The sequence below is a fragment of the Streptomyces sp. NPDC051555 genome (assembly GCF_044454405.1).
Lineage (GTDB): Bacteria > Actinomycetota > Actinomycetes > Streptomycetales > Streptomycetaceae > Streptomyces.
Window position 1 is genome coordinate 111990 of record NZ_JBITDP010000008.1, and the last position, 56407, is coordinate 168396.

Sequence of the window (56407 nt, forward strand, 5' to 3'; positions counted from 1 at the left end):
GTGTGCTGTTCGGCGTACTCGTCCGCGAGCCGGCCCGTGGGCCGCTCGGCGCCCCGGGCGCGCTGGGCCGGCGGCCGCCCGTCCGTGATCCCCTGGGCCTCCCGCGCCGCGATCTCCTTGAGCCGCATCGACAGCTGGAGGGTGCTGGGCCGGTCCTCCGGGTCCTTGGCCAGGCACGCCTGTACGAGCGGTGCGAGGGCGTCCGGTACGCCGAGCAGGTGTGCCTCCTCGTGCACCACGCGGTACAGCATCACCTCGGAACTGCCGTGCCCGAAGGGCGAGTCGGCGGTCGCCGCGTAGGCGAGGGTGGCGCCCAGGGCGAAGACGTCGGTGGCGGGCGTGACGGCGGCGCCGCGCACCTGCTCCGGGGCGAGGAAGCCGGGGGAGCCGACGGCCGTGCCGACGTGCGTGAGCGTGCTGGCGCCGGTCGCCCAGGCGATCCCGAAGTCGATGATCCGGGGGCCCTTGGGCGACAGCAGGATGTTCGACGGTTTGAGGTCGCGGTGGACCACTCCCGCCTCGTGGACGGCGACCAGCCCCTCGGAGAGCGCGGCGCCGATCGCGGCGATCTGGGCGGCGGTGAGCGGGCCCTCTTCGGCCACCTTGTCGTGCAGCGAGGGCCCGGGGACGTACTGCGTGGCGAACCAAGGCCGTTCGGCCTCCAGGTCCGCGGCCACCAACCGGGCCGTGCAGCCGCCGCGGATCCGCCGGGCGGCGGACACCTCGCGGGCGAAGCGGGAGCGGAACTCCTGGTCCTCGGCGAGGTCGGGTCGGATCACCTTGAGCGCGACGCGCTGACCGCGCCGATCCGAGCCGAGGTAGACCACGCCCATGCCGCCCGCACCGAGCCGCCGGTGCAGCCTGAACGAGCCGACGACGCGCGGGTCCTCCCGCCGGAGCCGCATCATCGCCATGTCCACCCCGCTGACCGGTCGTCCTGTTGACGTGGCACAGCTTACGGACCATCCGGCATGTCCGCTCAGAGGCCGCGCCCTCGCCGGGAGATTCGATCGTCAGTGCTGGGAAGGCCACTTGAGGGAGAATCAGGGGTACGAGCGGTGGGGGACCGGGGTAACGGCCGTTCCCCCAAACGGCCCCCGGTCCAAGGGGATTGGCGCGCCCCCGGCCCCGACGCACCCGGAACCACCGGGTCGCGCGGGCCCGGCGTACGCGCGGCGCGCGACGGCGTGCGGGCGGCGGTGGGCGTGAGGGAAGTCACCACGGGTGACGGCTCCCGCACGGACCCCGACCACGCTCCTGGGGGATGCCCCCTACAACGGGGGAGCGGTCTCCACCCAGGGGAGTACGAGGAGATCGCCGCAGTCATCCTCCTGGAGGCCCGGCATGGATACGAGGGCATGAGGCCAGGGGCGCCCGGCCCGCCTAGTGTTGAAGACAAGCGGCGGGTGGCGCACTCGTCCCCCGAGGTCACTGGCCCGCCGCTGTCAACTACAGGGAGAGGGCCATGGCGGACGTCGCACGGCAGGGACGCAGGGCATTCGCGTTCAACGGCCACGAGTCCGGCACGCGGCACCCACTGGTCGCCGCGGCGATGGTGCTCCCCCTGGCCGCCGTCCTGGTCTTCCTCTTCGGGGGATGGGACCAGGTGGTGGCGCAAGCGTCGTCCGTGGGCGCGATGCTGGGGCGCTGAGCGGCGCTCCAGGCCCGGGAGAGCGGCCCGGGCCGGACATCGGCCTTCAGCCCCGTGGGGACGGGGGTGCGGCGGACGGCAGGAGAAGGGTGCTGCCGGTGCGACGTCTGACGTCGTACCGGCAGCACCCTCTTCCGGTTTCCGGCCCGGGCGGCCAGCGCATCGCACAGCGCATCGCGACGCGCTACCCATCTCGCGTCGCCCTACCCATCGCAACGCGAAAGCCCCGACCGAATGAACGGCCGGGGCTTTCGTATGGTGCGCGATACTGGGATTGAACCAGTGACCTCTTCCGTGTCAGGGAAGCGCTCTCCCGCTGAGCTAATCGCGCGGGCACCACGGCAGTGAAGCCGCAGGTCGTAACTGTACAGCGTGCGCGATACTGGGATTGAACCAGTGACCTCTTCCGTGTCAGGGAAGCGCTCTCCCGCTGAGCTAATCGCGCGGGTGATCCTTGCGGATCGAGTGGACGATACTGGGATTGAACCAGTGACCTCTTCCGTGTCAGGGAAGCGCTCTCCCGCTGAGCTAATCGTCCTTGGAGGTGGAGACGGGATTTGAACCCGTGTAGACGGCTTTGCAGGCCGTTGCCTCGCCTCTCGGCCACTCCACCATGGAGCGTGAGCAAGGGTTCTCGGGAAGATCCCCCACTTCGAGCGGACGACGAGACTCGAACTCGCGACATCCACCTTGGCAAGGTGGTGCTCTACCAACTGAGCTACGTCCGCAGGTCACCGTGTTCGCTTCCGGGTTTTTCCCCGGCGCTCCCTGGCGACGTGTTGAACTCTAGCGGATTCCCGAGCCAGCTCAAAAACGCGTTTCCGCAGCGTGCTGCCGCCCGATCACCACAGGTCACCCCACCGGCGCCGACCCGTCACCGGTCATAGACTCGCAGCCGTGCACGACCTGGCTCCCATGGCCCGCTTCGGCGGCCTCCTCGCATCAGACCTCCGCGACGTCACGAGCGATCCCGCGGCCCTGGACTCCACCGGCTTCTGGGCGGTGTCCGCGGACTTCGAGGGGCGCCTGACCTGCGCGCGCTTCGGTGACGTGCGCCCCGACCCCGTTCCCGCGCCCGTCCCAGGTGCCTGGAACGGCCCCGCCGCCGGCGACTGGACGTCCTCTCTGGACCGGGCCGCTTACGTCGCGGGAGTACGGCGCATCCGCGAGCACATCGCGGCCGGCGAGGTCTACCAGGCCAACCTCTGCCGCGTGATGTCCGCGCCCCTGTCCGGCTCCGCTTCCGGTTCCGGTCCGGCCGATGTGGACGCGCTCACCGCACTGCTGGCCCGCGGCAATCCCGCCCCCTTTGCCGGAACGATTCGCCTCCCCGCGCACGGCGTCGAGATCGCCACCGCCTCCCCCGAGCTGTACCTGCGCCGCACCGGCCGCCGGATCGAGTCCGGACCCATCAAGGGCACCGGCCGGACCGCGGCGGACCTGCTGGAGAAGGACCACGCCGAGAACGTGATGATCGTGGACCTGGTCCGCAACGACCTCGGCCGGGTCTGCGCCACCGGGTCCGTCACCGTGCCCGAACTGTGCGCCGTGGAGGAGCACCCGGGCCTGGTCCACCTCGTCTCCACCGTCAGCGGTGAGCTCGCCGACGGCGCCGGCTGGCCGGAACTGCTCGCCGCGACCTTCCCGCCCGGCTCCGTCACCGGCGCCCCCAAGTCCTCCGCGCTGCGGATCATCGAGGCCCTGGAGACCGCCCCGCGCGGCCCCTACTGCGGGGGGATCGGCTGGGTCGACGCCGACCGGGGCACCGCCGAGCTGGCCGTCGGCATCCGCACCTTCTGGATCGACCGTGCGGCCGTGGGCGGTCCCCGGCTGTGCTTCGGCACCGGCGCCGGGATCACCTGGGGCTCCGACCCGCACCGCGAGTGGGCGGAGACCGAACTGAAGGCGGCCCGGTTGCTGGCGGTAGCGTCGGGCACCTACCACCAGCACAGTGGAGGGACCGCTCAGTGACGACGCCGAACCCGACGCCGAACCCGATGCCGGACAGGACGCCGGACAGGACGCCGCATCCGACGCCGATGACGCAGCCGCCCGCGTCCGGGACCCCGGTCTGGCTCGACGGGGCGCTGCACGAAGCCGGCAGCGCGGCCGTCTCCGTCTTCGACCACGGGCTGACCGTGGGCGACGGCGTCTTCGAGGCGCTCAAGGTCGAGGGCGGCCGTCCCTTCGCCCTCACCCGGCACCTCGACCGGCTGACCCGCTCCGCCCGCGGCCTCGGGCTGTGCGACCCCGACCTCGACGAGGTGCGGCGCGCCTGCGCCGCCGTACTGGAGGCGGGCTCCGGAGCCACCCCGTCCGGACGGTTGCGGATCACCTACACCGCGGGCCGCTCGCCGCTCGGCTCGGACCGCGGCGAATCGGCGCCCACCCTGGTCGTCGCCCTGGCCCCGGCCACCCGCCGCCCCGACACCACCGCGGTGATCACGGTCCCCTGGGTGCGCAACGAGCGCGGCGCCGTCGCCGGCCTGAAGACCACCTCCTACGCGGAGAACGTTGTCGCCCTGGCCGCCGCCCACCGCGCCGGCGCCTCCGAGGCCCTCTTCGCCAACACCGTCGGCCGGCTCTGCGAGGGCACCGGGTCCAACGTCTTCGTCGTCCTCGACGGAGAGCTGCACACCCCGCCGCTCGCCTCCGGCTGCCTCGCGGGCATCACCCGCGACCTCGTCGTCGAGTGGGCGGGCGCCCACGAGACCGATCTGCCGTACGAGGTCCTGGAGCGGGCCGAGGAGGTCTTCCTGACCTCTTCGCTGCGCGACGTCCAGGCCGTCCACCGGATCGACGGGCGGGTCCTGACGGCCGCGCCCGGACCCGTCACGGCGAAGGCCGCACGGATCTTCGACGAGCGGTCCGGGGCCGACCTCGACCCGTGAGCCCGCCGCCGCACCCGGCGCCGCCCCGGCGCCCGGCGGCGGTCCGGGCGAAAAGGAGGCTGTCGTGGGCCCGTACGGCGGGTAGAAAGACCCTGATGACCACCACCCTGCGGCCGTCCGCGCCGCTCCAGCAGACCCCGACCGGGGCGCGCTCGCGCCCGTACGAGATCCGGGTGAACAGCAGAAGGGTCGGCGCCCTGGTGCTGACCGCGGCCGAACCGCTCGGGTCCGTCGTGATCGGGAGGATAGACGGCCTGGCCGTGGACGAGGGCGACCGCCGTCGCGGTCGGGCCACGGTGGCGGGGCTCGCCGCCGAGGAGATCCTGCGCTCCTGGGGGTGCCGCCGCGTCACGGTGTCCGTCCCGACGGAGTCCGGCGGCGGGCTGCGCCTGGCCGAGGCGCTGGGGTACCTGCGCACCGGCCGCACCATGGTCAAGGACCTCGGGTCCGACCCGCCCCCGCTGCCCGCGGGGACCACCGGGCGGCCGATCACGGCCGAGGAGTACGGGCCCTGGCTGGCCGACGCCACCGTGCGGTACGCCGGCGACTGGGAGGCCCGGGGCCTGTCGCCGGAAGCCGCGCACGCCAAGTCGGTCGCCGACCACGCGAGCCAGCTGCCGCACGGCCCCGACTCCCCGGACGTGGACATCCTCGTCCTGGAAGCGGCGGGCGAGCGCGCCGGGCACATCTGGGTCGGCCGGCTCGGCGGGGCGGCGTACGTCTTCGACGTCGAGGTCGTCGCGGAGCAGCGCGGCCGGGGCCACGGCCGCTCCCTCATGCTGCTCGCCGAGGGCGCGGCCCGCGCGGCCGGGCTGACCGCCCTGGGCCTGCACGTCTTCGCGGGCAACACCCCGGCGGAGCGCCTGTACGAGTCGCTCGGCTACCGCTACACCGCGGTCAACTTCGCCAAGGAGCTGCTCTGAACCCTTCCGGGCAACCCGCCTAAGCGGGGTGCGCGAGGAGACGGTCGGCGATCTCCTCGATCCGCTCGCGCAGCCCGTCCTGGCTCTTGCCGCCGTCCAGGCGCTCCCCGCCGATGACATACGTCGGCGTGCCGGTCACGCCGATCGCCTTGCCCTCGGCCTGGTCGGCGTCGACGATCAGGATGTGGCGGCCGTCGATCAGCGCGACCTCGAACTCCTCGACGTCCAGCCCCAGTTCACGGGCGACATCGAGCAGTAGCGGCTCGCCCCGGGTGGTCAGCTCCGCGGTGCGGGCCAGTACGGCCTCCGCGTACGGCCAGCCCTGCCCCTGGACCACGGCCTCCTCGGCGGCCTGCGCGGCGGCGAAGGAGTGCTTGTGCTTCTCCAGCGGGAAGTGGCGCAGCACGATGTCCAGCCGGTCGCCGTACCGGGCCCGCAGGGCGCGCACGTCGTCGAGGGCGCCGTGGCAGTCGGGACACTGGAGTTCGCACCAGACCTCGAGGGTCACGGGGGAGGGGGAGCCTGCGGGCTGGGAATCGGTCATGCGGACAGTCTCCCAGCCCCCGCTCCCGGCCCCGACCGCGACCTGGGGAGGAGGGGCGACCCGGAGATGTCCCGGAGATCGCCCGCCTTCGGCTCCGGCGCATGGCCCCCGCGGCCGTCCCCGGTGCACGATGGAGGGGACGGATCGCCCAGAGCTGGAGGAACCCATGCTTGCCGAGACCATATGCTCCGCGGCATCCGCGGCGGGCCTGGGCATCGCCGCGCTCACCGCCTACCGCAAGCGCTTCCTGGCGGCGGCGCGGATCACCGCGTACGCGCTGGTCCCGGTGGCCCTGGTGCTGACCGGCCTGGTGAAGTGGGTGTCCGGGATCGCCTTCAACCCGACGGTCTGGGTGGGCTTCGGCCTGCTGGGCCTCGCCTGGCTGCTCTTCACGGGCACCCGGGCGATCGAGCGCCGGCGGCTCGGCCCCGAGGGGGAGAAGCCGGCGAAGGTGGCGAAGGCGGGCCGGCCGGACCGTTCGACCCGGTCCGAGCGGCAGGCCGCGGTCGCGCCGAACGCCTCCGCGCCCTCGCTCGGCGCCGGCGCGCCCCCGCAGGCCGCACCGCAGCGCGCGGCCGCGCCCGCGGAGGACTTCTCCGACATCGAAGCGATCTTGAAGAAGCACGGGATCTGAGGACCAGAAGCACAAGATCTGACGAACTACCGCATCGTCATTGGCGTGTTGACGGACGAACAGGGGTGCGCTGCGTCATCATCGGCCCGACATGCCCGACACCTCGACGGGCGAGCCGCCGGTTCCCGTTCCGCTTCCGGCCCTCGTCCCCGCTGCCGCGCCCGCGTCCCCTCCGGTCCCCGCACCTCGGTCCGCCGCGCCCGTAACGCCCGCTCCGCCCGTGCCGCCCGAAGAGGCGCGCGGCTGCCTCTTCGCGCTCTCCCAACCGCCGCTGATGATCTTCCTAACGGTGATCGGCACCCTGCTGCTGCTCGCCGCCGTGCACGACCTCTTCCTGCTCTGATCCCTGTCCTGCCGCCGGCTCCACGTGCTCCGTGCCCGCCTCCTTGCGGCGGGCCCGGTACGCCGCCACGTGCAGCCGGTTCCCGCAGGTGCGGCTGTCGCAGTAGCGCCGGGACCGGTTGCGCGAGAGGTCGACGAAGGCGCGCCGGCAGTCCGGGGCCTCGCAGCGGCGCAGCCGTTCCTGTTCGCCGGAGACCACGATGAAGGCGAGCGCCATCCCGCCGTCCGCGGCCAGGTGGTCGCCGACCGAGGCGCCCGGGGCGAAGTAGTGCACGTGCCAGTCGTAGCCGTCGTGATCGGTCAGCTGGGGCGTGGTGCCCGCCGTCGCGACCAGCTCGTTGATCAGCACGGAGGCCGCACGGGAGTTCGGCGCCGCGAAGACCTGCGCGAACTTCGCGCGGACGGCGCGCACGCCGGAGAGGTCGCGGGCGCCCAGCTCGCCGACGTCGCTGATGGCGAACTCGTGTACGAAGGCGCGCAGTGCGCCGATGTCCGCCAGCCCGTCGGGCTGGCCCGCCTCGGCCGCGGTGTTCACCACGGCGACGACGACGTCGAGTGCGCGCCGGGTGTCGTGGGGGATCTGCACGGGTGCTCCCTGGGGGCCTGGCTTGCGGCGGCGCGGAACGAGGCCGCCGCTGGTCGCCGACTTTAGCCGAGTGGTCCCCACGCGCACCGGCGCCGTCCCCGCGGGTGGATCCCGCGGGAACAGCGCCGGCACGTGCGTATGTGGTTGTCCGCCCCGCACCGTCGCCCCGAGTCGGACGGTGTCGAGCGGCGGTAGGCCTGGCTCAGCTTTCGGCCAGGATGTGGGAGAGCTCCTTGTCGAGGTCGAAGTGCCGGTGTTCGGTCCCGGGTGGGACCGCGGCGTCCGTCCGCTTGAGGAACGACTCGAGTGCTCGTGCTGGTGCTTCGAGCAGTGCTTCTCCCTCCGGTGAGCTCAGGGCGATGCATACGACGCCCTGACCGTGGCTGCGGGACGGCCAGACGCGGACGTCGCCGGTACCGGTGGGCCGGTGCAGGCCCTCCGCGAGGAGGTCGCGGGCGAATACCCATTCGACCGTCTCCTCGGCGCCGGTGTGGAAGGTGGCGTGCACGGCGTAGGGGTCGGCCGTGTCATACCGCAGGCCCGCGGGTACAGGCAGTGAGGACTCGCTCGACACAACGAGGCGCAGGTGCAGCTCGCAGCTGACCGTGGTGTTCATAAGCGCCAGGGCCTTTCGCTCAGTGTGCGCTCGGGGATTCGCACGTCGGCGAAATCGACATGCCACCTGCGGTGCCGTTGTAAACCCCTCTGACCGTTTTGCGGACCTCTGGGTCCCTCGGACGGCGGATCCAAACGACGATTCACCTGTGCATCCGGCTCCGGTAGATTCGACCCCATGAATACGGGGAGTAACCGCGAGAGCAGCGAGTCCGCGACCGGCGCATCGCCGGAATCGGCAGGATCCGCTCCATCGGGCGCAGCCGCGGACGCGGACGCGACGGCGAAGCAGGAGCCGCACGTGTCGAAGGCGCCCGCCTTCATCCAGGCCCGCCGGAGCCTGCACCTGAGCTGGCAGGTCGGCGTCTTCGTCGTCGGACTGGCGGTCATCGTCGCGGGCATCGCGATGCTGGTGCTGCCCGGGCCGGGCTGGGTCGCGATCTTCGCGGGCCTGTTCATCTGGGCGACCGAGTTCGCCTGGGCCCAGGTCGTGCTGCGCTGGACCAAGCGCAAGGTGTCCGAGGCGGCCCAGAAGGCCCTCGACCCGAAGGTCCGCCGCCGCAACATCATCCTGACCAGCGTCGGCCTCGTCATCGCGGGCGCGCTGATCGGCTTCTACCTGTGGAAGTACGGGCTCACCCTGCCCTGGCACGTCAAGAAGTAGCGGCCGTCCGACGATGGTCGGGAGCGCCGCTGACATGCGGTAATGTTTGCGGTGCGTCCGGGCGATTAGCTCAGTGGGAGAGCACTTCGTTCACACCGAAGGGGTCACTGGTTCGAACCCAGTATCGCCCACCCGGACCGAGGGCCCCGGAGACTTCACCGTCTCCGGGGCCTTCGTCGTTCCCGCCCGGGGGGCGGGCCCCCGCCGAGGGCTCAGCCGAGTTTGCCGAGGGCCGACCGCAGCCGCCGCGCGTCCCGCAGCCGCTTCTCGTACGTCGCCCCCACCGCCAGCAGCAGCGCCCCCGCCAGCGCCGGCGGCAGCCAGCGCGGCAGCGCGCCGACCACCTGGAGGACGTACGGCGCCAGCTCGTGCAGCGCCACCAGGCCCAGCGTGACCCCGCCCAGCACCAGCGGGGCCTGGAGCCGCCACCGCGCCCCGGCCAGCGTCACCGCGAGGGCGCCCAGCCCCAGCAGCAGCGGGCGCGTCCAGTGCGGGTCGGCCCAGACCGCGATCAGGCTGGGCACCAGGGTCGCCGCGAGGCCCGGGCCGTACGTCGCCCAGGACGGGGCGGCCGGGTCCCGGCGCCGCCGCAGCCACGCCACCACCAGCGCGGGCACCGTCACCGGCAGCGTGTACGCCTCCACCGCGTCCACCCCGGACGCCGCCAGCCGGACCCAGGTCGCCGCCAGGAACAGCGCCCCGGCCGCCCAGCCCACAGCCCGCCGGTCCGCCCGCACGGCCGCGGCCGCGCACACCACGCCCGCCAGGCCCAGGACCAGCGCGAGCGAGGGTGTGTGCCCCGCAGCCAGGGCCAGCAGCAGGGCCAGGCCCCCGGCGGCCGCCCCGGCCACCTCCACCGGGATCCGCACCGTGCCGGCCCGGGGCCCCGGGGCCGCGGCCGCGGCCGGGACCAGCAGGACCAGCAGCGGCCACTGCCGCGCCGGCAGCTCCAGCAGCGCGGCCAGGGCCAGCAGCAGCCCCGTCGCGTACCCGGTCGCCACCACGGCGGCCGCCACCCGGGAGGCCAGCGGGCCGCGCCCGTACGCCGCCCCCGCGCCACACAGCGCGCCCAGCGCCGCCCACACCGCGAAGGTCGTCGTGCGCCCGTCCAGAGCCGCCACGGACAGGCTCGCGGCGCCGACCGCCCCGCACGCCCCCGCGGCGATCCGGACCCCGGCGGCGGGCGCCCGTACCAGGCCCAGGGCGACGACCAGCGCGGCCGCCACCACCACGAGCTGGGCCGCGAACACCGCCGCCACCGGGAACGCGAAGGCCACCGGCGCCGCGAAGAGGGCCGTCCACGCCAGCGGCACGGCGACCACCCGCGCCTCCCGCCGCCCCGAGGCCCGCTCCAGCCAGAGCGCCACGGCGGCGGCGATCAGCGCCACGGCCACCGCCTGCCGCCCGCCGCCGAGCTCCGCCCGCGGGCTCGCCGCGGTCCACACCTCGCCCAGCAGCGGAGCGGGCGCCGCCAGCACGGGCAGCGCCGACAGGAACGCGATCAGCCCGCCGAGCCCGGCCACCACCACCCCGGCCCCCGTGAGCCCGTAGCGCACCGGCCGGGCCAGCGCGCTCACCCGCAGCGCCGCCAGCAGGGGCAGCGACACCAGGACGTAGAGCGCCGGCGCCCACGCCGAGCCCCGGGGGACCAGCAGCACCTGCGCGGCCAGCGTCCACACCAGGCCACCGGCCCCGGCGAGCACCGGAGCGAGCTGCTCCTGCCGGATCCGGCCCGCCACCACCACGAAGGCGCCGCCCACGGCGGCCAGCAGCACACCGGCGGACAGTCGGCCGGGCAGCGAGCCCGCATCGGCGGCCAGGGCCAGCGCGACCCCGACGGCGGCCAGGGCGGCCAGGGCGGCGAGCACCCCGGCCAGGATCCGCACCGCGGGCCAGACCCGGGGCCGCACGGCCGCCGCGGGACCGCCCCACAGGCCGAGCGCCGCGTTCAGCGCCGCCATCGCCAGCAGGGTCCAGCCGCCCGCCGTCCGGCCGACGTGCAGGGCCAGCGCCAGGCCGGGCAGTGTCCACTGGGCCGCGGCCAGCGCGAAGGGGAGCGGCAGCAGCAGCCCGCGCAGGGTCGCCCCGTACCCCGCCCACAGCGCGGCCAGCGCGGCGGAGGCGCCCGCCACGTACCAGGCGGCCGGGACCCCGCCGAGGGCCACCTCGTGCAGCGCGTACACGTCGAGCACGGTCAGCAGCAGCCCCACCGCCGCCACCGACTCCGCGGTCGAGCCCAGTCCGCGCCGCAGCAGGACGGCCGGCACCGCGAGCGCCGTCCCGGTCAGCACGGCCAGCACCGCCGCGCGCCCGCCGATCCCCAGCGAACCCCAGCTGACCAGGGTGAAGGCGAGCGCGGCCACCGCCAGCAGCACGGCGCCCAGGACCAGCAGCACGCTCTGCGCGCCCGGCGCCGAGGTCTCCCGTGCGGGAACCCCCGCCGGTCCCGCCGGTCCCGTCGGACCGGGCGGCCGGTTCGGGCCGGGACCCCAGCCCTGAGCGGGGGGCCCGACGGACAGCGGCGGGGCGAGCTGCGCGTTCAGCAGCCGCAGCAGCCAGTCCCGGCGGCCGAGCAACTGCAGCCGCCTCGCGTCGAGGTGGGCCAGCTCCCGGTCGATGAGTGCCAGCTCCGAGGCGGGCGTCAGCGGATTCTCCATGCTCCGCAGTGTGGCGCCGATCACGCCCCCGGAACATGGGCGCGGGTACTCAGCCGGGTGCTCATTCCCGGACTGAGTACCCGGGCCCGCCCCGGGAGTTCACACTGGGCCCATGGACTGGAGCCACTACCGTTTCCGCAGCGTGTGGGACCTCGACGCCCCGCCCGACCGGGTCTACGCCGCGCTCGAACGCGCCGAGGAGTACCCGCTCTGGTGGCCGCAGGTCCGCGCGGTGGAGCCGGTCGACCCGCGCACCGGCGTCGGGCACTTCCGCTCGTTCCTGCCCTACGAGATCGAGGTCACCGCCACCGAGCTGCTGCGCGACCCGGCCACCGGGGTGCTGGAGGCGGCCCTGCGCGGTGATCTCGAAGGCTGGGCGCGGTGGACCGTACGGCCGCGCGGGCGCGGCACGCGGGCGGTGTACGAGCAGGAGGTCGAGGTCCGCCGGACGCTGATGCGGCGCCTCGCGGTGCCCGGGCGGCCCGCCTTCCGGCTCAACCACGCGCTGATGATGCGGGCCGGGCGGCGCGGCCTGGCGGCCCATCTGGCGGCCCGGCGGGACGCGGTTTGAACGCACGGCCCCGGGGCCTGTATTGTTCGATCCGTTCCCGGGCGATTAGCTCAGCGGGAGAGCACTTCGTTCACACCGAAGGGGTCACTGGTTCGATCCCAGTATCGCCCACCGGGACAGGCCGGTCCGTCGCAAGACGGACCGGCCTTCCGCATATCGGGCCCCGTGTGCGGGCCCGGCTCACGCGGCGGCGGGCAGCTCCGGGCGCAGCGGCCAGTGCGGATCCACCGGCTCCGGCGTGCCGTTGCGCGCGAACCAGGCCTGGAGCCCGCGCGCCTGCGCCGCGTGCCACACCGCCTGGAGGGTGTGCAGCTCGGACGGGGAGAGCCGCTCCAGCCGTCCGGAGAAGCGCCGGCCCACCGCCCGCACGACCTCCAGCGAGGCCATCGCGTCGGCCGCCGCGTCGTGCGCCGCCTCCAGCTCTATCCCGTAGTGCGCGCACAGGTCCGTCAGGGTGCGGCGGCCCTTGCGGTAGCGGTCCAGGTGCTTGTCCAGGACCCGCGGGTCCAGCACGGTCAGCGGTCGGTCGTCCAGGTAGCGGCTCAGCGGCGACGCGCGGTGGCGGCGCAACTCCCGGTCCAGCAGGGTCAGGTCGAACGGCGCGTTCATCACCACCACCGGCCGGCCCGCGGCCTGCTGCTCCGCGAGGGCCTGCGCTATCTCGTCCACGACCGGCGCCGGCCAGCGCCCGTTGCGCTGGAGGTGGTCGTCGGTCAGTCCGTGCACTTCCGTGGCGCCGGGGGGAACCGGAATCCCCGGATTGACCAGCCACCGGGTGGAACGGGCCCGGCCGCCCGCACACTCCTGCACGACGAGCGCGGCGGACACGATCCGGTCCTGCTCGACGTCCACCCCGGTGGTCTCGGTGTCAAATGCGGCCAGCGGGCCCTCGTACCAGCGCGTCATGGCGAACTCCTCGTCCCCGATCGGCAGATGGACGCCGACGCCCGTGGCGTGCGACCCCTGCCCGAAGCGGTGATACCCGTGCGGTTTGCCGTGTACGCCGTTTGCGGGGTGCCAGGTGCGGAGACAACTTCCTTGGGGGACCGCACGGGTGAGCGATCGTCACCGCCATGGCACCGCCGTCGCGCCGTGGGCCCCCGGCCACTTCCGCACGACACCCCGCAGAGCCCGAAAGGCATGGGGAGCCATGGCGCTCGCGCATCCCGAACCGGGCGGGGTGCTGCGCGGGCGGACCGGGCCGGAAACGGAGACCGGACCGCTGCGCGGCGCACTCGCCACCACCGCCTGCATGGAGACCCTCCAGGTGGGATACCTGCACGCCGTCGCGGCCGCGGCCGGCTGCTCCCTGTCCCAGCCCTTCCCGGACAACGGCATCGACTGGCACGTCAGCCACGGCTCGCCCGAGCACGTCATCGACGACGAGGTCACCGTCAAGGTCCAGTTGAAGGCCACCTACCAGACCCCGCCGAACCCGCCCGGACCGACCTTCGCCTTCACCCTCGACAACGAGCACCTGGTCAAGCTCGCCCGCACACCGGCCGCGGTGCCCAAGATCCTCGTCGTGATGCTCGTACCGCGGGAGCGCGAGCAGTGGCTCAGCGCCGGGCACGACCGGCTCGACCTGCGGCACTGCTGCTACTGGACCAACCTGGCCGGTCACCCCGTGACCGGGCGGCGCCGGACCACCGTACGGATACCGACCGCGCGGATCTTCGACGACCGGGCGCTGTGCGAGATCATGACCCGGGTCGGGTCGGGAGGGACGCCTTGATGAACTGGCCGAACCTGGAACCGGCGCCGTCGCCGGAGTTCGCGGACCCCGACGCGGTGCGGCCGCCCGACCCGGCGCAGGTGGACCCCGCCGTATTGGGCGCGCTGCTGCGGCGGCACGGCTGGCTGCGCCGCGGCGGCGCGACCGGACGCTACGGGCGCTGGACCCCGCCCGGGCCCGCCGCGACCAGCCTGCTCGTGCCGGAGGACCGGACCTTCCCCGACTGCGCCGACCTGGTCGAGGAGGCCCTCACCGCCCTCTCGCGCAGCGGGCTGCCCTCGGCGCGCGAGGTGCTGTACGGGCTGAGCGTGCCCAGCGACGAGGTCCGCTGGATCCGCGACATCCCGGAGGGCGAGGGGCTGTACGGGCCCGGGGGCGAGGCCTCCTGGTCGGCGCAGGAACAGCTGCGCACCGCCGCCCGCCAGCTCCTGCTGGCCGGGGCGCTCGCCGACCGGGCCCGGGCCGGATACCACGGCGCCCGGCACCGGTGGCAGGCCGAACGGGCCCTGGACGGGGTGCTGGTGGGGCCCGCTCCGGGCGGGCGCAGGCTGACCGCGTACGTACCGGTCGATGGGGGTCGGGGGCCGGTGACCCGGCTGCACCACGCACTGCACGCGGCCCGCGAGGCCGTGGACTACCAGCGGGCCACCGGCGGCATGGAGGCCTTCGACGCGGCCGTCGGGGCCGGGGCCAGCCGGGAGCTCGCGGACGCGCTGATCGCCCTGGTCCGGGGCTCGGGCGGGGTCCGCATCGCGCTGGCCTGGGCTCCGGCCGCCGGGGTCCCGGCGGGCTGCGCGGCCCGCCCCGAGCCGGTGGAGTTCTCCCCGGGGGACCTGCCCGTGCTGCGCGAGGCCGCGGCCCGCTACACCCGGGAGGAGCCCGCCGTGGCGGTGCGGATCGCGGGGGCCGTGGTCCGGATGCAGCGGTCGGGGCAGGACGGCGGGGGCACGGTCCGGCTGCGCGTCCTGTCGGGCGCCGAGGTCCCGTACGTCCGGGTCGCGCTCGACGAGGAGGCGTACCGGGTGGCGGGCCACGCCCACCTCGCCGGGCTCCCGGTCCGGCTCAGCGGGCGGCTCCAGCGGCGGGGCGGCTTCCGCCGGCTCACGGACGCGGCCGAGGTGACCCCGGTCCGGCTGGACGAGGTGGAGCGCGACCGGCTGATGAAGTCCCTGTACGGGGACTTCCCGGCGGCGGGGGAGCTGCCCTTCGTCGACCCGGAGGAGGAGGAGGAGGAGGAGGAGGAGGAGCGGGAGGCGCGGGGCCCGGATCCGGACGCGTGAGCGCGGGGCTCACGGCCGGGTGAAGGAGGCCATCACCAGACCGGGGACCGGCGAGAAGTCGGCGCCCCGGAGGAAGCCGAGGCGTTCGTACAGGGTCACGGCGGGCGCGTTCACGGCGCCGGTGGTGACCCCGACCGCGCGGCCGGGGACCACCTCCTCCAGCAGGTGGCGCAGCAGCAGCGAGCCGACGCCGCGGCGGAACCAGGCCGGGTCGACGCACAGCCGGTCGATGGAGATCGCCGCTGCCGCGGCCTCCGGCGCCGCTGCCCAGGCGAGGAACCCGGCCACCTCCCCGGCCGGTGAGAGCGCGCCGAGCCAGTTCAGCGGGCGGGAGCGCAGCTCCGCCAGGCTCTCGCGCAGCGCGGGTATGCCGTCGAAGCCGATCAGCTCGGCCTCCACCGCATAGGCGGCCCGGCCGATCCGGTACACGGCGGCGGCCGTCGCGTCGTCGGCGAGGTCCAGCGGGCGGACGAGGGGGGAGCGGGGCGGGGTGGCGTGGGTCACCCGGCCCACGGTACGTCCGTCCGGTGGGCGGGCGCCGCGAAGTAACCGTTTAGCGGCCGGGCCGTCCGGCTCGGTACGATTCAGGCGCGCAGCGTTCGCTCGCGCACCCCCTGAGTCAGGAGAGACCGGTGTCAGACGTCCGTGTGGTCATCCAACGCGATTCCGAGCGGGACGAGCGCGTGGTGGCCACGGGCACTACGGCGGCCGACCTCTTCCCCGGTGAACGCACCGTCGTCGCGGCGCGCGTCGCCGGCGAGCTGAAGGACCTCTCGTACGAGGTCGAGGACGGCGAGACCGTCGAGCCGGTGGAGATCTCCTCCGAGGACGGCCTGAACATCCTGCGCCACTCGACCGCGCACGTCATGGCGCAGGCCGTGCAGGAGCTCTTCCCCGAGGCCAAGCTGGGCATCGGCCCGCCGGTCCGGGACGGCTTCTACTACGACTTCGACGTCGCGAAGCCCTTCACCCCCGACGACCTCAAGGCCGTCGAGAAGAAGATGCAGGAGATCCAGAAGCGCGGGCAGCGCTTCGCACGCCGCGTCGTCACCGACGAGGCGGCCCGCGAGGAACTGGCGCACGAGCCGTACAAGCTGGAGCTGATCGGGCTCAAGGGTTCGGCGGCGACCTCGGACGACGGCGCGGACGTCGAGGTGGGCGGCGGCGAGCTGACCATCTACGACAACATCGACGCCAAGACCGGCGACCTGTGCTGGTCGGACCTGTGCCGCGGCCCGCACCTGCCGACCACCCGCAACATCCCGGCGTTCAAGCTGATGCGCAACGCGGCCGCCTACTGGCGCGGCAGCGAGAAGAACCCGATGCTCCAGCGCATCTACGGCACCGCGTGGCCGTCGAAGGACGAGCTGAAGGCCCACCTCGACTTCCTCGCGGAGGCCGAGAAGCGCGACCACCGCAAGCTCGGCGTCGAGCTGGACCTCTTCTCCGTCCAGGACGAGATCGGCTCCGGCCTCGCCGTCTTCCACCCGCGCGGCGGCACCATCCGCCGGGTGATGGAGGACTACTCGCGCAAGCGGCACGAGGAAGAGGGCTACGAGTTCGTCTACACCCCGCACGCCACCAAGGGCGCCCTCTTCGAGAAGAGCGGCCACCTGGACTGGTACGCGGACGGCATGTACCCCCCCATGCAGCTCGACGGTGGCATCGACTACTACCTCAAGCCCATGAACTGCCCGATGCACAACCTGATCTTCGATGCGCGCGGCCGGTCCTACCGCGAACTGCCGCTGCGCCTCTTCGAGTTCGGCACCGTGTACCGGTACGAGAAGTCGGGCGTCGTGCACGGCCTGACCCGCTCGCGCGGATTCACCCAGGACGACGCGCACATCTACTGCACCAAGGAGCAGATGGCGGAGGAGCTGGACCGGACCCTCACCTTCGTGTTGAACCTGCTGCGCGACTACGGTCTGACGGACTTCTACCTGGAGTTGTCGACCAAGGACCCGGAGAAGTTCGTCGGCTCGGACGAGGTCTGGGAAGAGGCCACCGAGACCCTGCGCCAGGTCGCCGAGAAGCAGGGCCTCCCGCTGGTCCCGGACCCGGGCGGCGCCGCGTTCTACGGCCCGAAGATCTCGGTCCAGTGCCGTGACGCCATCGGCCGCACCTGGCAGATGTCGACCGTGCAGCTCGACTTCAACCTGCCGGAGCGCTTCAACCTGGAGTACACCGGCCCCGACGGCACCAAGCAGCAGCCGGTCATGATCCACCGCGCGCTGTTCGGTTCCATCGAGCGGTTCTTCGCCGTGCTGCTGGAGCACTACGCGGGCGTCATGCCGCCGTGGCTGGCCCCGGTGCAGGCGGTCGGCATCCCGATCGGCGACGCGCACGTCGAGTACCTCCAGGAGTTCGCCGCCGAGGCGAAGAAGAAGGGCCTGCGGGTCGAGGTGGACGCCTCGTCCGACCGGATGCAGAAGAAGATCCGCAACCAGCAGAAGCTCAAGGTCCCGTTCATGATCATCGTCGGTGACGAGGACATGGCCGCGGGCACCGTCTCCTTCCGCTACCGCGACGGCTCCCAGGAGAACGGTGTGCCCAAGGCCGATGCCCTGGCGAAGCTGGTCCAGGTCGTCGAGGACCGCGTCCAGGTCTGATCCACGGCTGACGCGCGCTTGATCCACGGATGATCCGTACGGGTCGGGGCCCCCGGGAAGTGATCACTTCCCGGGGGCCTTCCTCGTCCGTCGCGGCAAGGTCATATGCTGCATCCCATGACGAGTGAGCCGGAGCAGCAGATCGGTGTCGGCACGCAGGACGCGTTCCAGCGACTGTGGACGCCCCACCGGATGGCGTACATCCAAGGGGAGAACAAGCCGACCGGCCCGGAGGCCGGGGACGGCTGTCCCTTCTGCGGGATTCCGGAGATGTCCGACGCGGACGGGCTGGTCGTGGCCCGGGGCAAGCACGTCTACGCCGTGCTGAACCTCTACCCGTACAACGGCGGACACCTCATGGTCGTCCCCTACCGGCACGTCGCCGACTACACCGAGCTGGACGGCCCCGAGACCGCCGAACTCGCCGACCTGACCAAGCGGGCCATGGTCGCGCTGCGCAAGGCCTCCGGGGCGCACGGCTTCAACATCGGGATGAACCAGGGCGCCGCCGCCGGCGCCGGCATCGCCGCGCACCTGCACCAGCACATCGTGCCGCGCTGGGGCGGGGACACGAACTTCATGCCGGTGGTCGGCCACACCAAGGTGCTGCCCCAACTCCTCGCCGACACGCGGCAGATGCTCGCCGACTCCTGGCCGGTCGACTAGATGGGCGAGCGGACCCACGAGGTCGACCACGAGCTGGTCCGGGCCGCTGCCGAGGTCGCGGCCACGCGCTGCCGGGGCGACAACCACACCATGGCCGCCGCGGCCCGCGACCGGGACGGCCGGATCGTCACGGCCGTGAACGCCTACCACTTCACCGGCGGCCCCTGCGCGGAGCTCGTCGTCATCGGCGCCGCCGCGGCCCAGGGCGCCCACGACCTGGAAACGATCGTGGCCGTCGGCGACCGGGACCGCGGGATCGTGCCGCCCTGCGGCCGCTGCCGCCAGGTCCTGCTCGACTACTTCCCGACCATCGAGGTCATCGTCATGGTGCGGGGCGAACCCCGCGCCGTCCCCATCGCCGAGCTGCTGCCCGCGAGCTACGTCTGGGCGGACCACCAGCTCGACGCCGAGGACACCGCGCCGCTCGGCGCGAGCTGACCGCGCGCCGGACCGCTTCCGGCGGGCTACCCGCTCGTCAGGACGACGAGCTGCCGGGTCGAGCGGGTCGTCGCGACGTAGCGGTCGACGGCGCCCTCGATGCCCTCGCCGAAGGCGTCCGGATCGACGAGGACGACCAGGTCGAATTCGAGTCCCTTCGACAGCTCCGGCGTCAGTGACCGCACGCGCCCCGTGGCCCGGAACGCGGGGGCGCCGATGACGCAGGCGGTCCCCTCGGCGTTCGCCGCGAGCCAGCCGTCGAGGACCGCGGCCAGCTCCGTGACGGACCCGTGGACGACGGGGATGCCGCTGCTGCGGACGGAGGTCGGCACGTTGGCGTCCGGGAGCACGGCCCGGATGGCCGGTTCCGCCTCCGCCATCACCTCTCGCGGTGTCCGGTAGTTGACGCTCAGGGACGCCACGGTGATCCGGTCGAGGCCGGCCCGCTCCAGCCGTTCCCGCCACGACCCGGTGAACCCGTGCCGCGCCTGGGCGCGGTCCCCGACGATCGTGAAGCTGCGCGACGGGCAGCGCGCCAGCAGCATCTGCCACTCGGCCCCGGTCAGCTCCTGGGCCTCGTCCACCACCACGTGCGCGAACGGTCCCAGTAGCGGATCGACCTCGCCGTCGGCCGACGCGCTCCCGTCGACCAGGGCCTCCCGCAGGTCCCGCCCGTGCAGCATGCCGAGCGCGCCCTCGTCCTCCTCGATCACGGTGTTCTGGAGCAGGCTGTCGATGGCCTCGGCCCGGCGGGCGCGTTCGGCCGCTGCGGCGGCTTCGCCCCGGCGCCTGCGCCCGGCGGCCTCCGGGTCGCCGAGCCGTGCCCGCGCCGCGTCCAGGAACGGCAGGTCGGAGAGGGTCCAGGCGCGGGCGTCCGCGCGCTGGAGCGTGCGCACGTCCTCGGGGGCGAGCCACGGCGCGCACCTGCGCAGGTACGCGGGCACCGACCACAGATCGCCGACCAGCTCGCCCGCGTCGAGCATCGGCCACGCGCGCCGCAGCGTCCCGATCAGCTCCTCGTCCTGGAGCAGCGAGCGCCGCAGCAGGTGGGGCGCGGCCCCGCTGTCGTCCTTGTCCACGAGGATCGCGAGCAGCTCCTCCAGGATCTGCTCCCGCGCCTCGTTGTGCGGGGTGCCGGGCTCGACCGCGTCGAAGGCGGCCGCCCAGTCGGCGGGGCTCAGCCAGAGGTCGGACCAGTGGGTCGAGACGGTCGTGCCCTCGGTGGGCGGCTCCTCGTACAGGCGGACGGCCGGCTCGATCGCCCCGACCAGGTCCGCGGACGCCTTCAGGCGGGCCACCGCCGGGTCCTGCTCGGCCGCGGCGGCGGCGCCCTCGGGCACGAGGTCGCGCAGGGTGCAGGTCCGTACGCCCTCCTCGCCGAGGCTGGGCAGGACGTCGGCGACGTAGGCCAGGTAGGGCTGGTGCGGGCCGACGAAGAGCACGCCGCCGCGGCGGTGTCCGAGGCGGGGGTCGGAGTAGAGGAGGTAGGCGGCGCGGTGCAGGGCGACGACGGTCTTGCCCGTACCCGGGCCGCCGTCGACGACGAGGGCGCCGCGGGAGCCGGCCCGCACGATCGCGTCCTGGTCGGCCTGGATGGTGGCGAGCACGTCGCGCATCCGGTCCGAGCGGCTGCTGCCGAGGCTTGCGATGAAGGCGGACTGGTCGTCGAGCGCGGCGCGCCCTTCGAGCCCGTCGGCGCTGAACACCTCGTCCCAGTAGTCGGTGATCCGGCCGCGGGTCCACCGGTACCGGCGGCGGCTCGCCAGTCCCATCGGGTTGCCGTGGGTGGCCGCGAAGAACGGTTCGGCCGCGGGGGAGCGCCAGTCGAGGAGCAGGCGGCGGCCGTGGCTGTCGGTGAGGCCGAGACGTCCGACGTGGACGGGCTCCGAGCCGTCCGCGGGGACGAAGTGCCCCAGGCACAGGTCGAGGCCGAAACGGCGCAGGGTGCGCAGGCGCGCGGTCAGGCGGTGGATCTCCGCGTCCCGGTCCATCGCCCCGCGGCCGATCCCGCCGGGCGCCCGGCGCGTGGCCGCGAGTTGGTCGGACAGCTCGGCGATCGTCTGGTCGAGGCTCGCGGAAATCGCGGCGAAGTGGCGTTCGTCGCCGCCGATGAGCGCCGGGTCGGCCTTGGGGCCGAGGTGGTCGGGCAGGTCGAACGCACGGGTGGTCGGGGACGGCAGCGGTCGCACGTGGCGGATCTCCCAAGTGGGGCGACAGGGGGGTAGGTGGGCGATTCTGCCCCGCCACCGGGGCCTTGCCGCAAGCCCCCCGGTGCGCTATAAGTTAGGAGTGGCAAGGAGTGGTTTCACTTCCTTGCCCTTCTTGTTTTCCGCCCCGCTTTCCCCTCGCCTTCCCCTGGTCCTCCCCTCGCTCCTGCCCCGGAACGCCGACCGCCCCGCACCGGCGGAGGCCGGTGCGGGGCGGTGCGGGACCGGCGTGGACCGGGGGCGGGTCAGGCGTCGTAGGCGTCGGCCTTGCGCGGCGAGGCGTCCTGGACCATGCCGCTCACGATCATCGAGCGGTTCGCGAAGCGGTCGGTGTCGACGCCGTTCTCGTCCAGTACGCGCATGGCGGCCGCGTGCACCGCCCGCAGCACCGGGGTGGCCGTGCGCATCGCGTCGTCGGCCATGAACCGGTGCCGCCACATCGAACCGGCCCACACGTGCCGGACGCCGAACGGCTCGGGCAGGACCAGCTTGCCGCCCAGGAAGTCGAGCAGCGGCGGGTACCAGGTGAAGGGCGCACGGACCGCGAGGCGCACCACCTCGGAGGCGTCCACGAGGGCGTGGGTGCGCTCCACGGTCTCCCAGAACCGGACGGTCTTGGCGACCTCGGTGGTCTTCGGGGCCGACTTGGTGGTGAACAGGCCGTGCACCGGGCCGAGGGAGTGGGCGGTGACGTCGACGCGCAGGGTCTTGTAGAGCACGGTCACGGTCACCATCATCGTGATCACCAACTGGCCGTCCCACAAGGGCCACTGGACCCCGAGGTAGTGCCGGTTGCCCGCGCCGAACTGCTGCTCGTTGCAGATCCGGGTGATCTCGTGCTGCTTGATGAGGAAGGCGTCGACGTCCGCGCCGGTGGGGCGGGCGACCTCCTTGGCGCCCTCGCCGACCGGGGTGACGATCCAGTGCGTGATGGACGGGGGCGGGAAGCCGCCCGTGTGCAGCGGACCGCGCTCCAGCATGCGCAGCTGGTCGTGGATCGCGCGGACCACGTCCCAACTGCGGAAGGGGTGGATCTCGGCGCCCTCCGTCTTGGGCGCGAGGTCCTCCGCCAACTGCCAGCTGCCCCAGCGGGTGCCCATGCCCAGGATGCCCTTGGGGCCGGCGTAGAAGACGGAGTTGCTGCGGCCCTCGGCGGTGAGTTTCGCGAGCTGGTGGCGCAGGTCCTCGCGGGCGGTCTCGTCGGGGTTGCCGGGGACCGCCTCGGGGATCTTGGCCCCGACGGAGGCCCCGCCGAGCAGGCCGTCCCACCGGGCGCGCATGTCCTTGGCGGCCGCCTCGGCGATCCGGGAGGCCAACAGCCACCCCACGGCCGGGGCGATGACCATCGCCCGCAGGTACAGGCCCCAGAAACCGGTGAACGGCAGCCGGAACATCAGCACCGCCACCACGAGCGCGACGCCGACGAGGAGCGCGGTGCCCATCCAGGAGGCGCGCTTGCCCGCGTTCCCGGCGAGGGACTTGCGCAACTGGAACAGGCCCAGCCACAACAGCAGTCCGGGCAGGAAGAGCACGCCGCAGACCAGCATGATCAGGCGGAGCTTGCGGTCGCGCTCCTTGCGCAGGCGCGAGGCGGCGAGGCAGTGCTCGACGACGGTCTGCGGGTCCGCGCCGAAGGACTGGATCAGCGGTTTGCGGCCGGCGCCGAGCATGCGGGCTTCGACGGCCCGGCAGAAGGCCTCGCCGAAGTTGGGCTCGAAGAGGGAGAGCTTCCCCTTCTTCACGGTGGATTCGTAGTGCTCGTTGTTGGCTTTGAGTATCTCGTCCGGCTTGCCGTCGCGGTACGCGGCGGAGGCCAGCGCGTTGGTCGCCGCGGTCTGGCCGCCACCGCCCTGGAGGGGGATCTGCGCCCCCGGCCTGAAGTCGAAACCGTCGTCCGCCACCGCTGCCCCCATCGCTGTGCTTTCGTGCGTGCCCGGTGTCCCGCTGTTCGGTGTCCCGTCACCCGATGTTCTGCCCCGCCCCGCCGAGCCTGAAAGAGCCTAGCGAGGGTCGTCCCCCGATGGTCATGGGACAGGGAAATACCGCCCTCCGCAAGCGGGTTGGGTGGGCGGTATCCCAGGTGCTATGTCAACTAGTGCCCTTTCTCGGCCTGTTCGCGCATCTTGTCCGCCAGGTGGGCCGGCATGGGCTCGTGGCGGGCGTAGCCGCGGCTGAAGCCACCGGTGCCGTGGGAGACCGAGCGCAGTTCCACGGCGTAGCGGCCGATCTCGATCTCGGGGATCTCGGCGCGCACCACGGAGCGTCCGGGGCCCGCCGGTTCGGTGCCCACGACCCGGCCGCGGCGCCCGGCGAGGTCGCTCATGACAGGGCCCACGTAGGCGTCGGGGACCAGGACGGTGAGTTCGGCGACGGGTTCGAGGAGGTGGATCTCGGCTTCGGCGGCCGCCTCGCGCAGGGCGAGCGCGCCCGCGGTCTGGAAGGCCGCGTCCGAGGAGTCCACGGAGTGCGCCTTGCCGTCGCGCAGGGTGATCCGTACGTCGACGAGCGGGTACCCGGCGGCCACGCCGCGGGCGGCCTGGGCCCGTACCCCCTTCTCGACGGAGGGGATGAACTGGCGCGGGACGGCGCCACCGACCACCTTGTCCACGAACTCGATGCCGCTGCCCGCCGGCAGCGGCTCGACGTCGATCTCGCAGATGGCGAACTGGCCGTGGCCGCCCGACTGTTTGACGTGCCGGCCGCGCCCGGTGGCCTTGGCGCCGAAGGTCTCGCGCAGGCTCACCCGGTGGGGGACGGCGTCGACCCGGACGCCGTAGCGGCTGCGCAACCGCTCCAGGGCGACCTCCTGGTGTGCCTCGCCCAGGCACCACAGGACGAGCTGGTGGGTGTGCGGGTTCTGCTCCAGCCGCATCGTGGGGTCCTCGGCGACGAGCCGGGCGAGCCCCTGGGAGAGCTTGTCCTCGTCGGCCTTGCTGTGGGCCTCGATGGCGAGGGGGAGCAGCGGGTCGGGCATCGCCCAGGGCTCCATGAGGAGCGGGCTGGCCTTGGCGGAGAGGGTGTCGCCGGTTTCGGCGTGCGTGAGTTTCGCCACGCAGGCGAGGTCGCCCGCGATGCCGTGGGTGAGGGTGCGCTGCTGCTTGCCGAAGGGGGAGGTGAGGGTGCCGACGCGCTCGTCGGCCTCGTGCAGGTCGCGGGGGGCGGCCGCCCCGTCGGCGCCGGGGAAGTGGCCGCAGACGTGCAGGGTCTCCTCGGGACGCAGGGTGCCGGAGAAGACGCGGACGAGGGAGACCCGGCCGACGTAGGGGTCGGAGGAGGTCTTGACCACCTCGGCGAGCAGCGGGCCGTCGGGGTCGCAGGTGACGGCGGGACGGGGGGCGCCGCCGGGGTCGGTGACGGCGAGGGCCGGACGTTCGAGGGGGGTCGGGAAGCCGCCCGTGATCAGTTCGAGGAGCTCGACCGTGCCGAGGCCCTGGCGGGCGCCCTCGGCGGCGGGCGCGGCCATCAGCACGGGGTGGAAGGTGCCGCGGGCGACGGCGCGCTCCAGGTCGTCGACGAGGGTCCCCAGGTCGATCTCCTCGCCGCCGAGGTAGCGGTCCATGAGGGTCTCGTCCTCGCTCTCGGCGATGATCCCCTCGATCAGGCGGGCCCGGGCATCGGTGATCAGGGCCAGCTCGGCGGGGTCGGGGTCGCGCTCGACCCGTTCGCCGGAGGTGTAGTCGTACACGCGCCGCGAGAGCAGGCCGAGCAGCCCGGCGACGGGTGCGTGGCCGTCGGGCCCGACGGGGCCGTGCAGCGGCAGGTAGAGGGGGATGACGGCGTCGGGGTCGTCGGGGCCGAAGGTCTCGCCGCAGACGGCGGCCATCCGGTCGTAGTCGGCGCGGGCGGCCTCCAGGTGGGTGACGACGATGGCGCGGGGCATCCCGACGGCCGCGCACTCGTCCCACACCATCCGGGTCGCGCCGGACAGGCCGGCGCCGTCGCCGCCGTCCGCGGCGCCCTCGGCGGCCGAGACGACGAAGAGGGCCGCGTCCGCGGCGCGCAGACCGGCCCTGAGTTCTCCGACGAAGTCGGCGTATCCGGGGGTGTCCAGGATGTTGATCTTGATGCCGCCCCAGGCGACGGGGACGAGCGAGAGCTGGACCGAGCGCTGGCGCCGGTGCTCGATCTCGTCGTAGTCGGAGACGGTCGCGCCGTCCTCGACCCGGCCCGCCCGGCCGACGGCTCCGGCGGTCAGGGCGAGGGCTTCGACCAGGGTGGTCTTCCCGGCTCCACTGTGGCCGACCAGCACCACATTGCGTATCGCAGAGGGGCGGTCGGCCGTCAGTGCCCTGCCGGCGGCCCCGGATTGCGTCTTGTCACCCATGATTCTCGTGCCTCCCGGTACAACGGTGAGGTGGGATCCTTCGAGCTTTGCACTGGCGTCACACTGCGTCCATACGTCGTACCCGGCCACCCCCGGTCGGGCGCCTCCGTGGCGCGATCCGGGTATTGCCGGAGCCCCACGGTGGGTGCGCGGCGGTGCGGGCCCCGGGCGCTGGCTACGATGGGCCAGCCGGTGGCCGTGGTGGCCGTGCGGCCCAGCGACCCCCTGGGAAGGCCATGCTGAACAAGTACGCGCGTGCATTCTTTACGCGTGTCCTCACACCGTTCGCCGCGTTTCTGCTCCGTCGGGGGGTGAGCCCGGACGCGGTCACCCTGATCGGCACGGCCGGAGTGATGGCCGGAGCGCTGGTCTTCTTCCCACGGGGAGAGTTCTTCTGGGGCACGATCACGATCACCCTCTTCGTGTTCTCCGACCTGGTCGACGGGAACATGGCGCGCCAGGCCGGGGTCTCCAGCCGGTGGGGCGCGTTCCTGGACTCGACGCTGGACCGGGTGGCGGACTCCGCGATCTTCGGTGGCCTGGCGCTCTGGTACGCCGGATCGGGCCACGACAACATGCTGTGCGCCGTGGCCATCTTCTGCCTGGCGAGCGGCCAGGTGGTCTCGTACACGAAGGCCCGGGGCGAGGCGATCGGCCTGCCGGTGGCCGTCAACGGGCTGGTCGAGCGCGCCGAGCGCCTGGTGATCACGCTGGTCGCGGCCGGCCTGTCGGGCCTGGAGACCTTCGGCGTGCCCTCCTGGATCGGCGTGCTGCTGCCCGTCGCGCTGTGGGTGGTCGCGGTCGGCTCGCTGGTGACGCTGATCCAGCGGGTGGTGACCGTGCGCCGCGAGGCGGCGGAGGCCGACGCGGCCGCTGCCGCCGCCGAGGGCGGCGCCGCCTGATGGGCGCGTTGGCGGACCGTCTGACGGACGGGGCCTTCGGGCTCGGCTGGGCCGCGGTCAAGAAACTGCCGGAACCGACGGCGGCGGCGCTCGGCCGCACGATCGCGGACCGCACCTGGAAGCGCCGCGGCAAGAGCGTGCGGCGGCTGGAGGCGAACCTGGCCCGGGTGGTGCCCGGGGCCGGGCCGGAGCGGCTGCGGGAACTCTCCCGGGCGGGCATGCGCTCGTACATGCGCTACTGGATGGAATCCTTCCGGCTGCCCGCCATGAACAAGGAACGGTTCGGCAAGGAAGTCGTCATGACCGACGAGCAGGTCCTGCTCGACGGCATGGCCGCCGGCCGCGGCGTGATCATCGCGCTGCCGCACCTGGCCAACTGGGACCTCGCCGGGGCCTGGGTCACCAGTCACCACGGCATCCCGTTCACCACGGTCGCGGAACGCCTCAAGCCGGAGAGCCTGTACGACCGGTTCGTGGCCTACCGCGAGAGCCTCGGCATGGAGGTGCTGCCGCACAGTGGCGGCGCCGCCTTCGGGACCCTCGCCCGCCGGCTGCGCTCCGGCGGACTGATCTGCCTGGTCGCCGACCGGGACCTGTCCTCCTCCGGCGTCGAGGTGGACTTCTTCGGGTCCACGGCGCGGATGCCCGCCGGTCCCGCGCTGCTCGCCCAGCAGACCGGCGCCCTGCTGGTGCCCGTGACCCTCTGGTACGAGGACGCTCCGGTGATGCGGGGCCGCTTCCACCCGCCGGTGTCCGAACCGCGGACCGGCACCCGGGACGAGAAGACGGCGGCGATGACCCAGGCGGTGGCCGATGCCTTCGCCGCCGGGATCGCCGAGCACCCCGAGGACTGGCACATGCTGCAGCGGCTGTGGCTGGAGGACCTGGAACCCCGGGAGCCGCTGGCTTCCACGGACCGTCGGGAGGGCTCCGGATGAAGATCGGCATCGTGTGCCCGTACTCCTGGGACGTCCCCGGCGGCGTCCAGTTCCACATCCGTGACCTGGCGGAACACCTGATCGAGCGCGGTCACCAGGTGTCGGTGCTCGCCCCGGCGGAGGAGGACACCCCGCTGCCGCCGTACGTGGTCTCGGCGGGCCGCGCGGTGCCGGTGCCCTACAACGGCTCGGTGGCCCGGCTGAACTTCGGCTTCATCTCGGCCGCGCGGGTGCGCCGCTGGCTGCACGAGGGCACCTTCGACGTCATCCACATCCACGAGCCGACCTCCCCCTCGCTCGGCCTGCTCGCCTGCTGGGCGGCCCAGGGCCCGATCGTGGCCACCTTCCACACCTCGAACCCGCGCTCGCGCGCCATGATCGCCGCGTACCCCATCCTCCAGCCCGCGCTGGAGAAGATCAGCGCGCGGATCGCGGTGAGCGAGTACGCCCGGCGCACGCTGGTGGAACACCTCGGCGGGGACGCCGTCGTCATCCCCAACGGCGTCGACGTCGACTTCTTCGCCGCCGCCGAAGCGAAGCCCGAGTGGCAGGGCGGCACGCTCGGCTTCATCGGCCGCATCGACGAACCGCGCAAGGGGATGCCGGTGCTGATGGCCGCCTTCCCGAAGATCGTGGCGGCCTGCCCGGACGTGCGGCTGCTGGTCGCGGGCCGCGGTGACGAGGAGGAGGCGGTGGCCTCGCTGCCGCCCGCCCTGCGCGAGCGCGTGGAGTTCCTCGGCATGGTCTCCGACGAGGACAAGGCGCGGCTGCTGCGCAGCGTCGACGTGTACGTCGCCCCCAACACCGGCGGCGAGAGCTTCGGGATCATCCTGGTCGAGGCGCTCTCCGCCGGCGCCCCGGTGCTGGCCTCGGACCTGGACGCCTTCGCCCAGGTCCTGGACAAGGGGGCGGCGGGGGAGCTGTTCGCCAACGAGGACGCCGACGCCCTGGCCGCGGGCGCCATCGCGCTGCTGCGCGATCCCGAGCGGCGGGCCGGGCTCAGCGCCCGGGGCTCCGCCCACGTGCGGCGCTTCGACTGGTCTACGGTCGGGGCGGACGTCCTGGCGGTGTACGAGACGGTCGCGGACGGCGCGGCCTCGGTGGCCACGGACGAACGGGTCGGACTGCGCGCCCGGCTCGGCCTGACCCGCGGCGCCACCCCGTCCTCCTTCTCCGAACCCTCCTGAGGGCCGGCGCCCCGGGCATGGCCGGGGCGCCCCGGCGTCCTCCCGTACGCCGTCGGATCCGCTGAAACCGTCGCGGTCGCGGCGGCGGCGGGGGCGCGCGGGGAGCGGCCCGCGGGGAGGTAAAGTCGCCGCCCGTGATCGAAACCCTCGTATGGATCGCCCTGGCGCTCGGCGCCATCGGGGTCTACCTCAGCTGGACCGCCGGCCGGCTCGACCGCCTGCACTCGCGGATGGACGCCGCCCGGGCCGCGCTCGACGCACAGCTCGTGCGCCGGGCCTCGGTGGTCCTGGAGGTGGCCACCTCCGGCGTACTGGACCCGGCGTCCTCCCTCGTGCTCTACGAGGCCGCGCACGCCGCCCGCCAGGTGGAGGAGGAGCACCGCGAGGTGGCCGAAAGTGAACTGTCCCAGGCCCTGCGCGCGGTCTTCGCGGACGCCGACCAGGTCGAGGAACTCAAGCGGGCCCCCGGCGGCGAGGTCGCCGCGGAGGAGCTGGCGGCCGCCGTGCGCAGGGTTCCGATGGCCCGGCGCTTCCACAACGACGCCGTCCGTGCCGCTCGCGCGCTGCGCCGGCACCGCAAGGTCCGCTGGTTCCGGTTGGCCGGACACGCACCCTTCCCGCTCGCCTTCGAAATGGACGACGAGCCCCCGGCCCACCTCGCCGACCGCCCCTGACCGGCCCTGGGCCGACCGGGCGGTGCAGGCCACCGCCTGCCCATTGGCCCTTGCAGTGGACTGGTCCGGAGGGTTTGCTCAGTGCAGTACCCGTCTTCCTTCGAGTGAGGTCCTCCGTGAGCACGCTTTCCACCCCTTCGCAGAACCCCGAGATCGGCACCTCTCGCGTCAAGCGCGGCATGGCCGAGCAGCTCAAGGGCGGCGTGATCATGGACGTGGTCAACGCCGAGCAGGCGAAGATCGCCGAGGACGCGGGCGCCGTGGCCGTCATGGCCCTGGAGCGGGTCCCGGCCGACATCCGCAAGGACGGCGGGGTCGCCCGCATGTCCGACCCGAACATGATCGAAGAGATCATCGAGGCCGTCTCCATCCCGGTCATGGCGAAGTCGCGCATCGGCCACTTCGTCGAGGCCCAGGTTCTCCAGTCCCTCGGTGTCGACTACATCGACGAGTCCGAGGTCCTGACCCCGGCCGACGAGGTCAACCACAGCGACAAGTTCGCCTTCACCACCCCCTTCGTCTGTGGCGCCACCAACCTGGGCGAGGCCCTGCGCCGCATCGCCGAGGGCGCGGCCATGATCCGCTCCAAGGGCGAGGCCGGCACCGGCAACGTCGTCGAGGCCGTCCGCCACCTGCGCCAGATCAAGAACGAGATCGCCAAGCTGCGCGGCTTCGACAACAACGAGCTGTACGCCGCCGCCAAGGACCTGCGCGCCCCGTACGAGCTGGTCAAGGAGGTCGCCGAGCTCGGCAAGCTCCCCGTGGTGCTGTTCTCGGCCGGTGGCGTCGCCACCCCCGCCGACGCCGCGCTGATGCGCCAGCTCGGCGCCGAGGGCGTCTTCGTCGGCTCCGGCATCTTCAAGTCGGGCGACCCGGCCAAGCGCGCCGCCGCCATCGTGAAGGCCACCACCTTCTACGACGACCCGAAGATCATCGCGGACGCTTCCCGCAACCTGGGCGAGGCCATGGTCGGCATCAACTGCGACACCCTGCCCGAGGCCGAGCGCTACGCCAACCGCGGCTGGTAAGGCACTCCACCCATGAACAATCCCCCGATCATCGGCGTCCTGGCACTCCAGGGCGACGTACGGGAACACCTGATCGCCCTGGCCTCGGCGGACGCCGTGGCCAGGCCGGTCCGGCGTCCCGAGGAGCTCGCCGAGGTCGACGCCCTGGTGATCCCCGGCGGCGAGTCGACGACCATGTCGAAGCTCGCCGTGCTCTTCGGCATGCTGGAGCCGCTGCGCGAGCGCGTGCGGTCCGGGATGCCGGTCTACGGCACCTGCGCGGGCATGATCATGCTCGCCGACAAGCTGCTCGGAGGCCGTGACGACCAGGAGACGCTGGGCGGGATCGACATGATCGTCCGCCGCAACGCCTTCGGCCGTCAGAACGAGTCCTTCGAGGCCTCCATCGACTTCGCCGGCATAGCGGGCGGCCCGGTCGAGGGCGTCTTCATCCGGGCGCCCTGGGTCGAGTCGGTCGGCGCGGCCGTCGAGGTGCTCGCGACGTACGACGGCCACACCGTCGCCGTGCGGCAGGGCAACGTACTGGCCACGTCGTTCCACCCGGAGCTCACCGGAGACCACCGGGTGCACGCCTACTTCGTGGACATGGTGCGCGCGGGGTCCTGATCCGCTCCCGGGAGGAGTCCCGGTAGGATCTGTGGCGAACACCGTTGGTTACGCGAAGGAGACAGGCAGATGTCCGGCCACTCTAAATGGGCTACGACGAAGCACAAGAAGGCCGTGATCGATGCCAAGCGCGGCAAGCTCTTCGCGAAGCTGATCAAGAACATCGAGGTCGCGGCGCGCACGGGTGGCGCTGACCTCGACGGCAACCCGACGCTCTTCGACGCCGTGCAGAAGGCGAAGAAGAGCTCCGTCCCGAACAAGAACATCGACTCCGCGCTCAAGCGCGGTGCCGGTCTCGAAGCGGGCGGCGCCGACTACGAAACGATCATGTACGAAGGCTACGGCCCGAACGGTGTCGCGGTGCTCATCGAGTGCCTCACCGACAACCGCAACCGTGCCGCATCCGACGTGCGCGTCGCCATGACCCGCAACGGCGGCTCCATGGCCGACCCGGGTTCGGTCTCCTACCTGTTCAACCGCAAGGGCGTCGTCCTGCTGCCCAAGGGCGAGCTGAGCGAGGACGACGTCCTCGACGCGGTCCTCGACGCGGGTGCCGAAGAGGTCAACGACCTCGGCGAGCAGTTCGAGATCGTCAGCGAGGCCACCGACCTGGTCGCGGTCCGCACCGCGCTCCAGAGCGCCGGCATCGACTACGACTCGGCCGACTCGAACTTCCTGCCGACCATGCAGGTCGAGCTGGACGAGGACGGCGCGCGCAAGATCTTCAAGCTGATCGACGCGCTGGAGGACAGCGACGACGTGCAGAACGTCTTCGCCAACTTCGACGTCAGCGACGAGGTCATGGAGAAGATCGACGCCTGATCGGCGCCGATCACCAGCACGCACGACGGGCCGTCGGGGACTCCCCGACGGCCCGTCGGCGTTCGCGCGCCCGGCGCGCCCCCGATGTCGGTGGCGCCCGATAGCCTGCACGAACGGACGGACGAAGGAGGGGCCAGTGCGCGTGCTCGGGGTGGACCCCGGCCTGACCCGGTGCGGCGTGGGCGTGGTCGAGGGGGTCGCGGGCCGACCGCTGACCATGCGCGGCGTGGGTGTCGTACGGACCCCGCCGGACGCGGACATCGGCCACCGGCTGGTCGCGATCGAGGTCGGACTCGAAGCCTGGCTCGACGAGCACCGGCCCGACGTGGTCGCCGTCGAGCGCGTCTTCAGCCAGCACAACGTCAGCACCGTCATGGGGACCGCTCAGGCCAGCGCGGTGGCCATGCTGTGCGCCGCCCGCCGCGGACTGCCCGTGGTCCTGCACACGCCCAGTGAGGTCAAGGCCGCCGTCACCGGCAGCGGCCGCGCCGACAAGGCCCAGGTCGGGGCCATGGTGACCCGGCTGCTACGGCTCGACGCACCCCCCAAGCCCGCGGACGCGGCCGACGCCCTCGCCCTCGCCATCTGCCACATCTGGCGCGCCCCCGCCCAGAACCGGCTCCAGCAGGCAGTGGCCCTGCACGCCGCGACGCGCGCCTCGAATGCCACCGCCGCGACCCGTGGCGCCGGCACCGCTCCGCCCGCTCCGTCCGCTCAGAAAGCCCTGAAAGGCCGTAACCGATGATCGCCTTCGTCAGCGGAGCCGTCGCCGCGCTCGCCCCCACCACGGCCGTCATCGAGGTCGGCGGCGTGGGCATGGCGGTGCACTGCACGCCGCACACCATCGCCGGACTGCGGCTGGGCCAGGAGGCGAAGCTGGCGACCTCCCTGGTCGTCCGGGAGGACTCGCTCACCCTGTACGGCTTCGCGGACGACGACGAGCGCCAGGTCTTCGAGCTGCTCCAGACCGCGAGCGGGGTCGGCCCGCGCCTCGCCCAGGCCATGCTCGGCGTGCACAGCCCGGACGCGCTGCGCCTCGCGGTCTCCACCGGGGACGAGAAGTCCCTGACGGCGGTGCCCGGCATCGGCAAGAAGGGCGCCCAGAAGCTGCTCCTGGAGCTGAAGGACAAGCTCGGCCTGCCGCTCGGCACGGGCGCCCTGGTCGGGGCGCAACGGGCCGCGGCGGCCGCCGGCCCGGCTCCCTGGACGGAGCAGCTCCAGGCCGCCCTGATCGGTCTCGGCTACGCCTCCCGCGAGGCGGACGAGGCGGTCTCCGCGGTGACCCCGCAGGCCGAGGCCGCCCTGGCCGCCGGTGGCCCGGCCCCCGTGCCGCAGCTGCTGCGCGCCGCCCTGCAGACCCTGAACCGCGCCCGCTGAGCGCCCGTACGCGCCGCGCGAACCGCACAGACCGAGAAGGCAGACTGACACCGTGAACCCGTACGACGAGAGCGATCCCTACCAGGACGGCGCGTACGCGGCGGACGCCGGAGCGGCGGGCACCGCCCACGACGAGGCGGACCGGCTCGTCGCGGCCGGCGCCGACGGCGAGGACAGCGCGGTCGAGGCGGCCCTGCGCCCCAAGGACCTGGAGGAGTTCGTCGGCCAGGAGAAGGTGCGCCAGCAGCTCGACCTGGTCCTCAAGGCGGCCCGCCAGCGCGGCGCCACCGCCGACCACGTCCTGCTCTCCGGCGCCCCCGGCCTCGGCAAGACCACGCTCTCGATGATCATCGCGGCCGAGATGGGCGCCCCGATCCGGATCACCTCCGGCCCCGCCATCCAGCACGCGGGCGACCTCGCCGCGATCCTCTCCTCCCTCCAGGAGGGCGAGGTCCTCTTCCTCGACGAGATCCACCGGATGTCGCGACCCGCCGAGGAAATGCTCTACATGGCCATGGAGGACTTCCGCGTCGACGTGATCGTCGGCAAGGGGCCGGGCGCGACCGCGATCCCGCTGGAGCTGCCCCCCTTCACCCTCGTCGGAGCGACCACCCGGGCCGGCCTGCTGCCGCCGCCGCTGCGCGACCGCTTCGGATTCACCGGGCACATGGAGTTCTACGCCCCCGAGGAGCTGGAACGGGTCATCCACCGCTCCGCCCGGCTGCTGGACGTGGAGATCGACACCGCGGGCGCCGCCGAGATCGCGGGCCGCTCCCGCGGCACCCCGCGCATCGCGAACCGGCTGCTGCGCCGGGTCCGCGACTACGCCCAGGTCCGGGCGGACGGGGTGATCAACCGCGAGGTCTCCGCCACCGCGCTGAAGGTGTACGAGGTGGACGAGCGCGGATTGGACCGCCTCGACCGGGGCGTGCTGGAGGCCCTGCTCAAGCTGTTCGGCGGCGGTCCGGTGGGCCTGTCGACCCTCGCCGTCGCGGTGGGGGAGGAGCGCGAGACCGTCGAGGAGGTCGCCGAGCCGTTCCTGGTGCGGGAGGGACTGCTGGCGCGGACGCCCAGGGGACGGGTCGCGACACCCGCCGCATGGGCTCACCTGGGGCTCGTCCCGCCGGTCCGGCCCGGGACCGGATCGCCCGGGCAAGGTGGCTTGTTCGGGTCCTGACGGCGCGGAGGTTCGCCGGGTCAGGAACTGCGGTGCCATGCTGGGCGTTGTTCCATCGGTGTGGACTCGCCTAGACTCCGCCGATGCTGGCCGTAACGGCCGGCATGCCCACCCCCCGTAGAAAAAGGCCGCTTCCCGTGCGGTCGTGCGAAGGATCTTCGTCCCGTGAACAGTAGCCTCTTGACCTTCCTCCCGTTCGTCGTGCTCATCGGGGCGATGTTCCTGATGACGCGTTCCGCCAAGAAGAAGCAGCAGGCGGCGGTCTCCATGCGCGACCAGATGGGTCCCGGCACCGGCGTGCGCACCATCGGCGGCATGTACGCCACGGTGAAGGAGATCGGCGACGACACCGTCACCCTCGAGGTGGCCCCCGGCGTCCACGCGATCTACGCGAAGAACTCCATCGGCGCCGTTCTGGAGGACGAGGAGTACAACCGCATCGTCCACGGCGCCGGCGATGATCTGACCATCGACACGCCGGTCGTCCCGGACGACGCCTCTTCGCTGCTCAAGGACGAGCCCGCCGACGCCGACCAGGCGGAAGCCCCCAAGCTCGACCTGGGCAAGAAGGACGCGTCCGAGGACAAGACGGACGACACGACGGATGGCAGGACCGACGGCAAGACCGACGGCGAGGCCGGCGCCAAGTAGCGCTCGGCGGGGGACCGCACGGCGCCTGATCGGAGGCCGCGGCGGTCCCCTTCAGTGACCCGATTCTGCGGGGGGCAGGGGTCCCCACACACATTTCGTGGCCGTCTGCGCGCTGACCCGGCGCGGGGCGGTTGGACAGGGAGATACGACAAGGTGGCAGCACCGAAGAAGGGCCGGCGGCCCACGGGGGCTCAGGGGAGGCCGGGGCGCGCCCTGGCCTTCATCCTGATCGCGATGGTGGCGCTCACCGCGGGGATGTTCCTGACCCATCAGACGACTCCCCGGCTTGGCATCGACCTCGCGGGCGGCACGAGCATCACGCTCAAGGCCAAGAGCGAGCCCGGCAAGCCGGACGCGATCAACGAGACCAACATGAACACGGCGGTCGGCATCATCGAGCGCCGCGTCAACGGTCTCGGCGTCTCGGAGGCCGAGGTCCAGACCCAGGGCCGCGACCACATCATCGTGAACATCCCCAAGGGTGCGAACGAGAAGCAGGCGCGCGACCAGGTCGGTACGACGGCGCAGCTGTACTTCCGCCCCGTCCTCGCCTTCGCGGACGGCAAGCCGATCGCCCCCCAGCCCACTCCGTCCACGGGCGCCTCCGGCAGCCCGTCCCCCTCGGCGAGCACCTCCGGTGCCCCGAAGGCCGATGGCGACAAGTCGCCCAGCCCGTCGTCCAGCGCCACTTCCCAGGGCCGCGCCGTACCCGAGGCCCTGATGGCCACCGGCAGCCCCTCTCCCTCGCCCTCCGCGAGCGAGTCGAAGAAGGCAGACGACGCCAAGGCCCCCACCCCGACGCCCTCGGGCGCCGACGCGGCGGTCGCCGACCTGCAGGCGAAGTTCATCGCCCTCGACTGCACCGACGAGAAGCAGCGCGCGGCCATCGGCCAGGGCGTCAAGCCCGGTGACGCGACGCTCGCCTGCGGCCAGCGCGGCGGCACCTGGGGCAAGTGGCTGCTCGGCCCGGCCGGTGTCGACGGCAAGGACGTCAAGGACGCGAAGGGCGTCATCGACACCCAGCGCGGTCAGTGGATCGTCACCATGCAGTTCACCGACAAGGGTTCCGACAAGTTCGCCAAGATCACCGGCGAGCTGGCGACCAAGCAGTCCCCGCAGAACCAGTTCGCGATCGTCCTCGACAACAACGTCGTCTCGGACCCGTACGTGAGCCAGGCCCTGACCGGCGGCAGCGCCGAGATCTCCGGTGGCTTCACCCAGCAGACCGCGCAGGACCTGGGCAACATGCTCTCGTACGGCGCCCTGCCGCTGTCCTTCCAGGAGGACAACGTCACCACCGTCACCGCCGCGCTCGGTAGCGAGCAGCTGAAGGCCGGTCTCATCGCCGGCGCCATCGGCCTCGCCCTCGTCGTGATCTACCTGCTGGCCTACTACCGCGGCCTCGCGTTCATCGCGATCATCAGCCTCGTGGTGTCCGGCATCCTCACCTACGAGATCATGTCGCTGCTCGGGAAGGCCATCGGCTTCGCGCTGAACCTGCCCGCCGTCTGCGGTGCGATCGTCGCCATCGGCATCACCGCGGACTCGTTCATCGTCTACTTCGAACGCATCCGCGACGAGATCCGCGAGGGCCGCACGCTGCGTCCGGCCGTCGAGCGGGCCTGGCCGCGCGCCCGTCGCACCATCCTGGTCTCCGACTTCGTGTCGTTCCTGGCCGCCGCGGTGCTCTTCATCGTCACCGTCGGCAAGGTGCAGGGCTTCGCCTTCACCCTGGGTCTCACCACCCTGCTCGACGTGGTCGTGGTGTTCCTCTTCACCAAGCCGGTCATGACCCTGCTGGCCCGCACGAAGTTCTTCTCCAGCGGCCACCCGTGGTCCGGGCTGGACCCGAAGCGACTCGGTGCCAAGCCCCCGCTGCGCCGCTCCCGGCGCACCGGTGCCGGTACGGACGCCGCCGCCGCTGTCTCCGCCCCCGTCGACGCAAAGGAGGCGTGAGAGATGTCGAAGCTGGGAGATCTCGGCGCCAAGCTGTACCGCGGTGAGGTCGGATACGACTTCGTCGGCAAGCGCTTTCTCTGGTACGGCGTTTCCATCCTGATCACCATCACGGCGATCGTGGCCCTGGCCGTACAGGGCCTCAACATGGGCATCGAGTTCAAGGGCGGTGCCGTCTTCACCACCCCGAAGACGACCGCCTCGATCGCCAAGGCCACCGAATCCGCCGCGAAGGTCTCCGGTCACGAAGCGATCGTGCAGAAGCTGGGCACCGGCGGCCTGCGCATCCAGATCTCGGACCTGGACCCGTCCGCCGCCGCCGAGGTGAAGAAGCAGCTCGCCACCGACCTCAAGGTCAATGCCGCCGACATCAACTCGGACCAGGTCGGCGCGAGCTGGGGTGAGCAGATCGCCAACAAGGCCTGGACCGGCCTCGGGGTCTTCATGATCCTCGTGGTGATCTACCTCGCGATCGCCTTCGAGTGGCGGATGGCCGTCGCCGCGCTCATCGCCCTGATCCACGACCTCACCATCACCGTCGGCGTGTACGCGCTCGTCGGCTTCGAGGTCACCCCGGGCACCGTGATCGGTCTGCTGACCATCCTCGGTTACTCCCTCTACGACACCGTCGTCGTCTTCGACGGTCTCAAGGAGGGGTCGAAGGACATCACCAAGCAGACCCGCTGGACCTTCAGCGAGGTCGCCAACCGCAGCATCAACGGCACCCTGGTCCGCTCGATCAACACCACCGTCGTGGCGCTGCTCCCGGTCGGGGCGCTGCTGTTCATCGGCGGCGGCTTCCTCGGCGCGGGCATGCTCAACGACATCTCGCTGTCGCTGTTCGTCGGCCTCGCCGCCGGTGCGTACTCCTCGATCTTCATCGCGACCCCGCTGGTCGTCGACCTCAAGGAGCGCGAGCCGGCGATGAAGGCGCTCAAGAAGCGGGTGCTCGCCAAGCGGGCCGCCGCCGAGGCCAAGGGGGAGTCGGCTGACGACGCCTCCGAGGAGACGGGCGACGACAGCGGTGTCGTGGCCCAGGGCCGTGGCGGTCGGGCTTCGGGACGGCGCCGGTGAGCGCGGTCGGCGTGCCCGTGGAGCTGCCCGAAGGGGTGCGCGAGCTGCTGCTCAGCCGCATCAAGGACGTACCGGACTACCCGAAGCCGGGCGTGTTGTTCAAGGACATCACCCCGCTGCTGGCGGACCCGGCGGCGTTCTCCGCGCTGACGGACGTGCTGGCGGGGCTGTGCGAAGCCCGTGGCGCGACGAAGATCGTCGGGCTGGAGGCGCGCGGGTTCATCCTGGCGGCCCCGGCCGCGGTCCGGTCGGGGATCGGCTTCGTGCCGGTCCGCAAGGCGGGCAAGCTGCCGGGGGCGACCCTGGCCCAGTCGTACGAGCTGGAGTACGGCACCGCGGAGATCGAGGTCCACGCGGAGGACCTGGCGCCGGGTGACCGGGTCATGGTCATCGATGACGTGCTGGCCACCGGTGGTACGGCCGGGGCCTCGCTGGAGCTGATCCGGCGGGCCGGGGCCGAGGTGGCGGGGGTCGCGGTGCTGATGGAACTGTCGTTCCTGCCGGGCCGGGCCCGGCTGGAGCCGGTCCTCGGCGGGGCGCCGCTGGATGCGCTGATCGTCGTCTGACGTCGCGCTGCGCGTGCCGGAGCGGCGGGTCCCCTTGCGGGGGCCCGCCGCTCCGGCGTTGCCGGTCGCGCCCCCCGGCGGGGCCGGGCGTGGCGGGTGCCGTTGCTCGGCGGTGCGGTGCGCGTGCCCGCGCGTGCCTCCGGCGGCGCCTCAATCGCCGGCGGGGCTTGATGTGGCGGGGCTCGGTGGTCGGCGGTCGGCGGTGCGGTGCGTGTGCCCGCGGGTGCCTCCGGCGGCGCCTCAATCGCCGGCGGGGCTTGATGGGGCTGGCGCCGTTGCTCGGCCGGCCTTGGGGTGGGCATTGCAGCCTCGCCGGCGTTTGAGGCGCCGCCGGAGGCCATCCGGGGCCGCACTCGGCCCTCGGCCAGCCCCACCCGGGCCGCTCCGGGCCGCGCCTGGGCCCCCGGGCCCAGTCGGGCGCTGGGCGCGGGGCCCAAGCTGGTCCGCCCACGGCCGGGTGCCGCTGCGGGGTCCGGAGGGTGGGCGGGGCGGACGAGGGGGCGCAAGCCTCGCTACCATGGGTTATCCGGACCTGACCGGGCCCCGGATCCGCATGAGGAGCGCTCTTGCCAGACGAGGTCCAGCCACTCTCCGCCGCGCAGCCCGACCCGCAGGGCGAGCCCGCGCAGCCCGCGGCGGCCGCCACGCCCCCGCCGGCACCGGCCCCCGCACCGGCCGCCGCACCCGCACCCGCCCCGGCGCGCCCCGCGCCCGCGAAGTCCGCCGGGTCCTCCAACCGGGTGCGCGCCCGTCTCGCCCGGCTGGGCGTGCAGCGTTCCAACCCGTACAACCCGGTCCTGGAACCCCTGCTGCGCATAGTCCGCAGCAACGACCCGAAGATCGAGACGGCGACGCTGCGCCAGATCGAGCAGGCGTACCAGGTCGCCGAGCGCTGGCACCGCGGCCAGAAGCGCAAGAGCGGCGACCCGTACATCACCCACCCGCTCGCGGTGACGACCATCCTCGCCGAGCTGGGCATGGACCCCGCCACCCTGATGGCCGGTCTCCTCCACGACACCGTAGAGGACACCGAGTACGGCCTGGAACAGCTCAGACGCGACTTCGGCGACGCCGTCGCGCTCCTCGTGGACGGCGTCACCAAACTCGACCGGGTCAAGTTCGGCGAAGCGGCCCAGGCCGAGACCGTCCGCAAGATGGTCGTGGCCATGGCCAAGGACCCCCGCGTCCTGGTCATCAAGCTCGCCGACCGCCTGCACAACATGCGCACCATGCGGTACCTCAAGCGGGAGAAGCAGGAGAAGAAGGCCCGCGAGACGCTGGAGATCTACGCTCCGCTGGCCCACCGCCTGGGCATGAACACCATCAAGTGGGAGCTGGAGGACCTCGCCTTCGCGATCCTCTACCCCAAGATGTACGACGAGATCGTCCGCCTCGTCGCCGAGCGCGCGCCCAAGCGGGACGAGTACCTCACCATCGTCACCGACGAGGTGCAGAGCGACCTGCGCGCCGCCCGCATCAAGGCCACCGTCACCGGCCGGCCCAAGCACTACTACAGCGTCTACCAGAAGATGATCGTCCGCGGGCGCGACTTCGCGGAGATCTACGACCTGGTCGGCATCCGGGTGCTGGTCGACACCGTCCGGGACTGTTACGCCGCCCTCGGCACCGTGCACGCGCGATGGAACCCGGTCCCCGGCCGGTTCAAGGACTACATCGCGATGCCCAAGTTCAACATGTACCAGTCGCTGCACACGACGGTCATCGGCCCCAGCGGCAAGCCCGTCGAGCTGCAGATCCGCACCTTCGACATGCACCGCCGCGCCGAGTACGGCATCGCCGCGCACTGGAAGTACAAGCAGCAGACGGTCGCCGGAGCCTCCAAGGTCCGCACCGACGTCCCGCAGGCCGCCAAGGGCACCGCGGGCCAGGACACCGTCAACGACATGGCCTGGCTGCGCCAGTTGCTCGACTGGCAGAAGGAGACCGAGGACCCGGGCGAGTTCCTCGACTCGCTGCGCTTCGACCTCTCGCGCAACGAGGTGTTCGTCTTCACGCCCAAGGGCGACGTCATCGCCCTGCCCGCGGGCGCCACCTCGGTGGACTTCGCGTACGCCGTCCACACCGAGGTCGGCCACCGGACCATAGGGGCACGGGTCAACGGGCGGCTGGTCCCGCTCGAATCCACCCTCGACAACGGCGACCTGATCGAGGTCTTCACCTCCAAGGCCGAGGGCGCGGGCCCGTCCCGCGACTGGCTGGGCTTCGTCAAGTCCCCGCGCGCCCGCAACAAGATCCGCGCCTGGTTCTCCAAGGAGCGCCGCGACGAGGCCATCGAGCAGGGCAAGGACGCCATCGCGCGGGCCATGCGCAAGCAGAACCTGCCGATCCAGCGGATCCTCACCGGCGACTCGCTCGTCACCCTCGCCCACGAGATGCGCTACCCCGACATCTCCTCGCTCTACGCGGCGATCGGCGAGGGCCACGTGGCCGCGCAGGGCGTCGTGCAGAAGCTGGTCCAGGCCCTCGGCGGCGAGGACGCGGCCAACGAGGACATGGAGGAGAGCGTCCCGCCCTCGCGCACCCGCGGCAAGCGGCGCAACAACGCCGACCCCGGCGTGGTGGTCAAGGGCGTCGACGACGTCTGGGTGAAGCTCGCCCGCTGCTGCACGCCGGTGCCCGGCGACCCGATCATCGGATTCGTCACCCGCGGCAGCGGCGTATCGGTTCACCGGGCCGACTGCGTCAACGTCGACTCGCTCTCGCAGCAGCCCGAGCGGATCCTCGCGGTCGAATGGGCCCCGACCCAGTCGTCCGTCTTCCTGGTCGCCATCCAGGTCGAGGCGCTGGACCGGTCCCGACTGCTGTCGGACGTCACCCGGGTCCTCTCGGACCAGCACGTCAACATCCTGTCGGCGGCCGTCCAGACCTCCCGCGACCGCGTCGCCACCTCGCGCTTCACCTTCGAGATGGGGGACCCGAAGCACCTGGGCCACGTCCTGAAGGCCGTGCGCGGTGTGGAGGGGGTCTACGACGTCTACCGCGTGACCTCGGCGCGCAGGCCGTAGGACGGACGGCGGGCCGCACGCGGGCCCGTACGCCCTCGGAAACGACACCGGGGCCCGGTGGTGGGAAGTGCTCCCACCACCGGGCCCCGCGTCGAATCCGAAGGCCGGGGAACTCAGCCGCCGAACTCCTCCAGGCCCTTGAGCGCCTGGTCCAGCAGCGCCTGACGGCCTTCCAGCTCACGCGCCAGCTTGTCGGCCTTCGCGTTGTTGCCCGCGGCGCGCGCCGTGTCGACCTGGCCGCGGAGCTTGTCCACGGCCGACTGGAGCTGACCGGTCAGACCCGCGGCGCGCGCACGCGCCTCCGGGTTCGTCCGGCGCCACTCGTTCTCCTCGGTCTCCTGCAGGGCGCGCTCGACCGTGTGCATCCGGCCCTCGACCTTGGGCCGCGCGTCACGCGGTACGTGGCCGATGGCCTCCCAGCGCTCGTTCAGGGTACGGAAGGCGGCCCGCGCCGCCTTCAGGTCCGTGATCGGCAGGAGCTTCTCGGCCTCGTCGGCCAGCTCCTCCTTGAGCTTCAGGTTCTCGTCCTGCTCGGCGTCGCGCTCGGCGAAGACCTCGCCGCGCGCCGCGAAGAAGACGTCCTGCGCCCCGCGGAAACGGTTCCACAGGTCGTCCTCGGACTCGCGCTGCGCCCGCCCGACGGCCTTCCAGTCCGCCATCAGGTCGCGGTAGCGGGCGGCCGTCGTACCCCAGTCGGTCGACTTCGACAGCGACTCGGCCTCGGCGACCAGCTTCTCCTTGGCCTTGCGCGCGTCCTCGCGCTGCGCGTCCAGGGACGCGAAGTGCGCCTTGCGACGCTTGGAGAAGGCGGAGCGGGCGTGCGAGAAGCGGTGCCACAGCTCGTCGTCCGACTTGCGGTCGAGGCGCGGCAGCGCCTTCCAGGTGTCCACGAGCGCCCGCAGCCGCTCCCCGGCACTGCGCCACTGGTCGCTCTGCGCCAGTTCCTCGGCCTCGGCGACGAGCTTGTCCTTGGCGAGGCGGGCCTCGTCGGTCTGCTTCGCCTTCTGGACCTTGCGCTCCTCGCGACGCGAGTCCACGGTCGCGACCAGCTTGTCGAGGCGCACCCGCAGCGCGGCGAGGTCGCCGACCGCGTGGTGCTCGTCGATCTGGGTGCGCAGGTGGTCGATCGCCGTCGTCGCGTCCTTGGAGGACAGATCGGTGGTCCGCACCCGCCGCTCGAGCAGGCCGATCTCGACCACCAGGCCCTCGTACTTGCGCTCGAAGTAGGCCAGGGCCTCCTCAGGGGTGCCCGCCTGCCAGGAGCCGACGACCTGTTCGCCATCGGCAGTACGCACGTACACGGTGCCCGTCTCGTCGACGCGGCCCCACGGATCGCTGCTCACAGCGCCTCCTCCACATGATGCCTGCGGGGGTGTTCGCCCCCTGGCATCGTCCACAGTTTCCTAGGGCGGGCAGCGCCCGCCCCGCTCAACGCCAACATAGGCGACCGCCGCCCCGGCTGTCCGCATCCAGCACGACGCAATCTCGCCGGTCGCGACGGTCCGTTCACGCTATTCCCGCACTAGTTCTTGGTGACGGCGGCCTTCTCGATGGTCACCGGCTTCTTCGGCGCGGGAGCCTTGTCGCCGTCGGCGACACCCTCCTTGGCCACGTCCTGGACGATCTTCAGACCGCCGGCGTCCATCGTCCCGAAGGGGGTGTAGCTGGGCGGCAACGGGCTGTCCTTGTAGACCAGGAAGAACTGGCTGCCGCCGGAGCCGGGCTGGCCGGTGTTGGCCATCGCGACCGTGCCGGCCGGGTAGACGACCTTGCCGTCCGCGCCCGGCTTGCCGAGCGCGTCGAGGTTCTCGTCCGCGATCGTGTAGCCGGGGCCGCCCATGCCGGTGCCCTCGGGGTCGCCGCACTGGAGGACGAAGATCCCCTCGGTGGTCAGCCGATGGCACTTGGTGGTGTCGAAGAAGCCCTTGTCCGCGAGCGACTTGAACGAGTTCACGGTCTGCGGGGTCTTCGCCGCGTCCATGTCGATCTTGATCTCGCCCTCGTTGGTCTTGAGGGAGAAGGCGTACTTCGCCTTGGCGTCGATCGCCATGGCCGGCGACGGGGACGTCTTGGGCGTGGGGGTCGGCGAGGGCGTCGGGTCCGCGGCGGAGTCCTTCGTGTCCTTCTTCCCGTCGAACACACCGCCCACGGTCAGGCCGACCAGCACCGCGATCACCACGGCCGCGGCCGCGCCGATCACCGCGGTCCGTCTGCGGGCCTTCTGCCGGGCCGTGGCCCTGCGCTCCTGCTGACGCTCGAACTTCTCCCTGGCGAGCTGGCGCCGCCGCTGATCGCTCGTGACCACCGGGTCTGTCTCCTCGTTGCTGTGGGCCTGTGGGCTGTAGGAACCGTTGAGGCCGTACCGTATATGGGTTCGCTGTGTGATGAGCGTCGCCGGTAGGCTCTGATCTGCACCTACCCCACCTGACGATTGAGGACGAACGTGCTGATTGCCGGGTTCCCCGCCGGGGCCTGGGGGACCAATTGCTATGTGGTCGCCCCCGCCGCGGGTGAGGAGTGCGTCATCATCGACCCGGGCCACCAGGCCGCCCAGGGTGTCGAGGAGACGCTGAAGAAGCATCGGCTCAAGCCCGTCGCCGTCGTCCTCACCCATGGCCACATCGACCACGTGGCCTCGGTGGTCCCGGTGTGCGGAGCGCACGACGTCCCCGCCTGGATCCACCCGAGCGACCGCTACATGATGAGCGACCCGGAGAAGGCCCTCGGCCGCTCCATCGGGATGCCGCTCATGGGCGAGCTGACCGTCGGCGAGCCGGACGAGGTCCGCGAGTTGACCGACGGAGCCCGGCTGGCCCTGGCCGGTCTGGAGTTCACCGTCGCGCACGCGCCGGGGCATACGAAGGGGTCGGTGACCTTCCAGGTCCCCGAAGCGGCCGACATCCCGTCGGTGTTCTTCTCGGGCGACCTGCTCTTCGCCGGCTCCATCGGGCGCACGGACCTGCCCGGCGGCTCCCACGCCGAGATGCTCGCATCGCTGGCCCGTGTGTGCCTCCCGCTCGACGACTCGACCGTGGTGCTGTCCGGCCACGGTCCCCAGACCAGCATCGGCCGTGAGCGCGCGACCAACCCCTACCTGAGGGAAGTCGCCGCCGGCCACGGAGCGGGCCCCGCTCCACGACGAGGAATGTGACGAGTTTCGTGAGTACTTTTCAGGCCCCCAAGGGCACGTACGACCTGCTGCCCCCCCGCTCCGCCAGCTTCCTGGCGGTGCGCGAGGCGATCGCCGCGCCGCTGAAGAACTCGGGCTACGGGTACGTCGAGACCCCCGGCTTCGAGAACGTCGAGCTCTTCTCGCGCGGCGTCGGCGAGTCCACCGACATCGTCAGCAAGGAGATGTACACCCTCACGACGAAGGGCGGCGACGAGCTCGCCCTGCGCCCCGAGGGCACCGCCTCCGTGCTGCGCGCGGCGCTCCAGGGCAACCTGCACAAGCTCGGCGGCCTGCCCGTCAAGCTCTGGTACTCCGGCTCGTACTACCGCTACGAGCGGGCCCAGAAGGGCCGCTACCGCCACTTCTCGCAGGTCGGCGCCGAGGCGATCGGCGCCGAGGACCCGGCGCTGGACGCCGAGCTGATCATCCTCGCCGACCAGGCGTACCGCTCGCTGGGGCTGCGCGACTTCCGGATCCTGCTGAACTCGCTGGGCGACAAGGAGTGCCGTCCCGTCTACCGCGAGGCCCTGCAGTCCTTCCTGCGCGGGCTGGACCTGGACGCCGAGACCGTCCGCCGGGCCGAGATCAACCCGCTGCGCGTCCTCGACGACAAGCGGGCCGACGTACAGGCCCAGCTCGTCGGGGCGCCCGTGCTGCGCGACTACCTGTGCGACGCGTGCAAGGCGTACCACGAGGAGGTGCGGGCACTGGTGACGGCGGCCGGAGTGGTCTTCGAGGACGACGAGAAGCTGGTGCGCGGGCTCGACTACTACACGCGGACCACCTTCGAGTTCGTCCACGACGGTCTGGGCTCCCAGTCCGCGGTGGGCGGCGGCGGCCGCTACGACGGCCTCTCCGAGATGATCGGCGGGCCCGCGCTGCCGTCCGTGGGCTGGGCCCTCGGCGTGGACCGTACGGTGCTGGCGCTGGAGGCGGAGGGCATCGAGCTGGACATCCCCGCGACCACGTCGGTCTTCGCGGTCGCGCTGGGCGAGGAGGCGCGGCGCGCCCTCTTCGCCACCGTGACCGAGCTGCGCCGGGCCGGGATCGCCGCGGACTTCTCCTTCGGGGGCAAGGGCCTCAAGGGCGCGATGAAGGACGCCAACCGCTCCGGGGCCCGGTTCACCGTGGTCGCGGGCGACCGGGACCTCGCCGAGGGTGTCGTCCAGCTCAAGGACATGGAGTCCGGGGAGCAGACCCCGGTCGCCCTGGCCGACGTGGTCGAAGCGGTGCGCGCGAAGCTGGCCTGAACCCGGCCCGTCGGTGACGGGTCACGAACCGCCGCGACGACCGGCCGCTCGACCGTCGCGGTGGTTCCTCCCGGCCGCCACCGGCCCTGCCGTCAGGCGTACTTATGTGCACCGAACGGTGGACCGCGTGCCCGGTACGGCACAATGGCCCCTGCTTGTCGACCTTGCTTGCACGGATGTGGGAGAGCGGCCGTATGACGACCACCACCGGTAGTGACGTTCCGCGGACCGTCGGCGGCAGTCGGGCGCTGGCCTGGCTGCTGGTGATCACGGGAGCCGCGGGCCTGCTCGCCGCCTGGGTGATCACGATCGACAAGTTCAAGCTGCTGGAGGACCCGAACTTCACGCCGGGCTGCAGCCTGAACCCGGTCGTCTCCTGCGGCAACATCATGAAGAGCGACCAGGCGTCCGCCTTCGGCTTCCCGAACCCGATGCTCGGCCTGGTCGCCTACGGGATCGTCGTCTGCGTCGGCATGAGCCTGCTGGCCGGGGCCCGCTTCCGCCCCTGGTACTGGCTGACCCTCAATGCCGGAGCCCTCTTCGGCGTCGGTTTCTGCGCCTGGCTGATGTACCAGTCGCTGTACAACATCAACTCGCTGTGCCTGTGGTGCTCCCTGGCCTGGGTCGCGACGATCTTCCTCTTCTGGTACGTCACCGCGCACAACGTCCGGGAGGGGCTGCTGCCGGCGCCGGGCTGGCTGCGGGGCTTCTTCGGCGAGTTCGCGTGGGTGCCGCCCGTGCTGCACGTCGGGATCATCGGCATGCTGGTCCTGACGCGCTGGTGGGACTTCTGGACCTCGTGAGCGTGGGGGTCCGCACTGTCGGTGGGCTCGCTTAGGCTTTCGGGGTGGAACCAGACCTCTTCACCGCAGCAGCCGAGGACCGCCAGGAGAAGGACCCGTCGAGTTCTCCGCTCGCCGTCCGGATGCGCCCGCGCACCCTGGACGAGGTCGTCGGCCAGCAGCACCTGCTCAAGCCAGGCTCCCCGCTGCGCCGCCTGGTGGGCGACGGGGCCGGCGGTCCGGCCGGCGCCTCCTCGGTGATCCTGTGGGGTCCGCCCGGCATCGGGAAGACCACCTTGGCGTACGTCGTCAGCCAGGCCACCCAGAAGCGGTTCGTGGAGCTCTCCGCGATCACCGCCGGGGTCAAGGAGGTCCGCGCGGTCATCGAGGGCGCCCGGCGGGCCGCCGGGGGGTACGGCAAGGAGACCGTCCTCTTCCTCGACGAGATCCACCGCTTCAGCAAGGCCCAGCAGGACTCCCTCCTCCCGGCCGTCGAGAACCGCTGGGTCACCCTGATCGCCGCGACCACCGAGAACCCGTACTTCTCGATCATCTCGCCGCTGCTCTCGCGCTCCCTGCTGCTCACCCTCGAACCGCTCACCGACGAGGACCTCAGCGCGCTGATGGCACGGGCGCTCACCGAGGAGCGCGGACTCGGCGGTGCGGTCACCCTGCCGGCCGATGCCGAGGCGCACCTGCTGCGGATCGCGGGCGGCGACGCGCGGCGCGCGCTGACCGCGCTGGAGGCGGGGGCCGGATCGGCCATCGCCAAGGGCGAGGGCGAGATCACCCTCCAGACCGTGGAGGAGGCCGTCGACCGGGCGGCCGTCAAGTACGACCGGGACGGCGACCAGCACTACGACGTGGCCAGCGCCCTCATCAAGTCGATCCGCGGCTCCGACGTGGACGCCGCCCTGCACTACCTGGCCCGGATGATCGAGGCGGGGGAGGACCCCCGCTTCATCGCCCGCCGCCTGATGATCTCGGCGAGCGAGGACATCGGCCTCGCGGACCCGACCGCCCTGCCGACCGCCGTCGCGGCGGCCCAGGCGGTGGCGATGATCGGCTTCCCGGAGGCCGCGCTGACCCTGAGCCACGCGACGATCGCGCTGGCGCTGGCGCCCAAGTCGAACACGGCCACCACCGCGATCGGGGCCGCCCTGGCCGACGTACGGGCGGGACTGACGGGGCCGGTCCCCGCGCACCTGCGGGACGGCCACTACAAGGGGGCGGCGAAGCTTGGGCACGCGGTGGGGTACGTGTACCCGCACGACGTGCCGGGCGCGATCGCGGCGCAGCAGTACGCCCCGGACGAGATCCACGGCAAGCGGTACTACGAGCCGACGCGGTACGGGGCGGAGGCGCGGTACGCGGACGTGGTGGAGAAGGTGCGGGAGCGACTGCGGGGGAACTGACCCGCCGGGATCCCGGCGCGCCCCGCACCGCGTGCGGTCGGGCACAGACCTAGGGTCGTCCCATGGGTCAGCGTTCTGCGGGAGCCGTCCTCGCCGTGGTGGCGGCGCTGCTGGTCGGCGGGTGCCACCACGAGGGGCGGGAAGCGGCGGCCCGGGCCAGTGCGGCCGCGCTGCTCGCGCGGGCGCCGCTGACCGGCCCAGGGTTCCCGCCCGCCGCGGCCGCGGCCAGGGCCCAGCTGGCCGGCCTGACCGTCGAGTGGGGCAAGAACTGGGAGACGTACAAGCGGGAGAACTTCGGCAGGTACTGGTCCGACGAGACCGACGCCGTCGGCGGTCGCAACGGCTGCGACACCCGTGACGACGTCCTGCGCCGCGATCTGAGCGAGCTGCGCGAGGGTGACCGCAACCCGTGCGTGGTGGTGTCCGGGGTGTTGCACGACCCCTATACCGGCGCGTCCCTCCCCCATTACTACCGGCGGGCCTCGCAGATCCAGACCGACCACGTCGTCGCCCTCGGCGCCGCCTGGCGCGCGGGCGCGTACGCCTGGACCCCGCAGCGTCGGCTGGAGTACGCCAACGACCTCGACGTGCTGCTCGCGGTGGACAAGCAGACGAACTACGACAAGAGCAGCAAGACCGCGGACAAGTGGCGCCCGCCGCGGCGGGAGTACTGGTGCGAGTACGCGCGCCGCTACACCGGCATCAAGCACAGGTACCGGCTGTCCGTCACCGCCCCCGAGAAGCTCGCGCTCCAGGAACTGTTGGACACGTGCCCGGCGGGCGGGTGACGGGCGTCAGTGACCGGCGGCGGCGAAGAGCGTGTGCATCGCCCGGCGCAGCCCGCCGATGTCGTGGACCGGTGTCGGGAAGTCGAAGCGCGCGTCGAAGGGGCCGCCCGCGGCGCCGGTGAAGCGGACCCGCAGGCCGAGCCGGTCCAGGGCGAGCGGGACCGCGTCCAGGCCGGCGGCGCCGCGCGGGCCCAGCAGGCCGCACAGCTCGCGGACCCGGTCGCCGTGGTCGGCGTACAGGTGCTGGAGCAGCTCGGTCTCGTGGGCCACCATCGGGTCGGGCTCGGCGGTGGCCAGCGCGTCGGGGTCCACGTGGCCCGAGCCCCACAGGTCCTCGACGGTGATCTCGCCGACCTCCAGCCGCAGCAGCATCCAGGCGGGGCGCCCATAGCGGCCGGGGGCGGGATCGGGGTCGAGGGCCTCGCCCATGCCCAGCAGTTCGCCCACCGGATGGCGCTCGGCGAGCAGTGCGGCGCAGGCGGCGCGGTCGTCCCCGCGCACCGGAGTGAGCCAGCCCGCCAGCCACGCGCGGCCTCGGATACGATGGGGCACGGACACCGGCGCCACATCCGTGATCTCGATCACGGCGGTGAGGTCGTCGTCCTGGGCGTGAGCGGCTGCCCTGGCAGCCGCGGATTCCCCTGACACAAGGAGAATCACGTCCCCGTCCGGGGTGACGGTCCGAGCGACCGGCATTCCCGTCCCGAACCCGTCGGGCTCGTGCGTGTCGTGAGCACCCGGCAGAGTGAGGGATACTGAGGCGTTGGACTCTACGAGGGTTCGTACGCGCTCGGCTCCGGTGAGCTGTCGAGCGCCTTCCCTGGGACGCGGTTGACTCTGCCAATCGTCGCCGAAAGCAGATCCTGTTTCGTCTGGATCTGAACTTCGACGCGCACTGGGCAGAGGGATCCCATGTGGTCGAGACATTACGTCCTCCTCGCTAAGGTAAGCCTCACCTAACTTACATGGAGGTAGGTTCCACGTGAACCAGAAGCGACCCAAGGTCAAGAAGTCGCGTGCCCTCGGCATTGCGCTGACCCCGAAGGCCGTCAAGTACTTTGAGGCCCGCCCCTACCCGCCGGGCGAGCACGGCCGTGGCCGCAAGCAGAACTCGGACTACAAGGTGCGTCTGCTCGAGAAGCAGCGTCTGCGCGCCCAGTACGACATCTCCGAGCGCCAGATGGCCCGCGCGTACGACCGCGCGAAGAAGGCCGAAGGCAAGACGGGCGAGGCGCTTGTCGTCGAGCTCGAGCGTCGCCTCGACGCCCTGGTCCTGCGTTCGGGCATCGCCCGCACCATCTACCAGGCGCGCCAGATGGTCGTTCACGGCCACATCGAGGTCAACGGTGGCAAGGTCGACAAGCCGTCGTTCCGTGTCCGCCCGGACGACGTCATCACGGTCCGCGAGCGCAGCCGCGACAAGCACCCCTTCCAGGTTGCTCGTGAGGGTGGCTACGCCGGCGAGGGTGAGGCCCCCCGCTACCTGCAGATCAACCTGAAGGCCCTGGCCTTCCGCCTCGACCGTGACCCGAACCGCAAGGAAATCCCGGTCATCTGCGACGAGCAGCTCGTCGTCGAGTACTACGCCCGCTGATTTCCCTCAGCGAGCGCGGTCCTCACAGGCTGTTCGTCTCGACGGAAGCCCGTCCGCTCCCCTTCGGGGGAGGGGGCGGGCTTTCCGCCGTTCCGCGCGGTCGCGGTACGCCGCCCTCGCTTCCCGCGGGGCCCTGCCCCGCCAGCGGCTCCGGCCCGCGCAGGGCCCGCTCCACCACCGCGTCCAGGCTCAGGGCGCGCCCGTGCCGGGCCCCGGCCGCGTACCGCTCGGCGCCCAGCAGCTCGCCCGCCCGCTCCTGGCACATCAGGCGCGGCGCGTTGAAGTAGCCCGAGCCGAAGAGCCGCAGCCCCACCGAGCCCCACAGCGGCTCCGCAGCGCCCTGGAGCACCGCGGCCTCCGCCGGCTCGCCCTCGGTCACCGTCACCAGCGCCAGCAGTTCCAGCGCCAGCACCAGGCCCAGCAGGTCGTGGAAGGCGTGGTTGATCGTCACGCACTCGCTCAGCAGCCGCCGCGCCTCGGCCGCGCCGCCCGCGTCCAGGGCCGCGTAGGCGAGGACGTACAGCGCGTACGCCTTCGCCCAGCGCTCCCCGCGCTCCTCGCAGATCTCCCGGGCCTCCTCGCACAGGGCCAGCGCGCCCGGCAGGTCCCCCTGGAAGGCCGTGGCCATCGCCAGCTCCACCTGGCACATCAGGACGTTGCTGTTCAGCTCCCCGACCTCCCGGTAGTGCCCGAGCGCCGCTCTCAGCAGCTCCCCGGCCCGCACCATGTCGTCCGAGAGCAGCGCCAGGCAGCCCAGCCGGTGCACCGCGTAGGCCGTGGCCACCGGGTTCCCGCCGGCCCGGGCCGCGTCGAGGCACTCGTGCAGGGCGCTCATCGAGGCCACGGCGTCCCCCTGGAGGGCCGCCACGTAACCGAGCACCCACAGGGCCTTCAGTCGGGCCGGTTCCTGCTCGGCTCCCGGGCGCTCGGTCCCCGGGCGTTCGGTCCCCGGGCGTTCGGCCTGCTCCAGCGCGCGGTCCAGCCAGAGCCGCCCCTCGGTGAGCCGGCCGCAGCCCGCCCAGTAGAACCACAGGGTCCCCGCCAGGTACTGGCCCAGGTGCAGCTCGTCCGGCTCCTCCAGGCAGCACTCCAGCGCGAGCCGCAGGTTGGGCAGCTCGGTCTCCACCAGGGCCGCCACCTCGTGCTGGCGCGGACTGAACCAGTCCAGCTCGCACCAGGTCGCCAGGCCCATGTACCAGTCGCGGTGGCGCCGGCGCAGCCGCCCGGCGTCGCCGAGCGACTCCAGCCAGCCCGCCCCGTACATCCGTACGGTCTCCAGCATCCGGTAGCGGACGCCCGCCGGGGTCCGCTCGCGCACCAGCAGGGATTGCGCGAGCAGCTCCCCGACCAGGTCCAGCACGCCCTCGACCGGCAGGTCCGGGCCCGCGCACACGTACTCGGCGGCGTCCAGGTCGAACTGGCCCGCGAAGACCGACAGCCGCGCCCACAGCAGCCGCTCCTCGGCCGTGCACAGCTCGTGGCTCCACCCGATCGCGGTCCGCAGCGCCCGGTGCCGCGGGAGCGCCCCGCGCCCCCCGCCCGTCAGCAGGGCGAAACGGTCCTCCAGCCGGACCACCACCTGGGCCGGGGAGAGCGTGCGCAGGCGCCCCGCCGCCAACTCCAGCGCAAGCGGAAGCCCGTCGAGCCGGGCGCAGAGCTCGCCGAGCGCGGCCCGGTTCTCGCCGGTGACCGCGAAGCCGGGGTCGGCCGCGACCGCCCGGTCGGCCAGCAGCGCCAGCGCGTCGTCGGCGTCCAGCGGGGCCAGCGGGAAGCTCCGCTCGCCGTCCAGCGCGAGCGGCCGCCGCCCGGCGGCCAGCACGCACAGGCCGGGGGAGCGGCGCAGTAGCTCGTGGACCAGCTCCGCGCACTCGTCGACCAGCTGCTCGAAGCCGTCCAGGACGAGCAGCAGCCGGCGCGGCGCCAGGTGCTCGGCCAGCACGGTGCGGGGCGGGCGGGTCGTGTGGTCGGTCAGCGCGAGGGCCTCGGCGAACGTCAGTTCCAGCAGCGCGGGATCGCGCAGGGTCGACAGCTCGACCAGCCAGACGCCGTCGCAGTAGCGTTCCTGCGCCCGGCGGGAGGCGGCGAGCACCAGCCGGGACTTGCCCACGCCCCCCGCGCCGGTCACCGTCACCAGCCGTGCGTTCTCCAGCAGCCGCGCCAATTCGCCCAGTTCCGGGCCCCGGCCGACGAAGGCGTTCAGCTCCGAGGGAAGATTGCCGTGGGGCGCTGTGGTGCGGGGGGAGTCGTCGGGTGCTCGCATGGGACACGGAGGGTACTGGTCCGCATGCGCTCCGTACAAGGCGATCGGGTTCGACCTCCGAATTCCGGTAGGGCTGCGGATCTCCGGCGCGATAGGGTCGGGGGACGAGTTTTCAACACGCAGAGAGCGGTGCAAAGTGTCCGGTGGTGAGGTGGCCGGGATCCTCGTGGCCGTCTTCTGGGCGATCCTGGTCTCGTTCCTCGCGCTCGCGCTGGCGCGACTGGCCCAGACGCTGAGGGCGACCACCAAGCTGGTGGCCGAGGTGACCGAGCAGGCCGTCCCGCTGCTGGCGGACGCCTCGATGACCGTACGCTCCGCGCGCACCCAGCTCGACCGGGTCGACGCCATCGCCAGCGACGTCCAGGAAGTCACCTCCAACGCCTCCGCGCTCTCCAGCACCGTGGCCTCCGCCTTCGGCGGCCCGCTGGTCAAGGTCGCGGCCTTCGGCTACGGAGTGCGCAAGGCGCTCGGGCGCAAGGAGGCGGCGGCAGCGGCCCCGAACGGCGCGCCCGCGCGGACACCCAGGCGTACCGTGATCGTCGGGCGGACCGTACCGGCGGCCCGGCGCCGGAAGCAGAAGGACTGAGACCGCGATGTTCCGCCGTACCTTCTGGTTCACCGCAGGCGCAGCCGCCGGCGTGTGGGCCACCACCAAGGTCAACCGCAAGCTCAAGCAGCTGACGCCCGAGAGCCTCGCCGCGCAGGCCGCCGACAAGGCGCTCGAAGCGGGCCACCGGCTCAAGGATTTCGCCCTGGACGTCAAAGCGGGAATGACGCAGCGCGAGGACGAGCTGAACGACGCACTGGGTCTGCACCAGGACCCGGACCGGCCCGACAACGTCACCGCCCTTCCCGGGCCGCGGCGACTGCGGGCCATCGGGGCCGAACAGGGCCCCGGCAAGCACCCCCGGAACAACCCACCGAAGTTTTCGTACAACCGGAATGAGGACCACTGATGGAGTCGGCTGAAATCCGCCGCCGCTGGCTGAGCTTCTTCGAGGAGCGCGGTCACGCCGTCGTCCCTTCGGCGTCGCTCATCGCGGACGACCCGACTCTGCTGCTGGTCAACGCGGGCATGGTCCCCTTCAAGCCGTACTTCCTGGGTGAGGTCAAGCCTCCCGCCTCGAAGCTGACCAGCGTCCAGAAGTGCGTGCGCACGCCGGACATCGAAGAGGTCGGCAAGACCACCCGCCACGGCACGTTCTTCCAGATGTGCGGCAACTTCTCCTTCGGCGACTACTTCAAGGAAGGCGCCATCACCTACGCCTGGGAGCTGCTCACCAGCTCCGTGGCGGACGGTGGCTACGGCCTGGAGCCCGAGAAGCTCTGGATCACGGTCTACCTCGACGACGACGAGGCCGAGCAGATCTGGCGCGAGAAGATCGGCGTCCCCGCCGAGCGCATCCAGCGCCTGGGTAAGAAGGACAACTTCTGGTCCATGGGCGTCCCCGGTCCCTGCGGCCCGTGTTCCGAGATCAACTACGACCGCGGCCCCGAGTTCGGCGTCGAGGGCGGCCCGGCCGTCAACGACGAGCGGTACGTGGAGATCTGGAACCTGGTCTTCATGCAGTTCGAGCGCGGCGCCGGTGAGAACAAGGAAGACTTCCCGATCCTCGGGGACCTGCCGTCGAAGAACATCGACACCGGCCTCGGTCTCGAACGCCTCGCCATGATCCTGCAGGGCGTACAGAACATGTACGAGACCGACACCCTGCGCGTGGTCATGGACAAGGCCACCGAGCTGACCGGCGTCCGCTACGGCCAGGCCAAGGACAGCGACGTCTCGATGCGCGTGGTCGCCGACCACATCCGCACCTCCGCCATGCTCATCGGCGACGGGGTCACCCCCGGCAACGAGGGCCGCGGCTACGTGCTGCGCCGCATCATGCGCCGCGCCATCCGCAACATGCGCCTGATGGGCGCCACCGGCCCGGTCGTCCTGGACCTCATCGGCGTCGTCATCGACACGATGGGCCTCCAGTACCCGGAGCTGGCCACCGAGCGCAAGCGGATCGAGACCGTCGCCCTCGCCGAAGAGGCCGCCTTCCTGAAGGCGCTCAAGGGCGGCACGAACATCCTCGACACCGCCATCACCGAGACCAAGGCCGCCGGCGGCTCGGTCCTGGCCGGCGACAAGGCGTTCCTGCTCCACGACACCTGGGGCTTCCCGATCGACCTCACCCTGGAGATGGCCTCCGAGCAGGGCCTCAGCGTGGACGAGCCGGGCTTCCGCCGCCTGATGCAGGAGCAGCGGGACAAGGCCAAGGCCGACGCCCGCGCCAAGAAGACCGGTCACGCCGACCTGTCCGCCTACCGCGAGGTCGCCGACAACTCCGGCGAGACCGAGTTCACCGGCTACGGCTCCACCGAGGGCGAGTCCACCATCGTCGGCCTGCTCGTCGACGGCGTCTCCTCGCCGGCCGCCTCCGAGGGCGACGAGGTCGAGATCGTCCTGGACCGCAGCCCGTTCTACGCCGAGGGCGGCGGCCAGCTCGCCGACCAGGGCCGGATCAAGCTGCACTCCGGCGCCGTCGTCGAGATCCGCGACGTGCAGAAGCCCGTACCGGGCGTGCACGTGCACAAGGGTGTCGTCCAGGTCGGCGAGGTGACGGTCGGCGCCTCCGCCTACGCCGTCATCGACATCAAGCGCCGTCGGGCCATCGCCCGCGCCCACTCGGCCACCCACCTGACCCACCAGGCGCTGCGCGACGCCCTCGGCCCGACGGCCGCCCAGGCCGGCTCCGAGAACTCGCCCGGTCGCTTCCGCTTCGACTTCGGTTCGCCCAACGCCGTCCCCGGCAGCGTGCTCACCGACGTCGAGCAGAAGATCAACGACGTGCTGTCGCGCGAGCTCGACGTCACGGCCGAGGTCATGAGCATCGACGAGGCCAAGAAGCAGGGCGCCATCGCCGAGTTCGGCGAGAAGTACGGCGAGCGCGTGCGCGTCGTCACCATCGGCGACTTCTCCAAGGAGCTGTGCGGCGGCACCCACGTCGCCAACACCGCCCAGCTCGGCCTGGTCAAGCTGCTCGGCGAGTCCTCCATCGGCTCCGGCGTGCGCCGCGTCGAGGCCCTGGTCGGCGCCGACGCCTACAACTTCCTGGCCAAGGAGCACACGGTCGTCGCCCAGCTCCAGGAGCTGGTCAAGGGCCGCCCCGAGGAGCTGCCGGAGAAGATCGCCTCCATGCTCGGCAAGCTGAAGGACGCCGAGAAGGAGATCGAGAAGTTCCGCGCCGAGAAGGTGCTCCAGGCCGCCGCCGGTCTGGCCGCCGGCGCCCAGGACGTCCGCGGCGTCGCCGTGGTCACCGGCCAGGTGCCGGACGGCACCGGCGCCGACGACCTGCGCAAGCTGGTCCTCGACGTGCGCGGCCGGATCCAGGGCGACCGTCCGGTCGTCGTGGCCCTCTTCACGGTCGCGGGCGGCCGCCCGCTCACCGTCATCGCCACCAACGAGGCCGCCCGCGAGCGCGGTCTCAAGGCCGGTGACCTGGTGCGCACGGCCGCCAAGACCCTCGGTGGCGGTGGCGGCGGCAAGCCGGACGTCGCCCAGGGCGGCGGCCAGAACCCGGACGCCATCGGCGAGGCCATCGGCGCCATCGAGCGCCTCGTCGGAGAGACGGCCTGACGATGACGCTGCGCCGCGGCCGACGCCTCGCGATCGATGTCGGTGACGCCCGGATCGGGGTCGCCTCGTGCGACCCCGACGGGGTGCTGGCCACGCCGGTCGAAACCGTGCCGGGACGGGACATCCCGGCCGCGCACAAGCGGCTGCGGCAGCTGGTCGCGGAGTACGAACCCCTTGAAGTCGTGGTCGGCCTCCCC

The 56407-nt window shown here is 72.4% G+C and carries 49 protein-coding genes, 7 tRNA genes and 2 pseudogenes (2 of these 58 only partly in view); 39 read left to right on the plus strand and 19 right to left on the minus strand.

The annotated features are described in order from the left end of the window. A pseudogene (locus ACIBEA_RS18625) lies at positions 1 to 920 on the minus strand (serine/threonine-protein kinase); its annotated part reaches 428 nt to the left of the window's first position; the annotation flags it as partial. Positions 921 to 1465: 545 nt separating this feature from the next. Here ACIBEA_RS18625 and ACIBEA_RS18630 point away from each other — a divergent pair. After that, on the plus strand, positions 1466 to 1651 hold the full coding sequence (locus ACIBEA_RS18630; protein ID WP_399262160.1) for a hypothetical protein: 186 nt from the start codon (positions 1466 to 1468) through the stop codon (positions 1649 to 1651). A 256-nt stretch (positions 1652 to 1907) separates the two neighbouring features. On the opposite strand, the gene ACIBEA_RS18635 is transcribed toward ACIBEA_RS18630, so the two are convergent. The 5 genes from ACIBEA_RS18635 to ACIBEA_RS18655 all read right to left on the minus strand — a co-directional run bounded on the left by ACIBEA_RS18635 (position 1908) and on the right by ACIBEA_RS18655 (position 2379). Continuing rightward, positions 1908 to 1982: transfer RNA gene (locus ACIBEA_RS18635), tRNA-Val, on the minus strand. Between the two features lie 42 nt (positions 1983 to 2024). After that, positions 2025 to 2096, minus strand: a tRNA-Val gene (locus ACIBEA_RS18640). Positions 2097 to 2117: 21 nt separating this feature from the next. Continuing rightward, positions 2118 to 2189: transfer RNA gene (locus tag ACIBEA_RS18645), tRNA-Val, on the minus strand. A gap of 1 nt (position 2190) precedes the next feature. Next, a tRNA-Cys gene (locus ACIBEA_RS18650) sits at positions 2191 to 2264 on the minus strand. A gap of 42 nt (positions 2265 to 2306) precedes the next feature. Further along, positions 2307 to 2379 (minus strand) — tRNA-Gly (locus ACIBEA_RS18655). Positions 2380 to 2548: 169 nt separating this feature from the next. Between ACIBEA_RS18655 and ACIBEA_RS18660 the strand changes: the two genes are divergently transcribed. From ACIBEA_RS18660 to ACIBEA_RS18670, 3 genes are all read left to right on the plus strand, one after another. Further along, positions 2549 to 3622 carry a chorismate-binding protein gene (locus ACIBEA_RS18660; RefSeq protein WP_399262163.1) on the plus strand — a complete coding sequence of 358 codons (1074 nt, stop codon included), beginning with the start codon at positions 2549 to 2551 and terminating at the stop codon, positions 3620 to 3622. Positions 3623 to 3690: 68 nt separating this feature from the next. Next, positions 3691 to 4542 (plus strand): aminotransferase class IV, encoded by an 852-nt coding sequence (locus ACIBEA_RS18665; protein ID WP_399262166.1) that lies wholly within the window; start codon positions 3691 to 3693, stop codon positions 4540 to 4542. A 95-nt stretch (positions 4543 to 4637) separates the two neighbouring features. After that, positions 4638 to 5465, plus strand: a complete 828-nt coding sequence (locus ACIBEA_RS18670) for a GNAT family N-acetyltransferase (protein ID WP_399262168.1) — start codon at positions 4638 to 4640, stop codon at positions 5463 to 5465. Positions 5466 to 5484: 19 nt separating this feature from the next. On the opposite strand, the gene ACIBEA_RS18675 is transcribed toward ACIBEA_RS18670, so the two are convergent. Next, complete coding sequence (locus tag ACIBEA_RS18675) at positions 5485 to 6009, minus strand: DsbA family protein (RefSeq protein WP_399262170.1); 525 nt, start codon at positions 6007 to 6009, stop codon at positions 5485 to 5487. A gap of 166 nt (positions 6010 to 6175) precedes the next feature. Between ACIBEA_RS18675 and ACIBEA_RS18680 the strand changes: the two genes are divergently transcribed. Beyond that, positions 6176 to 6643: a hypothetical protein gene (locus ACIBEA_RS18680; RefSeq protein ID WP_399262172.1), complete on the plus strand. Its 468-nt coding sequence runs from the start codon at positions 6176 to 6178 to the stop codon at positions 6641 to 6643. Positions 6644 to 7016: 373 nt separating this feature from the next. On the opposite strand, the pseudogene ACIBEA_RS18685 reads toward ACIBEA_RS18680, so the two are convergent. Both ACIBEA_RS18685 and ACIBEA_RS18690 read right to left on the minus strand, forming a co-directional pair. Next, a pseudogene (locus tag ACIBEA_RS18685) lies at positions 7017 to 7571 on the minus strand (CGNR zinc finger domain-containing protein); the annotation flags it as partial. A 202-nt stretch (positions 7572 to 7773) separates the two neighbouring features. Further along, a complete protein-coding gene (locus tag ACIBEA_RS18690) occupies positions 7774 to 8187 on the minus strand; it encodes an SsgA family sporulation/cell division regulator (protein ID WP_030011909.1) in 414 nt (137 codons plus the stop codon). Between the two features lie 177 nt (positions 8188 to 8364). Here ACIBEA_RS18690 and ACIBEA_RS18695 point away from each other — a divergent pair, with 177 nt between their 5' ends. Next, the gene (locus ACIBEA_RS18695; RefSeq protein WP_399262174.1) at positions 8365 to 8850 is read left to right on the plus strand and encodes a TIGR02611 family protein; all 486 of its coding nucleotides are present in this window, start codon (positions 8365 to 8367) and stop codon (positions 8848 to 8850) included. Between the two features lie 59 nt (positions 8851 to 8909). Beyond that, positions 8910 to 8981, plus strand: a tRNA-Val gene (locus ACIBEA_RS18700). A gap of 81 nt (positions 8982 to 9062) precedes the next feature. Here ACIBEA_RS18700 and ACIBEA_RS18705 read toward each other — a convergent pair. Further along, a complete protein-coding gene (locus ACIBEA_RS18705) occupies positions 9063 to 11507 on the minus strand; it encodes an SCO7613 C-terminal domain-containing membrane protein (protein WP_399262177.1) in 2445 nt (814 codons plus the stop codon). A gap of 112 nt (positions 11508 to 11619) precedes the next feature. Between ACIBEA_RS18705 and ACIBEA_RS18710 the strand changes: the two genes are divergently transcribed. Next, complete coding sequence (locus ACIBEA_RS18710; protein ID WP_399262179.1) at positions 11620 to 12078, plus strand: SRPBCC family protein; 459 nt, start codon at positions 11620 to 11622, stop codon at positions 12076 to 12078. 39 nt (positions 12079 to 12117) lie between these two features. Next, positions 12118 to 12189, plus strand: a tRNA-Val gene (locus tag ACIBEA_RS18715). A gap of 69 nt (positions 12190 to 12258) precedes the next feature. Here ACIBEA_RS18715 and ACIBEA_RS18720 read toward each other — a convergent pair. After that, positions 12259 to 12984, minus strand: coding sequence for a 3'-5' exonuclease (locus ACIBEA_RS18720; RefSeq protein WP_385784281.1), 726 nt, complete (start codon positions 12982 to 12984; stop codon positions 12259 to 12261). A 244-nt stretch (positions 12985 to 13228) separates the two neighbouring features. Between ACIBEA_RS18720 and ACIBEA_RS18725 the strand changes: the two genes are divergently transcribed. After that, positions 13229 to 13813 carry a DUF4365 domain-containing protein gene (locus tag ACIBEA_RS18725; RefSeq protein WP_399262181.1) on the plus strand — a complete coding sequence of 195 codons (585 nt, stop codon included), beginning with the start codon at positions 13229 to 13231 and terminating at the stop codon, positions 13811 to 13813. After that, the gene (locus ACIBEA_RS18730; protein WP_399262183.1) at positions 13813 to 15093 is read left to right on the plus strand and encodes a hypothetical protein; all 1281 of its coding nucleotides are present in this window, start codon (positions 13813 to 13815) and stop codon (positions 15091 to 15093) included. The genes ACIBEA_RS18725 and ACIBEA_RS18730 overlap by 1 nt, the downstream gene beginning before the upstream one ends. A 9-nt stretch (positions 15094 to 15102) precedes the next feature. Here ACIBEA_RS18730 and ACIBEA_RS18735 read toward each other — a convergent pair whose 3' ends face one another. Further along, positions 15103 to 15597 carry a GNAT family N-acetyltransferase gene (locus ACIBEA_RS18735; protein ID WP_399262185.1) on the minus strand — a complete coding sequence of 165 codons (495 nt, stop codon included), beginning with the start codon at positions 15595 to 15597 and terminating at the stop codon, positions 15103 to 15105. A 128-nt stretch (positions 15598 to 15725) separates the two neighbouring features. On the opposite strand from ACIBEA_RS18735, the gene thrS reads away from it, so the two are divergent. From thrS to ACIBEA_RS18750, 3 genes are all read left to right on the plus strand, one after another. Further along, the gene (gene thrS / locus ACIBEA_RS18740) at positions 15726 to 17705 is read left to right on the plus strand and encodes a threonine--tRNA ligase (protein WP_399262187.1); all 1980 of its coding nucleotides are present in this window, start codon (positions 15726 to 15728) and stop codon (positions 17703 to 17705) included. Between the two features lie 105 nt (positions 17706 to 17810). Beyond that, complete coding sequence (locus ACIBEA_RS18745; RefSeq protein WP_385784295.1) at positions 17811 to 18371, plus strand: HIT family protein; 561 nt, start codon at positions 17811 to 17813, stop codon at positions 18369 to 18371. After that, positions 18372 to 18809 carry a cytidine deaminase family protein gene (locus ACIBEA_RS18750; protein WP_399262190.1) on the plus strand — a complete coding sequence of 146 codons (438 nt, stop codon included), beginning with the start codon at positions 18372 to 18374 and terminating at the stop codon, positions 18807 to 18809. A 26-nt stretch (positions 18810 to 18835) separates the two neighbouring features. On the opposite strand, the gene helR is transcribed toward ACIBEA_RS18750, so the two are convergent. From helR to ACIBEA_RS18765, 3 genes are all read right to left on the minus strand, one after another. Next, positions 18836 to 20989: an RNA polymerase recycling motor ATPase HelR gene (gene helR, locus ACIBEA_RS18755; RefSeq protein ID WP_399262485.1), complete on the minus strand. Its 2154-nt coding sequence runs from the start codon at positions 20987 to 20989 to the stop codon at positions 18836 to 18838. Positions 20990 to 21261: 272 nt separating this feature from the next. Next, positions 21262 to 22917 (minus strand): hypothetical protein, encoded by a 1656-nt coding sequence (locus ACIBEA_RS18760; RefSeq protein ID WP_399262192.1) that lies wholly within the window; start codon positions 22915 to 22917, stop codon positions 21262 to 21264. Positions 22918 to 23108: 191 nt separating this feature from the next. Further along, entirely contained in the window at positions 23109 to 25340 is a 2232-nt protein-coding gene (locus ACIBEA_RS18765; protein WP_399262195.1) for an elongation factor G-like protein EF-G2, read from the minus strand. 236 nt (positions 25341 to 25576) lie between these two features. Here ACIBEA_RS18765 and pgsA point away from each other — a divergent pair, with 236 nt between their 5' ends. The 15 genes from pgsA (at position 25577) to ACIBEA_RS18840 (ending at position 41324) form a co-directional block, all read left to right on the plus strand. After that, the gene (gene pgsA, locus ACIBEA_RS18770; protein ID WP_385784305.1) at positions 25577 to 26242 is read left to right on the plus strand and encodes a phosphatidylinositol phosphate synthase; all 666 of its coding nucleotides are present in this window, start codon (positions 25577 to 25579) and stop codon (positions 26240 to 26242) included. Next, a complete protein-coding gene (locus ACIBEA_RS18775) occupies positions 26242 to 27180 on the plus strand; it encodes a phosphatidylinositol mannoside acyltransferase (RefSeq protein ID WP_399262198.1) in 939 nt (312 codons plus the stop codon). The genes pgsA and ACIBEA_RS18775 overlap by 1 nt, the downstream gene beginning before the upstream one ends. After that, positions 27177 to 28367, plus strand: coding sequence for a glycosyltransferase family 4 protein (locus tag ACIBEA_RS18780; RefSeq protein ID WP_399262200.1), 1191 nt, complete (start codon positions 27177 to 27179; stop codon positions 28365 to 28367). Before ACIBEA_RS18775 ends, ACIBEA_RS18780 begins: the two co-directional genes overlap by 4 nt. A gap of 134 nt (positions 28368 to 28501) precedes the next feature. After that, complete coding sequence (locus ACIBEA_RS18785; RefSeq protein WP_385784314.1) at positions 28502 to 29041, plus strand: hypothetical protein; 540 nt, start codon at positions 28502 to 28504, stop codon at positions 29039 to 29041. Between the two features lie 116 nt (positions 29042 to 29157). Continuing rightward, a complete protein-coding gene (gene pdxS, locus ACIBEA_RS18790) occupies positions 29158 to 30069 on the plus strand; it encodes a pyridoxal 5'-phosphate synthase lyase subunit PdxS (RefSeq protein ID WP_354382566.1) in 912 nt (303 codons plus the stop codon). Positions 30070 to 30081: 12 nt separating this feature from the next. After that, positions 30082 to 30675: a pyridoxal 5'-phosphate synthase glutaminase subunit PdxT gene (pdxT, locus tag ACIBEA_RS18795; RefSeq protein ID WP_399262204.1), complete on the plus strand. Its 594-nt coding sequence runs from the start codon at positions 30082 to 30084 to the stop codon at positions 30673 to 30675. A gap of 69 nt (positions 30676 to 30744) precedes the next feature. Next, a complete protein-coding gene (locus ACIBEA_RS18800; protein ID WP_399262207.1) occupies positions 30745 to 31497 on the plus strand; it encodes a YebC/PmpR family DNA-binding transcriptional regulator in 753 nt (250 codons plus the stop codon). Between the two features lie 136 nt (positions 31498 to 31633). Next, on the plus strand, positions 31634 to 32242 hold the full coding sequence (gene ruvC, locus ACIBEA_RS18805; RefSeq protein WP_399262209.1) for a crossover junction endodeoxyribonuclease RuvC: 609 nt from the start codon (positions 31634 to 31636) through the stop codon (positions 32240 to 32242). Then, entirely contained in the window at positions 32239 to 32874 is a 636-nt protein-coding gene (ruvA, locus tag ACIBEA_RS18810) for a Holliday junction branch migration protein RuvA (protein ID WP_399262211.1), read from the plus strand. The genes ruvC and ruvA overlap by 4 nt, the downstream gene beginning before the upstream one ends. Positions 32875 to 32926: 52 nt before the next feature. Then, positions 32927 to 34051: a Holliday junction branch migration DNA helicase RuvB gene (ruvB, locus tag ACIBEA_RS18815; protein WP_399262213.1), complete on the plus strand. Its 1125-nt coding sequence runs from the start codon at positions 32927 to 32929 to the stop codon at positions 34049 to 34051. A 165-nt stretch (positions 34052 to 34216) separates the two neighbouring features. Then, complete coding sequence (gene yajC, locus ACIBEA_RS18820; protein WP_399262214.1) at positions 34217 to 34702, plus strand: preprotein translocase subunit YajC; 486 nt, start codon at positions 34217 to 34219, stop codon at positions 34700 to 34702. Positions 34703 to 34855: 153 nt separating this feature from the next. Further along, positions 34856 to 36658, plus strand: coding sequence for a protein translocase subunit SecD (gene secD, locus ACIBEA_RS18825; RefSeq protein ID WP_399262216.1), 1803 nt, complete (start codon positions 34856 to 34858; stop codon positions 36656 to 36658). Positions 36659 to 36661: 3 nt separating this feature from the next. Continuing rightward, positions 36662 to 37732, plus strand: a complete 1071-nt coding sequence (secF, locus tag ACIBEA_RS18830) for a protein translocase subunit SecF (RefSeq protein ID WP_399262219.1) — start codon at positions 36662 to 36664, stop codon at positions 37730 to 37732. 23 nt (positions 37733 to 37755) lie between these two features. After that, a complete protein-coding gene (locus ACIBEA_RS18835) occupies positions 37756 to 38298 on the plus strand; it encodes an adenine phosphoribosyltransferase (protein ID WP_399262487.1) in 543 nt (180 codons plus the stop codon). Between the two features lie 566 nt (positions 38299 to 38864). Next, a complete protein-coding gene (locus tag ACIBEA_RS18840) occupies positions 38865 to 41324 on the plus strand; it encodes a RelA/SpoT family protein (protein WP_399262221.1) in 2460 nt (819 codons plus the stop codon). Positions 41325 to 41437: 113 nt separating this feature from the next. Here the strand turns inward: ACIBEA_RS18840 and ACIBEA_RS18845 are convergent, their stop codons facing one another. Next, on the minus strand, positions 41438 to 42667 hold the full coding sequence (locus ACIBEA_RS18845; RefSeq protein WP_399262223.1) for a DUF349 domain-containing protein: 1230 nt from the start codon (positions 42665 to 42667) through the stop codon (positions 41438 to 41440). A gap of 179 nt (positions 42668 to 42846) precedes the next feature. Then, entirely contained in the window at positions 42847 to 43629 is a 783-nt protein-coding gene (locus ACIBEA_RS18850; protein ID WP_399262226.1) for a peptidylprolyl isomerase, read from the minus strand. A gap of 138 nt (positions 43630 to 43767) precedes the next feature. Here ACIBEA_RS18850 and ACIBEA_RS18855 point away from each other — a divergent pair, with 138 nt between their 5' ends. The 5 genes from ACIBEA_RS18855 (at position 43768) to ACIBEA_RS18875 (ending at position 48731) form a co-directional block, all read left to right on the plus strand. Beyond that, positions 43768 to 44475, plus strand: coding sequence for an MBL fold metallo-hydrolase (locus tag ACIBEA_RS18855; protein ID WP_399262229.1), 708 nt, complete (start codon positions 43768 to 43770; stop codon positions 44473 to 44475). 8 nt (positions 44476 to 44483) lie between these two features. Beyond that, positions 44484 to 45746 (plus strand): histidine--tRNA ligase, encoded by a 1263-nt coding sequence (hisS, locus tag ACIBEA_RS18860; protein ID WP_399262231.1) that lies wholly within the window; start codon positions 44484 to 44486, stop codon positions 45744 to 45746. Between the two features lie 194 nt (positions 45747 to 45940). Then, a complete protein-coding gene (locus ACIBEA_RS18865) occupies positions 45941 to 46549 on the plus strand; it encodes a vitamin K epoxide reductase family protein (protein WP_399262233.1) in 609 nt (202 codons plus the stop codon). A 44-nt stretch (positions 46550 to 46593) separates the two neighbouring features. Next, complete coding sequence (locus ACIBEA_RS18870; protein WP_399262236.1) at positions 46594 to 47943, plus strand: replication-associated recombination protein A; 1350 nt, start codon at positions 46594 to 46596, stop codon at positions 47941 to 47943. Positions 47944 to 48005: 62 nt separating this feature from the next. Then, positions 48006 to 48731: an HNH endonuclease family protein gene (locus ACIBEA_RS18875; RefSeq protein WP_399262238.1), complete on the plus strand. Its 726-nt coding sequence runs from the start codon at positions 48006 to 48008 to the stop codon at positions 48729 to 48731. Between the two features lie 6 nt (positions 48732 to 48737). On the opposite strand, the gene ACIBEA_RS18880 is transcribed toward ACIBEA_RS18875, so the two are convergent. Beyond that, positions 48738 to 49658, minus strand: coding sequence for a DUF2470 domain-containing protein (locus ACIBEA_RS18880; RefSeq protein ID WP_399262240.1), 921 nt, complete (start codon positions 49656 to 49658; stop codon positions 48738 to 48740). A gap of 55 nt (positions 49659 to 49713) precedes the next feature. On the opposite strand from ACIBEA_RS18880, the gene rpsD reads away from it, so the two are divergent. Beyond that, positions 49714 to 50325, plus strand: a complete 612-nt coding sequence (gene rpsD, locus ACIBEA_RS18885; RefSeq protein WP_283451479.1) for a 30S ribosomal protein S4 — start codon at positions 49714 to 49716, stop codon at positions 50323 to 50325. A gap of 22 nt (positions 50326 to 50347) precedes the next feature. On the opposite strand, the gene ACIBEA_RS18890 is transcribed toward rpsD, so the two are convergent. Next, on the minus strand, positions 50348 to 52585 hold the full coding sequence (locus tag ACIBEA_RS18890; RefSeq protein WP_399262242.1) for an ATP-binding protein: 2238 nt from the start codon (positions 52583 to 52585) through the stop codon (positions 50348 to 50350). 136 nt (positions 52586 to 52721) lie between these two features. Here ACIBEA_RS18890 and ACIBEA_RS18895 point away from each other — a divergent pair, with 136 nt between their 5' ends. The 4 genes in view from ACIBEA_RS18895 to ruvX are tightly spaced (at most 7 nt apart) and all read left to right on the plus strand, a layout consistent with a single transcriptional unit that may run on beyond the window. Further along, positions 52722 to 53171 carry a DUF948 domain-containing protein gene (locus tag ACIBEA_RS18895; RefSeq protein WP_354381474.1) on the plus strand — a complete coding sequence of 150 codons (450 nt, stop codon included), beginning with the start codon at positions 52722 to 52724 and terminating at the stop codon, positions 53169 to 53171. Between the two features lie 7 nt (positions 53172 to 53178). Next, positions 53179 to 53541, plus strand: a complete 363-nt coding sequence (locus ACIBEA_RS18900) for a DUF6167 family protein (RefSeq protein ID WP_399262244.1) — start codon at positions 53179 to 53181, stop codon at positions 53539 to 53541. Then, positions 53541 to 56210, plus strand: coding sequence for an alanine--tRNA ligase (alaS, locus tag ACIBEA_RS18905; RefSeq protein ID WP_399262246.1), 2670 nt, complete (start codon positions 53541 to 53543; stop codon positions 56208 to 56210). Before ACIBEA_RS18900 ends, alaS begins: the two co-directional genes overlap by 1 nt. A gap of 2 nt (positions 56211 to 56212) precedes the next feature. Further along, positions 56213 to 56407 carry the beginning of a Holliday junction resolvase RuvX gene (gene ruvX / locus ACIBEA_RS18910; protein WP_399262248.1) on the plus strand. It continues 276 nt past the right edge of the window, so the window shows 195 of its 471 coding nt (coding positions 1–195); it begins with the start codon at positions 56213 to 56215; its stop codon lies off the right edge, out of view.

What these genes read in the sequence shown, in the direction of transcription:
- ACIBEA_RS18630 (WP_399262160.1), top strand. Translation starts at nt 1,466, where the DNA reads ATGGCGGACGTCGCACGGCAGGGACGCAGGGCATTCGCGTTCAACGGC.
- ACIBEA_RS18665 (WP_399262166.1), top strand. Translation starts at nt 3,691, where the DNA reads ATGACGCAGCCGCCCGCGTCCGGGACCCCGGTCTGGCTCGACGGGGCG.
- ACIBEA_RS18670 (WP_399262168.1), top strand. Translation starts at nt 4,638, where the DNA reads ATGACCACCACCCTGCGGCCGTCCGCGCCGCTCCAGCAGACCCCGACC.
- ACIBEA_RS18675 (WP_399262170.1), bottom strand. Translation starts at nt 6,009, where the DNA reads ATGACCGATTCCCAGCCCGCAGGCTCCCCCTCCCCCGTGACCCTCGAG.
- ACIBEA_RS18680 (WP_399262172.1), top strand. Translation starts at nt 6,176, where the DNA reads ATGCTTGCCGAGACCATATGCTCCGCGGCATCCGCGGCGGGCCTGGGC.
- ACIBEA_RS18690 (WP_030011909.1), bottom strand. Translation starts at nt 8,187, where the DNA reads ATGAACACCACGGTCAGCTGCGAGCTGCACCTGCGCCTCGTTGTGTCG.
- ACIBEA_RS18695 (WP_399262174.1), top strand. Translation starts at nt 8,365, where the DNA reads ATGAATACGGGGAGTAACCGCGAGAGCAGCGAGTCCGCGACCGGCGCA.
- ACIBEA_RS18705 (WP_399262177.1), bottom strand. Translation starts at nt 11,507, where the DNA reads ATGGAGAATCCGCTGACGCCCGCCTCGGAGCTGGCACTCATCGACCGG.
- ACIBEA_RS18710 (WP_399262179.1), top strand. Translation starts at nt 11,620, where the DNA reads ATGGACTGGAGCCACTACCGTTTCCGCAGCGTGTGGGACCTCGACGCC.
- ACIBEA_RS18720 (WP_385784281.1), bottom strand. Translation starts at nt 12,984, where the DNA reads ATGACGCGCTGGTACGAGGGCCCGCTGGCCGCATTTGACACCGAGACC.
- ACIBEA_RS18725 (WP_399262181.1), top strand. Translation starts at nt 13,229, where the DNA reads ATGGCGCTCGCGCATCCCGAACCGGGCGGGGTGCTGCGCGGGCGGACC.
- ACIBEA_RS18730 (WP_399262183.1), top strand. Translation starts at nt 13,813, where the DNA reads ATGAACTGGCCGAACCTGGAACCGGCGCCGTCGCCGGAGTTCGCGGAC.
- ACIBEA_RS18745 (WP_385784295.1), top strand. Translation starts at nt 17,811, where the DNA reads ATGCTGCATCCCATGACGAGTGAGCCGGAGCAGCAGATCGGTGTCGGC.
- ACIBEA_RS18750 (WP_399262190.1), top strand. Translation starts at nt 18,372, where the DNA reads ATGGGCGAGCGGACCCACGAGGTCGACCACGAGCTGGTCCGGGCCGCT.
- ACIBEA_RS18765 (WP_399262195.1), bottom strand. Translation starts at nt 25,340, where the DNA reads ATGGGTGACAAGACGCAATCCGGGGCCGCCGGCAGGGCACTGACGGCC.
- pgsA (WP_385784305.1), top strand. Translation starts at nt 25,577, where the DNA reads ATGCTGAACAAGTACGCGCGTGCATTCTTTACGCGTGTCCTCACACCG.
- ACIBEA_RS18775 (WP_399262198.1), top strand. Translation starts at nt 26,242, where the DNA reads ATGGGCGCGTTGGCGGACCGTCTGACGGACGGGGCCTTCGGGCTCGGC.
- ACIBEA_RS18780 (WP_399262200.1), top strand. Translation starts at nt 27,177, where the DNA reads ATGAAGATCGGCATCGTGTGCCCGTACTCCTGGGACGTCCCCGGCGGC.
- pdxT (WP_399262204.1), top strand. Translation starts at nt 30,082, where the DNA reads ATGAACAATCCCCCGATCATCGGCGTCCTGGCACTCCAGGGCGACGTA.
- ACIBEA_RS18800 (WP_399262207.1), top strand. Translation starts at nt 30,745, where the DNA reads ATGTCCGGCCACTCTAAATGGGCTACGACGAAGCACAAGAAGGCCGTG.
- ruvA (WP_399262211.1), top strand. Translation starts at nt 32,239, where the DNA reads ATGATCGCCTTCGTCAGCGGAGCCGTCGCCGCGCTCGCCCCCACCACG.
- secF (WP_399262219.1), top strand. Translation starts at nt 36,662, where the DNA reads ATGTCGAAGCTGGGAGATCTCGGCGCCAAGCTGTACCGCGGTGAGGTC.
- ACIBEA_RS18865 (WP_399262233.1), top strand. Translation starts at nt 45,941, where the DNA reads ATGACGACCACCACCGGTAGTGACGTTCCGCGGACCGTCGGCGGCAGT.
- ACIBEA_RS18875 (WP_399262238.1), top strand. Translation starts at nt 48,006, where the DNA reads ATGGGTCAGCGTTCTGCGGGAGCCGTCCTCGCCGTGGTGGCGGCGCTG.
- ACIBEA_RS18880 (WP_399262240.1), bottom strand. Translation starts at nt 49,658, where the DNA reads ATGTCTCGACCACATGGGATCCCTCTGCCCAGTGCGCGTCGAAGTTCA.
- ACIBEA_RS18890 (WP_399262242.1), bottom strand. Translation starts at nt 52,585, where the DNA reads ATGCGAGCACCCGACGACTCCCCCCGCACCACAGCGCCCCACGGCAAT.
- ACIBEA_RS18900 (WP_399262244.1), top strand. Translation starts at nt 53,179, where the DNA reads ATGTTCCGCCGTACCTTCTGGTTCACCGCAGGCGCAGCCGCCGGCGTG.
- alaS (WP_399262246.1), top strand. Translation starts at nt 53,541, where the DNA reads ATGGAGTCGGCTGAAATCCGCCGCCGCTGGCTGAGCTTCTTCGAGGAG.